General features: G+C 41.7%; 52 protein-coding genes and 3 pseudogenes (2 of these 55 only partly in view). 27 read left to right on the top strand and 28 right to left on the bottom strand.

What is annotated here, in order from left to right; translation table 11 throughout:
- Positions 1 to 597: the 5' portion of a PP-loop family protein gene (locus VYM24_RS13675; RefSeq protein ID WP_299092115.1), read on the bottom strand. It extends 159 nt beyond the left edge of the window; the window shows 597 of its 756 coding nt (coding positions 1-597); its start codon is at positions 595 to 597; its stop codon lies off the left edge, out of view.
- A gap of 234 nt (positions 598 to 831) precedes the next feature.
- On the opposite strand from VYM24_RS13675, the gene VYM24_RS13670 reads away from it, so the two are divergent.
- From VYM24_RS13670 to VYM24_RS13655, 4 genes are all read left to right on the top strand, one after another.
- The gene (locus VYM24_RS13670) at positions 832 to 2,262 is read left to right on the top strand and encodes a tetratricopeptide repeat protein (protein ID WP_330940254.1); all 1,431 of its coding nucleotides are present in this window, start codon (positions 832 to 834) and stop codon (positions 2,260 to 2,262) included.
- Between the two features lie 6 nt (positions 2,263 to 2,268).
- Positions 2,269 to 2,739, top strand: coding sequence for an NfeD family protein (locus VYM24_RS13665; RefSeq protein WP_007215881.1), 471 nt, complete (start codon positions 2,269 to 2,271; stop codon positions 2,737 to 2,739).
- A gap of 26 nt (positions 2,740 to 2,765) precedes the next feature.
- Positions 2,766 to 3,767 (top strand): flotillin-like protein FloA, encoded by a 1,002-nt coding sequence (gene floA, locus VYM24_RS13660; RefSeq protein ID WP_007213154.1) that lies wholly within the window; start codon positions 2,766 to 2,768, stop codon positions 3,765 to 3,767.
- 101 nt (positions 3,768 to 3,868) lie between these two features.
- On the top strand, positions 3,869 to 4,747 hold the full coding sequence (locus VYM24_RS13655) for a nucleoside phosphorylase (protein ID WP_299092121.1): 879 nt from the start codon (positions 3,869 to 3,871) through the stop codon (positions 4,745 to 4,747).
- Here the strand turns inward: VYM24_RS13655 and VYM24_RS13650 are convergent.
- Positions 4,744 to 6,414: pseudogene (locus VYM24_RS13650) on the bottom strand (PAS domain-containing hybrid sensor histidine kinase/response regulator); the annotation flags it as partial. The gene VYM24_RS13655 and the pseudogene VYM24_RS13650 sit on opposite strands and share 4 nt — an antisense overlap.
- Positions 6,415 to 6,574: 160 nt before the next feature.
- Between VYM24_RS13650 and mnmE the strand changes: the two are divergent.
- From mnmE to VYM24_RS13600, 10 genes are all read left to right on the top strand, one after another.
- Positions 6,575 to 7,972, top strand: coding sequence for a tRNA uridine-5-carboxymethylaminomethyl(34) synthesis GTPase MnmE (mnmE, locus tag VYM24_RS13645; protein WP_299092128.1), 1,398 nt, complete (start codon positions 6,575 to 6,577; stop codon positions 7,970 to 7,972).
- A gap of 306 nt (positions 7,973 to 8,278) precedes the next feature.
- Positions 8,279 to 9,745 carry a helix-turn-helix domain-containing protein gene (locus VYM24_RS13640; RefSeq protein WP_032556418.1) on the top strand — a complete coding sequence of 489 codons (1,467 nt, stop codon included), beginning with the start codon at positions 8,279 to 8,281 and terminating at the stop codon, positions 9,743 to 9,745.
- Positions 9,746 to 9,854: 109 nt separating this feature from the next.
- On the top strand, positions 9,855 to 10,970 hold the full coding sequence (locus VYM24_RS13635) for a tyrosine-type recombinase/integrase (RefSeq protein ID WP_330940253.1): 1,116 nt from the start codon (positions 9,855 to 9,857) through the stop codon (positions 10,968 to 10,970).
- Positions 10,971 to 11,140: 170 nt separating this feature from the next.
- Positions 11,141 to 11,941 carry a hypothetical protein gene (locus VYM24_RS13630; protein ID WP_299092122.1) on the top strand — a complete coding sequence of 267 codons (801 nt, stop codon included), beginning with the start codon at positions 11,141 to 11,143 and terminating at the stop codon, positions 11,939 to 11,941.
- Between the two features lie 98 nt (positions 11,942 to 12,039).
- Positions 12,040 to 12,414 carry a helix-turn-helix domain-containing protein gene (locus VYM24_RS13625; RefSeq protein ID WP_022471183.1) on the top strand — a complete coding sequence of 125 codons (375 nt, stop codon included), beginning with the start codon at positions 12,040 to 12,042 and terminating at the stop codon, positions 12,412 to 12,414.
- 3 nt (positions 12,415 to 12,417) lie between these two features.
- Positions 12,418 to 13,488, top strand: a complete 1,071-nt coding sequence (locus VYM24_RS13620) for an AAA family ATPase (RefSeq protein WP_330940252.1) — start codon at positions 12,418 to 12,420, stop codon at positions 13,486 to 13,488.
- A 51-nt stretch (positions 13,489 to 13,539) separates the two neighbouring features.
- On the top strand, positions 13,540 to 13,686 hold the full coding sequence (locus tag VYM24_RS13615; RefSeq protein WP_155268016.1) for a hypothetical protein: 147 nt from the start codon (positions 13,540 to 13,542) through the stop codon (positions 13,684 to 13,686).
- Between the two features lie 104 nt (positions 13,687 to 13,790).
- Positions 13,791 to 14,210, top strand: coding sequence for a plasmid mobilization protein (locus VYM24_RS13610; RefSeq protein ID WP_330940251.1), 420 nt, complete (start codon positions 13,791 to 13,793; stop codon positions 14,208 to 14,210).
- Positions 14,207 to 15,418, top strand: coding sequence for a relaxase (locus VYM24_RS13605; RefSeq protein ID WP_330940250.1), 1,212 nt, complete (start codon positions 14,207 to 14,209; stop codon positions 15,416 to 15,418). Before VYM24_RS13610 ends, VYM24_RS13605 begins: the two co-directional genes overlap by 4 nt.
- A 4-nt stretch (positions 15,419 to 15,422) precedes the next feature.
- Positions 15,423 to 15,950, top strand: coding sequence for a hypothetical protein (locus VYM24_RS13600; RefSeq protein WP_022471187.1), 528 nt, complete (start codon positions 15,423 to 15,425; stop codon positions 15,948 to 15,950).
- A gap of 325 nt (positions 15,951 to 16,275) precedes the next feature.
- Here the strand turns inward: VYM24_RS13600 and VYM24_RS13595 are convergent, their stop codons facing one another.
- Complete coding sequence (locus VYM24_RS13595; protein WP_005864322.1) at positions 16,276 to 17,202, bottom strand: tyrosine-type recombinase/integrase; 927 nt, start codon at positions 17,200 to 17,202, stop codon at positions 16,276 to 16,278.
- Positions 17,203 to 17,242: 40 nt separating this feature from the next.
- Between VYM24_RS13595 and VYM24_RS13590 the strand changes: the two genes are divergently transcribed.
- Positions 17,243 to 18,382 (top strand): restriction endonuclease subunit S, encoded by a 1,140-nt coding sequence (locus VYM24_RS13590; RefSeq protein WP_330940249.1) that lies wholly within the window; start codon positions 17,243 to 17,245, stop codon positions 18,380 to 18,382.
- On the opposite strand, the gene VYM24_RS13585 is transcribed toward VYM24_RS13590, so the two are convergent.
- Positions 18,375 to 18,920: a restriction endonuclease subunit S gene (locus VYM24_RS13585; RefSeq protein WP_330940248.1), complete on the bottom strand. Its 546-nt coding sequence runs from the start codon at positions 18,918 to 18,920 to the stop codon at positions 18,375 to 18,377. The genes VYM24_RS13590 and VYM24_RS13585 overlap by 8 nt on opposite strands.
- A 109-nt stretch (positions 18,921 to 19,029) precedes the next feature.
- Here VYM24_RS13585 and VYM24_RS13580 point away from each other — a divergent pair, with 109 nt between their 5' ends.
- Positions 19,030 to 19,587, top strand: a complete 558-nt coding sequence (locus VYM24_RS13580) for a restriction endonuclease subunit S (RefSeq protein WP_032943358.1) — start codon at positions 19,030 to 19,032, stop codon at positions 19,585 to 19,587.
- On the opposite strand, the gene VYM24_RS13575 is transcribed toward VYM24_RS13580, so the two are convergent.
- The 16 genes and pseudogenes from VYM24_RS13575 to VYM24_RS13500 all read right to left on the bottom strand — a co-directional run bounded on the left by VYM24_RS13575 (position 19,580) and on the right by VYM24_RS13500 (position 38,881).
- Positions 19,580 to 20,752 (bottom strand): restriction endonuclease subunit S, encoded by a 1,173-nt coding sequence (locus VYM24_RS13575; protein WP_330940247.1) that lies wholly within the window; start codon positions 20,750 to 20,752, stop codon positions 19,580 to 19,582. The genes VYM24_RS13580 and VYM24_RS13575 overlap by 8 nt on opposite strands.
- A 5-nt stretch (positions 20,753 to 20,757) precedes the next feature.
- Positions 20,758 to 22,165 (bottom strand): annotated as a pseudogene (locus VYM24_RS13570) (virulence RhuM family protein).
- A gap of 7 nt (positions 22,166 to 22,172) precedes the next feature.
- Positions 22,173 to 23,726, bottom strand: a complete 1,554-nt coding sequence (locus VYM24_RS13565; protein ID WP_005864312.1) for a type I restriction-modification system subunit M — start codon at positions 23,724 to 23,726, stop codon at positions 22,173 to 22,175.
- Between the two features lie 5 nt (positions 23,727 to 23,731).
- Entirely contained in the window at positions 23,732 to 24,478 is a 747-nt protein-coding gene (locus tag VYM24_RS13560) for a GIY-YIG nuclease family protein (RefSeq protein ID WP_009125812.1), read from the bottom strand.
- 8 nt (positions 24,479 to 24,486) lie between these two features.
- Positions 24,487 to 27,315 carry a type I restriction endonuclease subunit R, EcoR124 family gene (locus VYM24_RS13555; protein WP_009125813.1) on the bottom strand — a complete coding sequence of 943 codons (2,829 nt, stop codon included), beginning with the start codon at positions 27,313 to 27,315 and terminating at the stop codon, positions 24,487 to 24,489.
- 23 nt (positions 27,316 to 27,338) lie between these two features.
- Positions 27,339 to 27,620 carry a helix-turn-helix domain-containing protein gene (locus tag VYM24_RS13550; RefSeq protein ID WP_009125814.1) on the bottom strand — a complete coding sequence of 94 codons (282 nt, stop codon included), beginning with the start codon at positions 27,618 to 27,620 and terminating at the stop codon, positions 27,339 to 27,341.
- Between the two features lie 135 nt (positions 27,621 to 27,755).
- Entirely contained in the window at positions 27,756 to 29,474 is a 1,719-nt protein-coding gene (locus VYM24_RS13545) for a hypothetical protein (RefSeq protein ID WP_330940246.1), read from the bottom strand.
- Between the two features lie 21 nt (positions 29,475 to 29,495).
- A complete protein-coding gene (locus VYM24_RS13540) occupies positions 29,496 to 30,761 on the bottom strand; it encodes a type II toxin-antitoxin system HipA family toxin (protein WP_032557991.1) in 1,266 nt (421 codons plus the stop codon).
- A gap of 2 nt (positions 30,762 to 30,763) precedes the next feature.
- Entirely contained in the window at positions 30,764 to 31,084 is a 321-nt protein-coding gene (locus VYM24_RS13535) for a helix-turn-helix domain-containing protein (RefSeq protein WP_005845276.1), read from the bottom strand.
- Between the two features lie 1,219 nt (positions 31,085 to 32,303).
- Positions 32,304 to 33,107 carry a TrmH family RNA methyltransferase gene (locus VYM24_RS13530; protein WP_299089453.1) on the bottom strand — a complete coding sequence of 268 codons (804 nt, stop codon included), beginning with the start codon at positions 33,105 to 33,107 and terminating at the stop codon, positions 32,304 to 32,306.
- 78 nt (positions 33,108 to 33,185) lie between these two features.
- Positions 33,186 to 34,257 (bottom strand): annotated as a pseudogene (locus VYM24_RS13525) (alcohol dehydrogenase).
- Between the two features lie 13 nt (positions 34,258 to 34,270).
- Positions 34,271 to 36,322, bottom strand: coding sequence for a toxin-antitoxin system YwqK family antitoxin (locus tag VYM24_RS13520; protein WP_330940245.1), 2,052 nt, complete (start codon positions 36,320 to 36,322; stop codon positions 34,271 to 34,273).
- A complete protein-coding gene (locus tag VYM24_RS13515) occupies positions 36,319 to 37,551 on the bottom strand; it encodes a Cof-type HAD-IIB family hydrolase (protein WP_299089455.1) in 1,233 nt (410 codons plus the stop codon). Before VYM24_RS13515 ends, VYM24_RS13520 begins: the two co-directional genes overlap by 4 nt.
- 254 nt (positions 37,552 to 37,805) lie before the next feature.
- Positions 37,806 to 37,898 (bottom strand): smalltalk protein, encoded by a 93-nt coding sequence (locus tag VYM24_RS13510; protein WP_299089456.1) that lies wholly within the window; start codon positions 37,896 to 37,898, stop codon positions 37,806 to 37,808.
- A 48-nt stretch (positions 37,899 to 37,946) separates the two neighbouring features.
- Entirely contained in the window at positions 37,947 to 38,441 is a 495-nt protein-coding gene (locus tag VYM24_RS13505) for an HU family DNA-binding protein (protein ID WP_299089457.1), read from the bottom strand.
- Between the two features lie 143 nt (positions 38,442 to 38,584).
- Positions 38,585 to 38,881, bottom strand: coding sequence for a hypothetical protein (locus VYM24_RS13500; RefSeq protein WP_330940244.1), 297 nt, complete (start codon positions 38,879 to 38,881; stop codon positions 38,585 to 38,587).
- On the opposite strand from VYM24_RS13500, the gene VYM24_RS13495 reads away from it, so the two are divergent.
- Positions 38,765 to 39,193, top strand: coding sequence for a HipA domain-containing protein (locus VYM24_RS13495; RefSeq protein WP_330942252.1), 429 nt, complete (start codon positions 38,765 to 38,767; stop codon positions 39,191 to 39,193). The genes VYM24_RS13500 and VYM24_RS13495 overlap by 117 nt on opposite strands.
- Positions 39,194 to 39,595: 402 nt before the next feature.
- Here the strand turns inward: VYM24_RS13495 and VYM24_RS13490 are convergent, their stop codons facing one another.
- Complete coding sequence (locus VYM24_RS13490) at positions 39,596 to 40,630, bottom strand: hypothetical protein (protein WP_330940243.1); 1,035 nt, start codon at positions 40,628 to 40,630, stop codon at positions 39,596 to 39,598.
- Between the two features lie 403 nt (positions 40,631 to 41,033).
- On the opposite strand from VYM24_RS13490, the gene VYM24_RS13485 reads away from it, so the two are divergent.
- Both VYM24_RS13485 and VYM24_RS13480 read left to right on the top strand, forming a co-directional pair.
- Positions 41,034 to 42,176 carry an OmpA family protein gene (locus VYM24_RS13485; RefSeq protein WP_330940242.1) on the top strand — a complete coding sequence of 381 codons (1,143 nt, stop codon included), beginning with the start codon at positions 41,034 to 41,036 and terminating at the stop codon, positions 42,174 to 42,176.
- A gap of 120 nt (positions 42,177 to 42,296) precedes the next feature.
- Positions 42,297 to 43,520: an NAD(P)/FAD-dependent oxidoreductase gene (locus VYM24_RS13480; RefSeq protein WP_016278369.1), complete on the top strand. Its 1,224-nt coding sequence runs from the start codon at positions 42,297 to 42,299 to the stop codon at positions 43,518 to 43,520.
- Between the two features lie 249 nt (positions 43,521 to 43,769).
- Here VYM24_RS13480 and VYM24_RS13475 read toward each other — a convergent pair whose 3' ends face one another.
- On the bottom strand, positions 43,770 to 43,976 hold the full coding sequence (locus VYM24_RS13475) for a hypothetical protein (RefSeq protein WP_007665878.1): 207 nt from the start codon (positions 43,974 to 43,976) through the stop codon (positions 43,770 to 43,772).
- A 63-nt stretch (positions 43,977 to 44,039) separates the two neighbouring features.
- Positions 44,040 to 44,390: a YtxH domain-containing protein gene (locus VYM24_RS13470; RefSeq protein ID WP_007665880.1), complete on the bottom strand. Its 351-nt coding sequence runs from the start codon at positions 44,388 to 44,390 to the stop codon at positions 44,040 to 44,042.
- A gap of 682 nt (positions 44,391 to 45,072) precedes the next feature.
- Between VYM24_RS13470 and VYM24_RS13465 the strand changes: the two genes are divergently transcribed.
- Complete coding sequence (locus tag VYM24_RS13465) at positions 45,073 to 45,588, top strand: outer membrane protein (RefSeq protein ID WP_007665883.1); 516 nt, start codon at positions 45,073 to 45,075, stop codon at positions 45,586 to 45,588.
- A 238-nt stretch (positions 45,589 to 45,826) separates the two neighbouring features.
- Here VYM24_RS13465 and VYM24_RS13460 read toward each other — a convergent pair whose 3' ends face one another.
- On the bottom strand, positions 45,827 to 46,750 hold the full coding sequence (locus VYM24_RS13460) for a YihY/virulence factor BrkB family protein (RefSeq protein ID WP_118216013.1): 924 nt from the start codon (positions 46,748 to 46,750) through the stop codon (positions 45,827 to 45,829).
- Position 46,751: 1 nt separating this feature from the next.
- Positions 46,752 to 48,197, bottom strand: a complete 1,446-nt coding sequence (locus tag VYM24_RS13455) for an alpha-amylase (RefSeq protein WP_138292036.1) — start codon at positions 48,195 to 48,197, stop codon at positions 46,752 to 46,754.
- Between the two features lie 300 nt (positions 48,198 to 48,497).
- On the opposite strand from VYM24_RS13455, the gene VYM24_RS13450 reads away from it, so the two are divergent.
- Positions 48,498 to 49,571 carry a mechanosensitive ion channel family protein gene (locus tag VYM24_RS13450; RefSeq protein ID WP_016272765.1) on the top strand — a complete coding sequence of 358 codons (1,074 nt, stop codon included), beginning with the start codon at positions 48,498 to 48,500 and terminating at the stop codon, positions 49,569 to 49,571.
- Positions 49,572 to 49,729: 158 nt separating this feature from the next.
- Here VYM24_RS13450 and VYM24_RS13445 read toward each other — a convergent pair whose 3' ends face one another.
- Positions 49,730 to 51,016 carry a histidine-type phosphatase gene (locus VYM24_RS13445; RefSeq protein WP_306562424.1) on the bottom strand — a complete coding sequence of 429 codons (1,287 nt, stop codon included), beginning with the start codon at positions 51,014 to 51,016 and terminating at the stop codon, positions 49,730 to 49,732.
- Between the two features lie 454 nt (positions 51,017 to 51,470).
- On the opposite strand from VYM24_RS13445, the gene VYM24_RS13440 reads away from it, so the two are divergent.
- The 6 genes from VYM24_RS13440 to VYM24_RS13415 all read left to right on the top strand — a co-directional run bounded on the left by VYM24_RS13440 (position 51,471) and on the right by VYM24_RS13415 (position 54,350).
- Positions 51,471 to 51,728: a GlsB/YeaQ/YmgE family stress response membrane protein gene (locus VYM24_RS13440; RefSeq protein ID WP_016278377.1), complete on the top strand. Its 258-nt coding sequence runs from the start codon at positions 51,471 to 51,473 to the stop codon at positions 51,726 to 51,728.
- Between the two features lie 29 nt (positions 51,729 to 51,757).
- Positions 51,758 to 52,054, top strand: a complete 297-nt coding sequence (locus VYM24_RS13435; protein ID WP_120129981.1) for a YtxH domain-containing protein — start codon at positions 51,758 to 51,760, stop codon at positions 52,052 to 52,054.
- An 83-nt stretch (positions 52,055 to 52,137) separates the two neighbouring features.
- Complete coding sequence (locus tag VYM24_RS13430) at positions 52,138 to 52,410, top strand: hypothetical protein (protein ID WP_016272768.1); 273 nt, start codon at positions 52,138 to 52,140, stop codon at positions 52,408 to 52,410.
- A 178-nt stretch (positions 52,411 to 52,588) separates the two neighbouring features.
- The gene (locus VYM24_RS13425) at positions 52,589 to 53,542 is read left to right on the top strand and encodes a manganese catalase family protein (RefSeq protein WP_044534897.1); all 954 of its coding nucleotides are present in this window, start codon (positions 52,589 to 52,591) and stop codon (positions 53,540 to 53,542) included.
- A 267-nt stretch (positions 53,543 to 53,809) separates the two neighbouring features.
- Positions 53,810 to 54,100, top strand: coding sequence for a YtxH domain-containing protein (locus VYM24_RS13420; RefSeq protein ID WP_195210053.1), 291 nt, complete (start codon positions 53,810 to 53,812; stop codon positions 54,098 to 54,100).
- 58 nt (positions 54,101 to 54,158) lie between these two features.
- Positions 54,159 to 54,350 (top strand): hypothetical protein, encoded by a 192-nt coding sequence (locus VYM24_RS13415; protein WP_016278380.1) that lies wholly within the window; start codon positions 54,159 to 54,161, stop codon positions 54,348 to 54,350.
- A 184-nt stretch (positions 54,351 to 54,534) separates the two neighbouring features.
- Here VYM24_RS13415 and VYM24_RS13410 read toward each other — a convergent pair whose 3' ends face one another.
- A complete protein-coding gene (locus VYM24_RS13410) occupies positions 54,535 to 56,865 on the bottom strand; it encodes a DUF4906 domain-containing protein (protein WP_195209853.1) in 2,331 nt (776 codons plus the stop codon).
- An 11-nt stretch (positions 56,866 to 56,876) separates the two neighbouring features.
- On the bottom strand, positions 56,877 to 57,671 hold the 3' portion of the coding sequence (locus tag VYM24_RS13405; RefSeq protein ID WP_195209899.1) for a FimB/Mfa2 family fimbrial subunit. 12 nt of this gene lie beyond the right edge of the window; 795 of the gene's 807 nt are visible here — the last part of the coding sequence; its start codon lies off the right edge, out of view; its stop codon occupies positions 56,877 to 56,879.

Below are 57,671 nucleotides of genomic sequence, written 5' to 3'. Positions count from 1 at the left end.
CACCTGTTTCCGATATCCCCTTATCTGTGCCAGTTCCAGCAAATCAGACTCATGTATCAAACACATCGGACGGATAACCGTCATATCGAACTTCTTCATTATCAAGCGGGGCGGCATGGAACTAAATGCACCTTGAAAAGTGATATTCATCAATAATGTTTCTAGAATATCATCCATATGATGTCCCAATGCTATTTTATTACAACCTTGCTCCTTGGCAACAGTAAACAACGCCTTACGTCGGTTCCATGAACAAAGAAAACAAGGCGACTTACGCATATCCGTACTTGCATCGAACTCCGTCTCATACAACACAAAAGGAATATTCCATGACTCAGCATACTCACGCAAATAGGCTAAATCACTCTGATAAGGTATATTCTTCATAACCACATGAACGGCAACCACGGAGAATCTGGGCTTAAAGACACGGACACGCTTTGCCAACAATTCCACCAACGCCAAAGAGTCTTTACCGCCGGAAAGTCCGATGAGGATTTTATCTCCATCCTCTATCAGCCCATATTCCACCACTCCCTTGCTAAACCGCTTTTCTATGCGGCGGATGATCTTCTCTTCTTCAGTAAATTGCGCCATAACGATTATAAGCTACGAATTACAAGTTACGAGCTACAAGTTACATGCTAACATTGCGCAGCTACTTGTAACTCGTAGCTCATGTAGCTTGTAGCTCTTTTACTTTTTGCCCTGCAAAAGTAAGAGAAAAGAATGATTTAAAGAAGAATTAACATAATAGAATAACGGAAATCAGCATTATTCCCGATTAATTTGTATTTTTGAACATTCGAATTTGTAAGTTGGATAACTAACATGAAAAAGAGATATATTTTACTCCTTCTATTTTGTCTTGTATTAATCGGTGCATCAGCACAGACGTTGGAACAAGCTAAAGCTTTTTACAACAAAGGGCAGTACGAGAAAGCCAAACCTGTTTTCAAAAAATTCGTCAAGACACAACCGGCAAACGGAAATTGCAATTTATGGTACGGTGTATGCTGCCTGGAAACAGGAGAGCCTGACGTAGCTCTGAAATATCTGGAAACAGCCGTTAAAAAACGTATCCCGAGCGGACAGCTGCATCTGGCACGAAATTATAACGACCTGTATCGTTTTGAAGATGCCATCAAGTGTTACGAAGAATATATCAGTGACCTTTCCAAACGAAAAAGATCTACCGCAGAAGCTGAAAAACTTCTAGAAAAAAGCAAGACCAATCTCCGCATGCTGAAAGGCATCGAAGAAGTATGCATCATCGATAGTATCGTAGTGGATAAAGACCGCTTTCTGGAAGCTTATAAAATAAGTCCGGAATCTGGTAAATTACTTACGTACAACGATTTTTTCCAAAATAAAGAAGAAATAGAAGCTACCGTATACGAAACGGAACTTGGTAATAAGATTTATTACGGTGAACGCCAGCCTGATGGCAAACTCAGTATCCTTTCCCGTAACAAAATGCAAGGCGAATGGAGTAAAGGCAGCTTATTACCCGGTAGCATCAATGACTCCGTCAATGCCAATTATCCTTATGTATTGACTGATGGTGCAACTATCTACTATGCCGCTGACGGTGAGAATTCAATAGGTGGATACGACATATTCGTTACCCGCTATAATACAAATACCAACACCTATCTGACCCCGGAGAATGTGGGCATGCCATTCAATTCTCCCTATAACGACTACATGTTTGCCATCGATGAATTCAACAACCTCGGATGGTTTGCTTCCGATCGGTACCAACCGGAAGGAAAAGTATGTATTTACGTATTTATTCCCAACTCTTCCAAAAGAGTGTATAACTACGAAGCAATGGACAAGAAAAAAGCTGTCCGACTTGCTCAAATTCACTCCCTGAAAGATACTTGGGTAGACCAGAATACAGTATCTGATGCCAAACGCCGTCTGCAAGCCGCTATCAGTGAAAAGCCACAAACTGAACGGAGCTATGACTTTGAATTTGTAATTGATGACCACACCACGTATTATCAATGGAGTGATTTCAAATCACCTCAAGCCAAGAGCTTGTTCAGCAAATACCGCCAGTTGGAAAAAAGCTTCAGACAACAGCAAAACAAATTGGAAGAACAACGCTCCTTGTACTCCCGTGCCAAGGAAAGCGATAAAGCCAAACTGACTCCCGCCATACTCGACCTGGAAAAGCAGATAAAACAATTATCAGGTGAATTGGAAAAAGCCGCCATTGAAGTGCGTAATACAGAAAAACAATCCTTTAAATAGAAAACTATGGACATACTTATCATCATTGTACTCATTGTTGCGGCGGTTATCCTATTCTTGGTAGAACTGTTCGTCATCCCGGGCATCAGTATAGCCGGAATCCTGGCCGGAGCTTGCATGATCTATGCCAACTATTATGCCTTTGCCTATCTGGGTACAACGGCTGGTTTCATCACGCTCGGTGTATCGGCAATAGCCTGCATAGGCTCATTGATACTCTTCATGCGCTCCAAGACCTTGGATAAAGTGGCGTTGAAGAAGAATATCACATCGAAGGTAGACCGTACGGCTGCGGATCAAGTAAAAGTAGGCGATACGGGTGTGGCCATTACACGCCTGGCACTGATCGGCAATGCCGAAATAGACGGCAACATCGTGGAAGTGAAATCCATGGACGGATTCCTGAATGAAAAAACCCCTATCATTGTAAACCGTATAACGGACGGCGTTATCATGGTAGAAAAGAAAAAAGACTAATATTCACACTTAATATCTTATAAATCATGAACGTAGACACTATGTACCTAACTGCCTTTCTTGTGATAGGAGGCATTATCTTCATCGTACTGTTCTTCCACTATGTTCCTTTCTTCCTATGGTTGTCCGCCAAAGTTTCAGGAGTCAGGATTTCATTGGTGCAATTGTTTTTAATGCGTATCCGTAACGTACCTCCCTACATCATTGTACCGGGTATGATTGAAGCACACAAAGCCGGATTGAGCAACATTACCCGCGACGAGTTGGAAGCTCACTACCTGGCCGGTGGACACGTAGAAAGAGTTGTGCATGCCTTGGTATCTGCCTCTAAAGCTAATATTGAATTGTCCTTCCAGATGGCTACCGCAATCGACCTTGCCGGACGTGATGTGTTCGAAGCCGTTCAGATGTCGGTAAACCCGAAGGTAATTGATACTCCTCCGGTGACCGCCGTAGCAAAAGATGGTATCCAGTTGATAGCCAAAGCCCGTGTAACGGTACGCGCTAATATCCGCCAATTGGTGGGTGGTGCCGGCGAAGACACTATCCTGGCCCGTGTAGGCGAAGGTATCGTATCTTCCATCGGTTCGTCCGAAAACCATAAGTCAGTATTGGAAAATCCGGATTCAATCTCCAAACTTGTGCTCCGCAAAGGTCTGGATGCCGGTACGGCTTTCGAAATCCTGTCTATTGATATCGCTGATATCGATATAGGTAAGAACATCGGTGCGGCTTTGCAGATAGACCAGGCAAATGCCGATAAGAATATCGCCCAGGCCAAAGCTGAGGAACGCCGTGCAATGGCCGTGGCCAGCGAACAGGAAATGAAGGCGAAAGCTCAGGAAGCACGCGCCAAGGTGATCGAGGCGGAAGCCGAAGTACCTAAGGCCATGGCAGAAGCATTCCGTAACGGTAACTTGGGCATCATGGATTATTATCGGATGAAGAACATCGAAGCTGATACTTCCATGCGCGAAACCATAGCCAAACCATCGGGAAACAACTCAAACCAGCCGTTGAGTAAATAAACCGGTAGAATTATTGCCCCAGAAAAACGTCGGAACCGGTGAACAGTAATCCCGTTCCGGCGTTTTCTATTTATAAACGTATCAACTAAAAAATCCAGAATATGAAAAAGTATTTTGCATCCTCCGAACTTATTATCAATGATGACGGTTCAGTTTTTCATCTGCACGTAAAGCCTGAGTGGCTGGCAGGCAAAGTAATCCTGGTGGGCGACCCGGGCAGAGTGGCACTGGTAGGCTCACACTTTGAAAATAAAGAATGTGAAGTGGAAAGCCGCGAGTTCAAAACCATTACAGGTACCTACAAGGGCAAACGTATCACGGTGATTTCTACGGGAATTGGTTGCGACAACATCGATATTGTGATGAATGAACTGGACGCCTTGGCCAACATCGACTTCAACACACGTGAAGAAAAGCCCCAACTTCGCCAGTTAGAACTGGTACGCATCGGTACTTGTGGCGGTTTGCAACCGAATACGCCCGTAGGTACATTTATCTGCTCGCAAAAGTCCATTGGTTTCGATGGCCTGCTGAACTTCTATTCAGGGCGCAATGAAGTGTGCGACTTGCCATTTGAACGTGCATTCCTGAACCACATGGGATGGTCGGGGAATATGTGCGCACCTGCTCCGTACGTAATCGACGCCAATGCCGAACTGATAGAGCGCATTGCCGGAGACAATATGGTACGCGGTGTAACAATTGCCGCCGGTGGTTTCTTTGGCCCGCAAGGACGTGAACTACGCATTCCGCTGGCCGACCCGAAACAGAATGAAAAGATCGAGAACTTTGAATACAATGGCTATCGCATTACGAACTTCGAGATGGAAAGCTCCGCACTGGCCGGTTTAAGCCGCTTGATGGGACATAAGGCGACCACGGTATGCATGGTCATAGCCAACCGGTTGATTAAAGAAGCCAATACAGGCTACAAGAATACGATTGATACTTTGATAAAAACTGTACTGGACAGAATTTAAGAAACACCCACCCAAATATACTTGATGATTGTTTCCTTCAATCTTTCGTAAGTATATGGTTTGGCAATAATATCATTGCATCCGGCGGCTAATGCTTGTTGTTGTTCTATCAGGAAAGCATTAGCCGTCACCGCAATGATAGGCAGATCGATGTCGATGGTACGTATCTTTTCCGTAGCCTGAATACCGTTCATCACCGGCATGCGGATGTCCATCAATATCAGGTCGGGACGCTCACGCAAGAAACTATTTACGGCCTCTTCGCCATTGGTAACCCACGAAATGGTGTAGTCCTTCTTCAGCAAAATGTTTATCTGTATAAAGTTAGACTCCGTATCTTCAGCTATCAGAATTTTCTTCCTACCGTCTGATCTTCGCTCTACGTGGGCATTGATTTCAACAGGTCCACCATCCGCTCCCAACACAAACTGGCGGTAAGGAAGGGTCATCACGAAAGTGCTCCCCACTCCTACTTCGGACTCTACGGAAATCTTTCCTCCCAATCTCTCCACGATGCTCTGGCAGATGGGAAGCCCCAGACCCGTACCCTGAACAAAATTGTTCAGCTTTTCGAAACGGTTGAAAATCAAGGGCAATTTCTCCTTCGCAATACCGCAACCGATATCCATTACATAAACTTTCAACCATTCTTCACAGACCTCCAACCCCAGGGTGATGACCCCTTCATGGGTATTCTTAATGGCATTGGAGAGGAAGTTGAACAGTACTTGCGTAATCCTGTTCCGGTCCACCATAATCCAGATTTCCTCATCGGGACGTATCACATTCAGTCGGATGCCCGTTTTCATTTTCAGGCGATGCACTTCTCCACTTCGTCAAGCAGTCCGGTCATTTCGACCAACTGGAAGTTCATTTCCGATTTTCCCGACTCGATGCGGGAAAGGTCCAGAATGTCATTTATGAGTTGCAACAACAAGTTACTATTCTTTTGAATGATGTTCAGGTATTCGGTTTTCTCCACTTCATCTTCCGTCAAAGCTATGATTTCAGAGAATCCCACGATAGCATTCAAAGGAGTGCGGATTTCGTGGCTCATATTGGCCAGAAATTCCGATTTCATGCGGTCAGCCTCTTCTGCCCGTTGCTTCGCCTCAATGAGTTCATTGGAGCGTTACACCCTGTCACCGATATCGTGCATCAACGCCATCACTTTATTATCTTCGAACGGAGCGATGCGTGCCTGGAAATAATGCCTTTCGCAATCATCCACATCCAGGGGATACTCTATCTCCTTCAACTCCCCGTCTTCGAGACATTGACGTATGTTCCGCAGAAACAGTCACTGACTTCGGGAGAATAGATAGTGCGCCCGTCTGCTCCCCGTAGTGTTCAACGGGATGGAACAAAATGGTGTCAGAAGACATTAACACATCGGTGATGAAGAAGTCCTGATCCAAAATAAATATAAATTCAGGCAATGCCTGTATTATTTTCCAGTTTCGCTCTTCCACGCGCGATATGTGTGCTTCGCGTTCGCACTGCCCGGTGACGTTCACGATATAGCATAAGAGCCTTTCCAGATTTCCACTTATATCTTTCTCTATAGATAAGAGGTGATCCTCCAACCAGACTATTTCGCCATGCGCACCTATGCAACGCACCCGTAAAACATTGGACTCTTCAAAGCCATCCAATTTCTTTTGAAAGCCATCCAACGATACCAAATGCTTATCATAATAACAAAGTGTATCATGTAAAGGCTACGAAAATTGAGTAAATGTAATAAAAAAGAGTAAGTAATATACAATCGCGTTCTTCTTTTTACCCCAAAAGGCTATCTTTGCAACTCAAATAACAATTTTTATGATGAATCAGGATACCATCTGTGCCATTGCCACGGCTCAAGGAGGAGCAATCGGAAGCATTCGCGTCTCAGGATCGGACGCCATTCGTATCACCAACCGCATTTTCACCCCGGCAAAATCCGGTAAAACGCTGGCGGATTGCAAACCTTATACACTGACTTTCGGGAAGATACACGATGGAGAGGAAATCATTGACGAGGTTCTTGTCAGCCTGTTTCGCGCCCCGCACTCTTACACGGGCGAAGATAGTACGGAGATTACCTGCCACGGTTCGAGCTATATCTTGCAACAAGTTTTGCAATTGCTCATCAAGCACGGTTGCCGCCTGGCGGGACCGGGGGAATACACGCAACGCGCCTTTCTCAATGGCAAGATGGATTTGAGCCAAGCCGAAGCCGTTGCAGACCTGATTGCTTCTTCGTCTGCCGCCACCCACCGCCTTGCCATGAGCCAGATGCGTGGCGGATTCAGCAAAGAACTTACGGAGCTACGCAACCAGTTGCTACACTTCACTTCACTGATTGAGCTGGAACTGGATTTCAGCGACCATGAAGAGTTGGAGTTTGCGGACAGAACGGAGCTTTGCCAATTGGCGGATCATATCGAGGGAGTCATTTCCCGACTGGTACATTCGTTCAGCGTAGGAAATGCGATCAAAAACGGCGTACCGGTAGCCATCATCGGCGAAACGAATGCCGGGAAATCAACGCTCCTCAATGTATTGCTGAACGAGGACAAGGCTATCGTGAGCGACATTCACGGCACTACGCGCGATGTGATTGAAGATACGACCAATATCGGCGGTATTACTTTCCGTTTCATTGACACGGCAGGTATCCGCGAAACCAATGATACGATTGAGAGTCTAGGCATAGAGCGCACGTTCCAAAAACTGGAACAAGCGGAGATTGTGCTTTGGATGATTGATGCAACGGACGCAACGTCGCAAATGAATCAGCTATCGGGGCAAATACTTCCACGCCTGGCAAGTAAGCATTTGATATTGGTATTCAACAAAGCGGATTTGTTGGACACGGCTCATTCTGATGAGGTGCTGTCTGCGGCCTCTTCCATCATTCCTGACGCCGAATGTATTTTTATTTCCGCCAAGAAAAGGCAAAATACGGATATGCTTCAGAAGAAACTTCTAGCCGTTGCCAATCTGCCTACGATAACCCAAAACGACGTAATAGTGACCAATACCCGCCATTACGAAGCCCTTACGCATGCCTTAGAAGCCATCGGACGCGTACAACAGGGATTGGCAAACAATCTTTCCGGGGACTTCGTAGCCCAGGACATCAGAGAGTGCATCTTCCATTTGAGCGATATCGCAGGGGAGGTGACGAATGATATGGTGCTAAAAAATATATTTCAACACTTTTGCATCGGCAAATGATGGCTTGTAAACAGCCATAAGCAACCATAACCATTTAGAATAAAGTCGCTGAAATCCAGCGACTTTTATTTTTGTGTCTATTCCAGTCAATTCTGACAGACTGCCAATTTTCAGCATCTTTTTGTACCATAATTCTACCGCCGAACAAATAAGCGGGCTCCTCGCACTCATCATAGCGACATCTTAGGCACGATGTGAGACGCTATGAGAATGAGCGGAACCGCTATAGAAGACACAGCGTGAGACGCTGTGAGAAATTGTGAGACGCGTTGAGACGAAATCGACGAAATTAAAGGCGACTAATATATGGAGGTACAGAGAAAATGCCAGTGGTGCGGCAAACCATTTATAGCACACACGATGGTAACACGGTTTTGCAGCAAATCGTGTACAGAAAAAGCGTATAAAGACAAGAAGCGCAAGCAGAAATTGCAGGAATACGAAGCGAGGCAAAACGAGCAGCCAATGCAGGAAGTTGGCATTGTGGGAGGCAAACCGTTCCTCTCCCCTGCCGAAGCCGCTACCCTTTTAGGTATCAGTCGTGCCACCATCTACCGACACATGGCTACCGGTATCATTCGGGCGTTGCAACTTCGTGGGCGTACCATCATACGCAAATCCGACATTGAAAAGATGTTCGACAATGCGCCCGACTACAAGAAACGCAGCTATGGACGGAAGCAGACCGTCCTCTATTACACCACGAATGAGATTTTGGAGAAATACCAAATCCAGAAGAAAACCCTGTACCGTCGCTGCAGACTATACAACATCCCAAAGGTTGCAGAAGGTAGCCGTGTGTTCTACAACCGCACCCTCATAGACAAGTATTTTGCCGACCTTGCCGAAGAAATCAATCTGGACTGTTATTACACACCGGAGCAGGTCATGGGAAAATACGGTATGAGCCGTAATGCCGTTGTCACCTTTGCCCTGCGGCACAATATTCCCCGAATCAACCGCCACCACGAGGTGTATTATTCCCGTGCCCATATAGACGCTATCAAAGAAAAGCAGGACAAGTTGAATCCTGACTATTATACCTATTCGGAAATCACCGAGAAATACGGGCTTACCAAGATAAACATCAGCTACTATGTCAACAAATACGATATAACGAGGTTCAAACAAGGAAGCCGGACTATGGTATTGCGCACCGAATTTGACAAGGTATATCGTGAACACCGGAACGGTACATATACACCCAAGAAGCGCGAAAGCAAATCCGGCCAGCAGGAGCAGAAAGAACCTTTTACAATCCCCGACGGATATTATTCGTCAGAACAGATTGCAGTCACATATCAGATGACCAAGAAAACTATTTGCAGGCTGTGCCGTGAAAACGACATTCCTAAAATCAGTCACGGAGGATTCAACTACTACGAACAGTTGGCAGTAAACCGTTTCTTCGTCAAATATAAGGCAGCTGACAATATCAAAGAATGGATTGGCGCAGAACAGATGGAAGAAATATACGACATGAGCAAAGATGCCAGATGCTCGTTTGTGCATCGCCACAAAATCCCCTCCCGTGTAGTTTACGGCAAGGTTCAATACTCCAAAGACCATATCGACACTATCAAGAACGGAGGTTTCGACCAACGCGAAAAGTATTACAGCGTAGCCGAGGCGATGGAAAAATATGGTTTGCGCAGAGATGATGTCTATAACTATGCACGCTATAACAACATCCGAAAAATGCACCACGGCAAATCCATGTTCCTGCTGAAAGAGGATTTTGACAAGGTGATGGCTGAAAAATCCGTCACCTGAAAAATTATTCCATACAGACAGGAAAATTACTCCTGACGATTATAGGTCTGTATAGAACCATTTCGTTGGTTTGCAGCAAATTATTAACAACAATATAATATAGTAGAGTATGCACGAATGTAAAACTGTAACATTGAGGACAAGACCTCTAAAGAACAAAATGTTGTCATTCTATCTGGATTATTATCCGGGATATAGAGACAAGGAAACGATGAAAGTAATCCGTCACGAGTCGCTTGGCATTTATATCTATGCCAACCCGAAGAACAAACGTGAGCAGAATTTCAACGATGTAATGACCGAGAAAGCCGAAGCCATCCGTTGCCGTAGGTTTGAATCGGTTGTAAATGAACGCTATGATTTCTTCGACAGGTACAAACTAAAGGGTGATTTCTTGGAGTACTATCGCCAGCAGCTCCGCAAGCACGACCAGAAATGGGAGTTCGTCTATCTCCATTTCAAGAACTTCGTACACGGCAAATGCACTTTTGAAGAGATTGACATCGACCTGTGCAACAAGTTTCGGGAATATCTGCTGAGCGCCAAGAAACTAAGACGCAACGGACGTATCACACGAAACTCAGCATCAGGATACTGGTCTACTTTCAGAGGATTCTTGAAAATACTATATCGTAATGGGATGATAAAGACCAATGTCAATGACTTCTTGGAAAAGATTGAAACAGAAGACACTATGAAAGAAGCTTTATCTGTTGAAGAATTGTACCAGTTAGCTGAAACGCCATGTAAAAAGCCTATTGTGAAAATCGCATCGCTGTTTTCCTGTATGACCAGCTTGCGCATCAGCGACATCCTAGCCCTGCGCTGGGAAGACATAGTGGACTACTCTGCCGGAGGGAAATGTGTGCATATCATCACACAGAAAAACAAAGCGGAAGACATCATTCCCATCAGCGAGGAGGCATTAGGGCTGATAGGATACAGTTCTGAGAAGAAAGATCTGGTATTCAAGGAACTTATGCGTAGTTGGACACAAGTACCAATGAAAGAGTGGATTCGTTCTGCCGGAATAACCAAGAACATAACATTCCATTCATATCGGAGAACATTCGCAACCCTCCAAGGTGCTGCCGGTACAGACATCCGTACCATACAAAGCTTGATGGCGCACAAAAGCATCACCACCACGATGCGTTACATGAAAGTCGTGGACAGCAACAAGCGTGAAGCCAGCAAGAAAATCACTTTGACACGCAAGGGTTGAACTCCCCTATTTTGCCCCATTACATAGTCTTAGAGTATGATTTTCGAGAGATTATCATACTCTAAGACTATATTTTCTTAAAAATTGACCGATTTACTGCACTTATTTATAACTATCTGGAAATGTGCTTATAACTTTGCACTATCATTTCATCTAAACAACAATAGATTATGACAGATAGTATTCAAATTCACAGAAAAAAGGCAAGTTTCATACTTGCGGTAAGCGTTACTTCATACTCGGTAATCGCCACTTATCTTTACAACTGCCATCAAATAAACCTGATGGAATATACCACACCTATTATATTGAGTATTGTGATCTTAACTCTTTCATGTGCGTTCTCTCAAAGATTTTTCTATCGCTACCTTATCAAGAATAACGTATGTATTTCTTTTGGCAAGCAAAAAGAATCCATCCCACCTGAAATCACGCAGCCATCTGATACCATTACCGCGGAAGTAGAAGTTATAGAAGTGCCGACAGCAAGGAATGATTACCCAGATGGTTATGACGAACGCATAGCTGAAATAGAACGGGAAAAGGCAGAGCAGCAAGCTGACATTATGCGTGTTATGCACGAATATACCACATATAGTATGGCTGAGTTCCTTTCAAAAGACGACCTTATTACACTTCACGAAAACATAGAGTGCTTTGCCCATGGGCAATGTGATTTATACAAGTCCATACGTTCCAAATTCGACAACCCATTAAACACTCTCGATATACGGCATTTTGTATGGAATATCGGTATAAGGTTGAATATCTCGGTGGAAAAATGCGCAGAATTCATAAAAACCATATTCCCACACGAATTGAAAAATGCTACTCTGTTTTATTTATCAAAAAATCTACGGACTACAGGTATTTGTAAAATCCCACTTGATATTCCCCTAAAAGGAGAGTATTATTTCAATTGCCTCAAAAAAGCAGACGATGAGACAGCTGGTTCTGACCGACTGAAATGATTCCGTCGCTGACGGGAAAATTACCCTCTGCTGACGAAGGTCTGCATAGTATCATTGTGTTGGTTTGCAGCATGTTTAACAAATAAAACATTTGAATCATGTCTAAGAATCAATTCACATTCAATGACCTTCCCGAAGTGCTGGGAGAGTTATGCGACCGAATTGCAAGTATGGAAAGTCTGCTGACAGAGAAACTTTCCAAGCAGAACGAGGTCAAGGAGAACACGCACGTCCCCATGACCGTGCAGGAGGCTTGCGCCTATCTCAAAATGCCGCTATCGACCTTTTATTACAAAGTTAAAAAGGACGATATTCCGGTTATAAAACAAGGCAAGCACCTCTACATCTATCGTGATGAGCTGGATAAATGGTTGGAGTCGTCCCGTAAGACCGTTATTCCGCAAAGTTTCGAGGAAGAGAATGATGCGCTGCTCGCTTCCCATCGTCGTAAACCAAACAATAAAAATTGGTAAGCTATGGAGAAGACGAACAATAACATTCCGACAGCCGAGGAACTGGCTATTTACATAAAGGAGGCTACCGTGAGCGTAACCAACACATATGAACAGTCGCCTGTGGTGTTGATGGTGGATAACTCCATTATCGGAACATTGGGCAACTTCAGTGCATCCATCGGTAAAGCCAAAAGCAAGAAGACTTTCAATGTTTCAGCCATTGCCGCTTCCGCATTGGCCAATGGCACAGTACTCCATTACCGTTCATCGTTCCCGGAAAATAAACGGACGATATTGTATATCGACACCGAACAAGGAGAGCCTCATTGCCAAAAGGTGCTACAACGCATTCTATGTTTGGCCGGATTACCAAAGGATGCCGATTCTGACAATCTGATTATGTTAGGTCTGCGCAAATATTCTCCCGAAATGAGGCTTGCAATAGTCGAACAGGCCATTGGCACAATTCCGAATTTGGGTCTGGTCATTATAGATGGCATCAGGGATTTTATGTATGACATCAATTCTCCGAATGAAGCCACCAATATAATCTCCAAATTCATGCAGTGGACGGATGACAGGCAAATCCATATTCATACCGTCTTGCATCAGAACAAGAATGATGAACATGCCCGTGGTCACATCGGCACGGAACTCAACAACAAAGCGGAAACCATCATGCAGATCAAAGTGGATAAAGAGGACAAGACTGTAAGCGTGGTCGAAGCCGTCCATATCCGTGACCGTGAGTTTGAGCCTTTCGCTTTCCGCATAAACGAGGAAGCCATACCCGAACTGGTAGAGTCCTATCTGCTCAAAGAGAAAAAGATCGGACGACCAACCAAAGAGCCGTTTGAACCGTACAAGGAAATCCCTGAGAATGTACATCAGGCTGCGTTGGATGCCGCCTTCGCAAACGGCAACATCAGCAACTACAATGACTATCTGGAACGACTGAAAATAGGGTATGGATTGCAAGACGTAAATCTCGGTCACAACAAAGCGGTCAAGGTCGCTACTTTTCTCAGAAACAAACGCATGGTAATAAAAGTGGGGAAAGAGTATCAAATCAACCCCGAATACCATTACTAAGTTTGACTTTACTTTATTATCGGGGCATACATATAAGGATAAAGCAAAGTTGTGAAGATAGTAGTTGAAAACATTCATTCTCTCCCCTCTTTTAGAGATGTATCTTATACCATCCGGATGCCAGTTCGCTATGTACATCCGATATGGTTTGCCGGAAAGTATCAACAGGTAACTGTTGCGAGATATGCCAAGGTATAACCTCACTACGTTACGGTTGTACATTGGCGCTCTCGCCGGCTCATAGACTCCGCCGGTGCGGTACTCGCAAGCTCGCACCTATTCACCATTATAGAACTATTTATATGAAAGAAAATATTGAAAATTCATCCAGTTCCTCTGACGAGACAAGAAGCGTCTTTATCAGAGCTAAAGTCACTCCCAGCCAGAAAGAACATATAAAATCACTGGCCGAACAATGCGGCATGACCGTAAGTGACTACATATTATCACGCGCGTATAACTTCAAACCCAAAGCAAGACTCACGAGAAAAGAAGCTGCTCTGTTGCAGAATCTGGACGATTGTCGGTCAGACCTCGTAAAATATACATCTGCACTTCATGGAATGTCCACAAAGCAACGCATGATAATGTTCAATCAGATTCCGTTCATGGTCGGTTGGCTTAAGGAGCTTGGCAATGTAGCCGAAAGTGTCTGCCAGTTCTTGAATGCTGCAAAAGAGAAGAACAACATTCCGTCTAACCCTAAATCCAAAGAAGAATGATTGCAAAAGCCAAAGCAATATCGCACGGAATAAACGACCTCCGTTATATTACCGGAGAATCACAGCACAAGAAACATCCGGAGAAAATCTATCGAGTAGTGGACAATCTGTTACCCTCTCAACCAGACGCTATGGGGATATGGAACTCCATGCAGTTGACCTTATCCCAATATCGGCCTATAAAGAATTCCGTAATCAGAATCGAGTTGAGCCCATCGCTCGAACATACCCAATTCTATGACATTGAAGATTGGCAAACACTTTGGCAGGAATTCGCCGAGGAGTTCGACAGACAAGTGATTACTGGCAAGAACGGAAAAGTCCGTTCCTGTCCGACCAATTTGGCGGGCAGCAAATACTCAGTTTGGTTGCATACGGAATCCAAAGGCGAAGTCCCTCACCTCCATGCTGCGATTTGCCGTTTGGATGAAGATGGCAATATCAACAACGACCATAACATTCATCTTCGTGCACAACGTGCAGCCGAGCGAGTGGCAAAGAAACGAGGCTGGACAACTGCAGCGCAAATCCGAAATTGGAACATTCCACAAGTGAACCGGGACTGTATGGAGGTGTTGAAAGCAATGCCATCATGGTCATGGGATGAATACAAGAGTGCTCTTATACGGAAAGGTTATACCGTCCATGAAAGAGAGGACAAGAAGGGTATTCTTCGTGGATATGCACTCGTGCATGGGAATACCAAATACAAGGCTTCCGAATTGGGAGTCGGCAGGAACCTAATGGTCTCGAAACTTCCTGCGACATGGGAGAAACTGTACCATCAGCCAGCAATTGCCATTAGAAACAATACACCCTTAGAGGTTCAACAAATAGCAGAACATAAGGCTGCACCTATTGACTACACCCAATATCGCCCAGACCATTCGGATATGATTCCCTACACCCTTACCCATAAAGATAAGGAACACAAGTTCTATATTCCGGAAAAAGTGCTTGACTGTTTCAACGACGAATTTAATTACAGGTTCGTTTCCAACTCGCATGAACTGGCTGATATGGCCGTGGCTATTTTTGTCGGACTGCTTGATACGCCGAATGTAGCAACCGGCGGAGGTGGCGGAGGTTCGCAAAGCGAGCTTCCATGGAGAGATAAAGACGAAGACGATTTGCAATGGGCTCGCAGATGCGCTCGTGCTGCCAGTCGTTCGTTAGGAAAGAAAACGAAAATAGGATTAAAACGATAAGTGCATGAAGAAGAAATTTGATTTTTCCGCAGAAATGGCAGAAGCGGAATCCATAAAGTCCAATCCTAAGAATGAATATCAGGAGGAAGAAAATCGCCTACTCGATATCAATGCACAAGAACTTGTCAAGCTGAATGACAACGTGTTCAAGTTGAGAACGGATGTTAAAAATCTGTCCAACTCTATACGAGAGTGTAAACCTATCATTTCTGAAGAAATGCAGAAGATGGCAGTAGAATTTGGCGCAAGGCTTCTATGTGATTTTCTCAGTCAGATTGAAAGCAAATGCAAGGAAGCCGAGCGGAGAATAAAGAAAGCCGACAATGCCATCCATATTCCGGCTACCACATTTTATATCACCATTATAATACTGGTAGCCCTATCTTCTTTTTTCGTCAGCATGATAGTGGCCAATGCAGAAATATTGCATTCAGCGTTGATATGGAAAGCAGTCGTTATCTATATTCTTATTGCAATTTTGGGGATTGCCATGGCTATAATCGTACCGAAGATTTTGGATAAATGGACGTAATTGAAAGTTTACGAATCTTTAGAAAGCAACTATCATTGGCATTTGTTTGGTCGTATCATAGGCTATAACAATCCTGTAACCGCCGTAACTGTTACGGTGGTTACGGAATTGTTGTATAGTTCTGCGATTTGACATTTGAACTAAAAGTGCATACAAGCTATACTTCAATCAACATAGCTATTTTCTTTGAACTTGTCGGGTACATGTCGGGCATCTTCTACGTTTTATTTAACAATGACTGAGCTTAGTGCATTTTCACTTGGACTTGCTAACTTAGACCGTTTTTCTCCAAATGATCGCACAGAAGTTACATACCAGTAAAATGCTATTTGCCAAGCGACTTGAACATCTTGGCGATACAACGTTTCTTTTGTTCCATATTTGGATGGACATAAAGATTGAGCGTGGTACTGATATTTGAGTGTCCCAGCAATACACTGACTGTTTTATAGTCACAATTGCTTTCTATACAGCGAGTCGCAAAGCTATGCCTAAGCCCATGAAATTTCAATTTGGGGATACCAAGGTGCTCCATCAACCGTTTGTAATAATTGCGATATGTTCGTGGTTCTGTGGGCAATGGTTCATTGGTGAGTATGTAGTAATCCGCATTTACCACTTTTTTCAGTGGTTTCACCAATGCAAGCAACTCCTTGCTCATAGGAATTTCACGGCAGGAGTTCTTTGTTTTAGGCGTATTGATAACCAGCTCAGTATGTTTCATTTCACCTTCGATAATATAAATACGCTCTATGGTACGCTGAACGCTGATAGTTCCGCTATCGACATCAATGTCACTCCAGCGTAAAGCACAAACTTCACCAATACGAAGTCCGGTGCTTAGGCTTATATAGATGCCTAAATTACGGAATGTGAAATTTTGACGAATGTAGTCCAATATTTTCTTGTGATGGGCTACAGTCAACACCTCCAGCTCCTTGTTCTTTTCTGTTGTAGGATATTTTATGTCCCATTCTGAATAATTCATCCATTCGTGTTTTACTCCGAACTTCATCACCATTTTGAGCACAATAAGAATGTCCTTTACCGATTTTACACTCATACCACCATTGAGTTTTTGTAGTACAAAATCTTGTACCGCTTTCTCGCTTAACGCATCACTTTCACCAAAATATGGTAAAAGATGGTTTTCCAGAATCAACATATAAGCTGCAAATGTTGATTGCTTCACATACGGACGCTTGTCTTCTCGCCAAGCCATCGCAATTTCTCTAATTGATTTCTTTGTCATAATTGCTTTTTTAGGGGTTTCCTATAATTAGAGAAATATAATGGGCAATGTTCCCCATTTGAGATTCCCTGAGTTTAGTGGGGAGTGGAATGTTTCTACAATTGGTGCAGAATTTGATTTGTATTCAGGAAATACACCAAGCAGATTGGACAAACAACAGTTTATGGGAAAAGTTAATTGGATTTCAAGCGGAGAATTGAAAGAACATTATATATCTTCCTCAAAAGAAAAAATAACAGAAATTGCTACCAATAACAACAGCCTAAAGATATTACCCATTGGAACATTTATTATTGCTATATATGGTTTGGAAGCTGAAGGAGTAAGAGGTACATGCTCTATTACCAAAGAAACTTCTACTATTAGCCAAGCATGTATGGCTTTTATGCCTAAAGGAAATGTTACAAATGAGTTCTTATATTCATGGTATAAGAAACACGGAAATCTTATCGGTATTAGATATGCGCAGGGGACGAAACAACAAAACCTAAGTTACGATATTATCAGCCAATTTCGTATATCATTTCCTTCGGCACAAGAGCAAACAAAACTTGAACATTTCATATCATTACTTGACGAACGTATCGCTACCCAAAACAAAATCATTGAGGATTTGAAAAAACTAAAGTCCGCAATAACAGATTTACTCTTTCATTCAATAGCAGATGCTCATACCATACGTTTAGGCGAAATTGCACATATTACGAATGGTGCTGGTGACGTGCAAGATGCTAATACAGAACATCAAGAAGATTGGTATCCTTTCTTTGACCGTTCAGAAGAATTAAAATGGTTTCCAACTTATTCGTTTGACAAAGAAGCTGTTATTTATGCTGGCGAAGGACAAAGTTTTTATCCTCGATATTATAATGGGAAATTTGCTTTACACCAAAGGTGTTACGCCATAACGGATTTCGCTTCATGTATTATACCAAAGTATTGTTGCCATTTTATGAATACATTAAATTCTTATTTTGTTAGAAATTCAGTTGGTTCTACTGTACCATCTTTGAGAATGGATATATTTCAAAAGGTAGAAATTAGACTACCTCCTATACCAAAGCAACAGCATATATGTAAAATTATTGATGCTTTTTATACTAAACTTGAAGTCGAACAAAGGGGCATTTCTATTTTACAAGAATTGAAGCAATTTTTGCTCTCGCAGATGTTCATATAAACATTTGCGAGAGCAGGTATCTTCGTTGCTGCTGATATTTAGAAAATATGCTATCCACTAATGAAAGATTGTTTTCGATTTTTGAAATGTACTTACTGATATTCTTTTGTTGCTCAATACTTGGCAAATGAATTTCTATATTGCACAACTCCTCAAAAGTAAGACATAAGCGAACACTGCCTTCCAGGCGTTTATACATTTCATGTTTGAATGTTTGTGATGCAAAATAGTACTTTAGATAACTGGGTAATAATTCTGATTTTGTAGTAAAGCAAACATACATGGGACTAACAATACCATTACCGTCCATTTCGTACAATGCTATTGAGCCAACATTTATACGAGCAGGATTGTATGCAAACATACCTTTCTTCACAACCTTATAATTTGAGGTATCATCGCTTGCTACTTCTCTGTCCTCAAATTGGTCTGATTGAGCTATAAATCCGTATTTGTTACTAACCGAAAGAACTTGCAAATCAGAGCCACTGCGATTTCTATCAGAACATTGTTTGAGTAATTCGGACAGTGGAATCATATTTGTTTGTGAAGAATAGCACCGATGAATAATTGCGGACATTACTGTACAGCAATCCTTAATTAAAGGGCTTATAGATGATATAATAACTCTGAAATGTGGGCAGTTAGTGGCATTTGAAACATTATATAGTAAAGCAGGTGAGGGTGGAACACCCACTACGTCAAATACAGAATTTTATGATAACGGCAGCATTCCTTTCATAAAAATAGACGATTTGAGCAATAAATATTTATCGGCTAACAAAGACTATATTACAGAGTTAGGACTCAAAAAATCTTCAGCATGGCTGATTCCTACGCACTCCATTATATACTCTAATGGAGCAACAATCGGTGCTATTTCTATAAACAAATATCCAGTCTGTACCAAACAAGGAATTTTAGGTATTGTCCCTAATACAAATATTGATGTTGAATTTCTTTATTACTTTATGCAATCTTCATATTTTCAAAAAGAAGTTGAACGTGTTGTAACTGAAGGTACGATGAAAACAGCCTACCTAAAGGATATAAATCACATAAAATGCCCAATACCAGATTTAGATAGGCAAAAAGAAATTAGTCATCTTCTTTCAGTGTTATCGCTTAAAGAGGATGTTGAAAGGCAACTATTACAGAAATATCAAATACAGAAACAATATCTATTAAGGAAGATGTTCATATAAACATCTTCCCCAACAAATACAGTTTTTGTTGATTGAATGACGCAAGAAGTTCTTGCTCAACAAAAAGTTTGCTCTCCAATTTGTCAAGCACGTTTGCGACACGCTTTTGTTCAGCAAGTGAAGGACAATATATTTTCGCTTTACCATAATCTTTGAAGTAGATATGTGGTATCGCCATACCAGTTTTGTACGGTTGAAAGTTGAATACTGACAGCGCAAAGTACAGATAACGCAAATCATTGTTGCCTATGACAGTAAGATAGTTGAGTGTGCCAATTACCGAAAATTTGCCCTGTGCATAGGAAACTGTACCAACACCCGAACCATCTTTGATTACCAGTATCGCATCACCGTTCATTTGTGGCACATCTTTATAACCAACCAATCCATTTGCACCAAACACTTTGCATAGTCCACTAGACAAAACCTCGCTCTCTTGAAGTGTTGAGCTATGACACTCTAAACACTGAGAAATTGCAATGTTAGCCTTTTCTTTGGTCGTTAGCGCAACTGCAAGCCCTTTAATTAAGGATTGCAGTTTCTCAATGATTTTGCTTTGGGTAGTGATGCGTTCGTCTATTAGACGTAACAGTGTAGCTATTTTGGTTTGCTCTGCTTTGGATGGAACACCTATATAAGACTCAGAAAAATTCTTTGTACTGATAGAATATATCTTTGCTCCTTGCGCTATACGCCTTATCTGATTATGAAATGCAGTAGAAGAAAAAGCATATCCTTTGAATCCAGTAACCGTTCTATCACTATTATCTCGTCCATGAATTGTGTGCAATCCACAGACTACATCTTTCCTATCAAGATCGAAAAACTCAACAGCTTTTGCAACCTCATTCGTATCTTCCGAAGCATCAGCAAAGGCAATATCTCCTTCTTTGCACAATTCAAAATTTTTAGGCATATTACCCTTTTTGACATTGGGTAGTCTATCTCTTGTCAAATCTACCATCGTAGGAAGTCCCACATGAATGAGCCCATAATGTAAGTTCATCATGGCTTTCGTCCCATATTCAAGTTGTTCCCAACTCAAAGAATTGGTTGAATAGAAGTCCAATAGCTCGGACACTTTACATTTCTCCCACTCCCCACTAAACTCAGGGAATCTCAAATGGGGAACATTGAGGATTTTATTTTCGTTATTATTTGCCATAATCATTATTCTTTATCAGGGTTAATATCAAACGGCAACAATTTGTCGCCATTATTAAACCGGTCGAAATCAGAGATAAAAGAACGGTCTTGAATCACTTTATATTTCTCGTACTCGCCATACGCCTTCTCTCGTGCTGCTTCTTGTGAAACTTTACCGGCAGTATCTTGTGCCTTATAATCCATAGTGCCAAGAAACTGTTCAAGACGTTGCTTCCAATCTTCCATCGTTGTTATAATGTGACGTTGGGCACGAAGCTCTGCAAATTCAAGGAATGCGTTAGTTACGCCGTTAAGTTCGGAAATCTCTTTGTCTGACAAATAGTTCTTTGCCACAATCGTATCGGACTTTCTGAACTCTACCATCGGGAGCTTTCTTCCAAGTGGTCAATCCCATATGGGGCATTTCAGAGTCGGCACGTTCATACACTATTTCAGCAGCGGTACGATTAGTCACAGCCAAATGCATCATATTTTGCACCATTTTGAAGAACAATTTAGTACAATCCGATTTCGGGGCGTAATCAGCACTGCATTCCGCATAGATGTCTGTTATCTTCTGGTAGTATCTGCGTTCCGATGTGCGTATCTCACGAATACGCTCCAGCAAATCATCAAAATAATCTTTGCCAAAATGCTTTCCCTGTTTTAGTCTTTCATCATCAAGAGCATACCCTTTAATGACAAATTCCTTCAAAACAGACGTAGCCCAAATACGAAACTGAGTGGCTTGATAGCTATTGACACGATAACCTACCGCTATGATAGCATCCAAATTATAGAACAACGGTGTACGCTCCACGTCTCGTTCTCCCTCGGATTGAACTATCCCAATTTTTCGGATAGTTGCCTCTTTGGTAAGTTCACTGGATTCATAAATCTGTCCAAGATGATAGTTGATGGTTCGTACATCCACCCCAAACAAGTCCGCCATGCGCTTTTGCGACATCCAGAATGTTTCACTATTGAATATTACCTCTACTCGAACTTCTCCTTGTGCGGTTTTATACAGTAACAGATTGGAACTATATGAGTTAAGCACCAATTCGTTAGTAGATATGGTTTGAGAAAAGTAATCTCTTGCCTGTTGTACCAATACTTTTTTTGCATCAGCATTTTCAGCAATAATCATACACGCCATACGTGACAAGCGGAAGATACTGACTTTACGGAACGAGCCACTGCCTATCTTCACCATATCAACCGCTTGGTTGAAATGCTCATCAATATTCATTCCTTTTATGCCTGCGACTTTGATTGCTTTGTCTATGACTTTTTGGAATTTCCAATAAGCCGAATAACCCATAGCAGCGCATAGGTCACGTGAACTCCAATATTCATTTTCGCTCTCATCGTGACGGCGGATATTGTCGAATGAAGGACGCATTTCCGGGATGTTATCTATCTCTGCCATAACACTATTATTCAACCAGTCCCAATTCTTTAAGATATACTTCAATCTCCTTATCTAGTTCGGCACGTTTGGCTTCCAACTCCTTGATTTCTGCCATTACAGCTTTAATGTCAATAGGTTCTTCCTCTTCAAAAGTATCGACATAACGAGGAATATTCAGATTATAGTCGTTATCGGCAACCTCCTGTAAAGTGGCAAGATGGCTGTACTTTTCTATTTCTTTTCGCTCGCGATAGGTATCAACAATCTTGTCAATATGCTCTTTACGCAGTTTGTTTTGTGTCTTGACTTTCTCAAACTCCTTGCTCGCATCTATGAACAGAATATTATCATCTTCCTTACGGCATTTCTTCATCACAAGAATACAGGTCGGAATACTTGTACCATAGAATATATTAGCCGGCAAACCGATAATGGCATCGATATAGTTTTTCTTCTCTATCAGGAAACGGCGTATTACCCCTTCTGCATTACCACGGAACAAAACACCGTGTGGAGCGACACAAGCCATCGTACCACCTTCGTTCAAGTGATAAATCATGTGTAGGATAAAAGCATAATCTGCTGTCTTCTTTGGCGCAAGTCGCCCTGCTTTGCTGAAACGGTCATCGGTATTAAATTTGTCGGCAGCACTCCATTCGGCAGAGAATGGAGGATTTGCGACTACCGCATCAAACTGAGTGTCGCCAAAGACATCCCATTCAAGCGTATCGCCGTTTTCAATCTTGAAATTGCTGAATCTGATACCGTGAAGCAACATATTCATTCTGGCGAGGTTGTAGGTCGTCGGATTCTTTTCCTGTCCGTAAATATCAACCGCATTTCCAATACTTGCAGCACGAAGAAGCAATGAGCCACTACCACAAGTAGGGTCATATACATTGCGCAAACGCTGGTGTCCAATGGAAACAATCTCTGCCAAAATACGGCTAACTTCCTGCGGAGTATAGAATTCCCCGGCTTTTTTCCCGGCTCCTGCCGCAAACTGCGAAATCATATATTCGTAAGCATCACCCAAGATGTCAATTTCCTGTGATGCCTCTACGCTAAAGTCTATATCGTCCAATGCAAGAAGCACATTGCTGACGAGTGTATTTTTATCATTGGCTGTTTTACCCAATTTAGGTGAAGCCAAGTCTATATCTGAAAACAATCCTCCGAAATCCTCTTCGCTGTCCTGTCCAAGAGTGCTGTCTTCGATACGCTTCAATGAACGTTCAAGTATAGGTAAAATGTTCTCTTTCCGCTTGATGGCCTCTATTACGGACGAAAACAAGAATTTCGGTTCAATGAAGTAACCTATATTTTCCAAGCATTGATTCTTTACTTCCTCTTGTAACTCGACTACATCGGTATCATCCATTTCCCACAATTCCTTAAAGGTTATTTCATCATCCACCAAGGCATTGTTGGCATACTTTTCTATTTTCTCAGATAAGTATTTATAGAAAATAAAACCCAATGTGAAATACATAAAGTCGCTTGCCGACATATTGCCACGCAAACGATTTGCGACCTCCCAAAGCTGGTCACGGAGTTTCTGTTGCAGTTCTTCGCTCATATTTATTATAATTCTTTAATTACAAAACCAAATTTATTCGCAAACTCTAAAATACGACCTATATTATTCTTACCATGCTGTGATGATACAACAAACCTGACACCATCATTAGACATAAGAATATCTTTTTCAAACCATCTTTTATGCGTATCTGACGTTTTAAGTTTCCAATTTCCGACTTCTTCAACGGTTTTAACTAAGTGTTTAGGCAACAAATTAATTAGCTCTTTATAATCAACAGAGGTAGACTCGATAAAAAGTCGAACTACTTCTAATGCTAATCTACCTTTCCCATAAGAACCAACTCCATTAAGTGAATATTTTGTATAGTCTTTTCTGCTATTAGTACATTTTCTTGGCAATTCATTTTGAACAGATTGAGATATAAAGTTATCGCTACGCAAAGGTTGATTATTCTCATATTCTGTTATTACGGCATCATCTATAGTTTGTGCTATTTCTTTAAAAATTTCCAATGCTTTTTGCGGAGCGACATTAAAAAATTCTCTGTTCTGACGAATACGAAAATCAGTCAAATTGTCGATTATCTTATGCACGAGTTTTTCCACCTCATTATATTTAACCGTTTTAATGGTTGCATGTATCTCAAAAGGCAACGGAACTGCCGTATTGTCAAGTTCCTTGGAACGTATATCAACAGGGCGTGCGCTTTTGCCAATCTTAACCCAATCCTCACGAAAACTTGGATTAGTCAAGATATACACATATCCGGGTTCATTTGTTTTTACCATATACGTATTTACTCCCAATTAAATGTTCTTATTATATTACGCAATCTCTCCATGATTCTCGTCAACGCCTTTCTTGTTTTTATAAGACCAAGATGTTTTTCTTTCAATGCCTTTTGTATGATTTCCGGCTGTTCCTTTTGCAAATAGTCATACTCCTTTATGTATAGATTCAGCACCTCGGTAGGAATTTGTTCATCATCCGACAAATCTTTTACAGCCTTATTGCGTTCAGATACAATATATTGATTCAAACGCTCTTCCAATTCACTTGTACCATCAGCCTTACTACGTCCACTCATGAAGTTTTCCTTATCTTCATCAACATTTTTCCGAATAAAGCCATCAATGAGTTTGGCTTTGCCTCGCATCCCGGCATCCTTAATCATTGTGTCAATGATATGTTGCCTTTTCTCTGAATAATCATTGCTATATGGGTCAAGTTCTGCAATGAGTTCAAGAATGTAAGCCACATTGATAATGTCGCTATGTAGAAGTTCAAGACAGAAATCTATATCCTCTAATCCCTGACTGTTCCCATACGGAACAGGGTCTTCTGCAACTACAGATGGAATTACAGGCGGTTCTATAAACCCGACTGTAATGTCAAGATACTTACTCTTATAGTCGTTGAATTGCTGCTCAGTCATACCAAGATCTTCCGCATCCTCGCTATAATCTTCGTATATCTGGATTTCCGCATGTTTACGGATAATATCACGAAATGCCAGAACAAAATTTTTCTTGTCATTTTCGCTTTGCAGAAAATCTATACTGCTGGGTGTAGGATATTTTTTCAGGAACTCTGTTGCCAAGCATTTATATTCCTTTTTTACATCCTCAAACGGTGGACGTACTATATCTTCAGAATTATCAGAGTTGCTGAACAATTTAATAGACGTATCAACATTATTTTTCAAGTCACGGAAGCAAACGATTTTACCGAAACGTTTCTTCTCGTTCAATACTCGGTTGGTACGACTGAATGCTTGCAGCAAACCGTGATATTCCATATTCTTATCTACATAGAGAGTATTCAGTTTTTTACTGTCGAAACCGGTAAGGAACATACCCACGACAAGACAAAGGTCAAGCGGTTTCATATCCGCTTTCTTCTTTTTCATGCGCAGATTGATGTCATCATAGTAGGCACGGAAGTTTTCTGTAGTAAAGGCAGTGCCGAACATATTGTTATAATCGTCCATAATTGTTTGCAGTTCATCAGCCTCACCCACACCCTCTTTTGCATACTGCCCTGTACCCATGCCGGTCTGTTCATCATCCAGACTATTGTTGGCAGCGTAAGTAAACACAGCACCTATACGGATTTTCGGATTCAACGATTTGAATATCTTGTAATATCGTATGAGCATCGACACGGATTGCACAGCAAACAAGGCATCAAACTCTCCGTCGAATGTGGATTTGTTGAAATTGTTAAGGATAAACTTGGCGATTTCCTCCATACGAGCTTGATTGTCGTTGTCAACAACTTCGTTGCCGTGATAATACTCCACAAGGAATCCAAGCACGTTTTCATCGGCTATGGCATCCTTAATAAGATATTTATGAAGACAATTTCCGAATATCTCCTTAGTGGTATGCCCATCTACCGCATTTTCAGTAAAAATAGGTGTTCCCGTGAAGCCAAAGATTTGAGCATTGTCAAAGAACTTCATAATCTTCTTATGACTATCCCCAAAGTGGCTACGATGACACTCATCAAATATCATCACGATACGTGAGTGGCGAATAGTTTCAATCTTGTTGCTATACCACGTCTTGCTGACTGCGGCATTGAGTTTCTGAATGGTAGTGATGATAATCTTAGAATTGCTTTGAAGTCGCTTCACAAGTTCATCCGTATTATCAGTACTATCCACAGCTCCCGGCTCAAACGCTTCATATTCCGATTGAGTCTGAGTATCAAGGTCATGTCGGTCAACAACAAACATAACCTTATCCACATCATCCAACTCTGACACAAGTTGGGCAGCCTTGAACGAAGTCAATGTCTTTCCGGCTCCTGTTGTATGCCATATATAGCCGTTATCGTTGGAGTTCTGCACACGATCTAGAATTTTCTCTACGGCATAGAACTGATAAGGACGAAGCACCATCAAACATTTGTCGCCCTCGTGCAGCACGATATATTTCCCTATTATTTTGCCAAGCGTACATTTTTCCAAGAAGAATACGGCAAACTTATCCAATTCATTAAACGGATGATTGGCTGCATCCGTCCAATTGAATGTAAACTTATAACCGCTATTAGGATTGTTGGCAAAATAGCGGGTATTGACACCATTTGATATAACAAACAATTGAATATAGTCGAACAATCCGTGGAACGAAGTCTTATGATAGCGTTGTATCTGATTATATGCCTGTTTGAGTTCTACTCCCCTGCGCTTTAACTCTATCTGAACCAATGGTAAACCATTGATAAGTATAGTCACATCATAGCGGCATTTTTTCCGTCCTTCAACAGTAATCTGATTCGAGACCTGAAACTCATTCTGACACCATTGGGTACGATTGAGAAATTCCACCCAAATCCGTTGTCCATTTACCATATCAAGCGGATAGAGGTCACGAAGTTTCTTGGCCTTTTCAAAGCGAGTTCCACCTTCAAGATAAATTAATATCTTCTCAAACTCTTCATCCGTAAATGAAGTACGACCAACTTCCGCCAGTTGTTTCTTGTTATGAATCTCCAACTGACGTTTGAAATTAACATAAAGATTATCTTCCTCGACAATCTGGACATACTCATAGTCCATTTGTCGGAGTGTGGCTATCAGTCCGGCTTCCAACGCCGCTTCGCTTTGTGTTGACATATTCTTGTCCTGCTATGGTGTTACTACTTATTTATTCTAGCTTGCAATATCTTGATGTCTAATGCATTTTCTATTTTGCATAAGGTTTCCAACGACAAATTTTCACGACCTTTCAACACTTTAGAAACATACTGCTGGGTACAATTCATTTTCTCAGCCAAAGCTCGTTGTGTCATACCAAGTTCCTCCATTCGGTTTGACATGATTGCTGCTATAGCCTGTGAATGGCAAATCCAATCCTCGCTCTTATTTTCCATTATATTCATTCCTTCTCCTAAAGCGTTGTCTATCTTGTCTTCAGCCATTGTATGCATCAAAAATACCTTTGCCTTATTTTGTAGGCAAAGGTACTATAAATAATCGAGATTACACAACTTTCAGGTTGTTGTTTGACAGCCAAAACTCAAGAATCACCTATTGTACAATAGAACTATAATATTTTATTGCTTTACGTATAACATCTTTTTATTAGGGCATCGCCTATCTAGTTCAAATCCGTAATTTCCTTTTGATACGGATTGAAATTTTTCATCTCCATCTTTAATAGTTAATATTTTTAACTTCTTCCACCTACCATCTTCCTCGTAAAAGAAAAAATCCCCAACACTAATTTTTACGTTGTCAATTTTCAGGCATACTATGGTATGTTGTCCATAATACTTATGTGGCACGGCCACTTCATTTACTTTTGGCCTAAAATCTATTAAGCCATTATTAAATAGTATACTTTGGGCTTCTTGTTTAGTTATGATCCCATCTTCTATCTCGAAATACAGATTAAACAATTGCCACGTATAGCACAATCCTCTTTTTTCATTTACCGCATCCTTGATCTGCTGCTGATTAAATGGAGGAATTGTTCTGGAAAGAGGTTCTACACCTCTTTCATTATTAACAATATACAATCCAAAGACATCAAATCTTTGTTGTTCTTCCCTTCTGCGAAAAACATTCTTAAAGATTTGACTACATTGTGCATCTGTTGAGGTTCCATTAATACCTTTTATTTCCACAAGGAGCAATCCTTTATCTTCTGTATTAATTTGAATATCCTCCTCATTGAATTCCTTATCGAGTTCCTTGTCTTTATCAATTACATCTTTAAATCCTAACCATTTAAAATATTCAAGACAAACTTCAACTAACTCATCCCCTGTTGCAGTAAGAAGTTTATGCAAAAATGAATATTCGTTACTATTCATTTCTATTTTTTCTTCCAAAGCAATCAGACGTTCATTATATTCCGCAATTAACTCCTCTTTTTCTCTAAGCAATTCTTCTTGCCCTGGTAAATAATAAATTGACTGATTTAACCATAACGACTCTTCTACTTCTGGAAAATATCCAGAAAAATATTTAAACAGAAACTCTTGCATTACCTTTTGTAACAATTCTCGCTTCCTTTTTGTTTGAGGCAATACCAAAATTATATCGTTCTTACTCATAAAGAAGTAAGAAACAACACCTCCAGTTCTATTCATTAACAAAGGTAAGAATTGGTCATCTTTTACTCTTTTTTCGCCGTTATTATCCCATACTGTTGGATGTTCATATATCTGACAATAAGAAACATCATTAAGAAAAGGTTCAAACAATACTCTTGATAATATACAATCACATAATTTCACCTCTGTACCAACCATATTAGAAGAGCAACAATCCACCAAATGCTCATAGTTATTATGCTCTATACTCTGACTGGAATAATAATCATTTATATCCCTAATGACATATTTTACTAACTGATATGGGGCTTGAAATACTATTCTTATGGCTGGTCTATTTCTGTCTTTATGAAGACTATAATTCAGAATTGAACTACCATATGGGCATGGATCAAATATTGTTTGCGGAGCATTACTGATAAAATAATATGCTTTTGAACCTAAAATCTCTGTCCTCGTATTTTCTTCTGTATTATACGGAATCCTATCAGGCCTTATCATATCCTCGATAAATATATCATATTCATGTATATTTTGAGGTAATTCATAATTGAGTAATAAGTTCAAACCACCATGATTTTTCCCAGACACATCAATAGGTTTTCCCAAACTTCCGTCATAAACATCAAATCTGTCTTTTAACAAGTTCAAACAATCCTCATCTAAATCTAGACAACAAACTCTTGTCTTTTCACGCTTAGTTTCTGAAGCCATATTTACAAAACAATAACATTACTAAAAATTCATTTTACACCTCTCATCCAACACCCCTCTAAACATATCCATTTCTCGCTTAGATATACCTAACCGTACCGCCAACCCTCGCCACCCTTTCACAACATTAATAACCTCTGAAACAATATGTTCAACTGTTTTTCTGTTGAGCATATAGTGCACACAAGCATCAAGCAAAATGCCGAGGTCTGCCTTGTTGGAAGTTGCCGAAATAAGCAGACTTTGATATTCGTTCAGAGTGGGATTCATATCGTATGCAGGTGAGAGCGTCCAGCCTTTTGCAGTCAAAAGAAAACCATGATTGCGGAAATGGTCATCGCTGTTGCCAATGCAGATATTGAAAGCCACACGGCGATAGAGTTCCTGCAAATTGTACTCAACATCCGTACAGTTTTGAATAATGAAATCCACTATATCCAAATAACCATGCCCTGTAGTTGCATTATCTCCGTCATTCAGTCCCAACAAAGTCATTGCAGAAGCAAAATGAATCCGTTTTCCATCTTTGGTTCTGTCAAAACGTTCTGAAAGCAAGGTGTGATATTTTTCGCCTGTGGCAATAACTTTTGTTTTTGCTGCATTTATACCGGCTTTTGCTGCAAGCAAATGGCTGAAATGTTCCCAAAGTCCGGCATCGTAATCATCATTACGAGAAGTAAACTTGGCGACATAAAGCGTTTTATCCGTATCTATCACACTGGCTTTCGGTCTTGCTCCACCCAATGAAGAACCCGGTTGCACAAGTTGCGTAATCCACTTTCTGTCTGGCAACACATTATCCTCTTCGCTTCTCTCAATCTCCGCACTGGCCGCAATCAATTCCCTAATATCCGTCAAAGGCGGAATTTTCAACGACTCACTTACATTTATAAACTCTCCATCAGTGTCTTCCTTAAAACGGAAAGCACCCATTCGGGAGAAGTCATCAATGCCGGTCAGGAAATCGAATGAAGACAATCTTCGTACTGGCCGATTTTCTTCTATTGCTGCAAGCTGCTCACGTCGCAACAACAGAGTCCGTCCCCAACGATCAGGCAAAGCATCAGAAAAACATCCGAATATATCCTTCCCCGGCTGCGTATATTGTTGTCCCGGATAATTGTTCAAATCATCGCTCAAAAACAAATCTCCATGCTTTTTCAACCAATCATCGCTGAATGTAAAGCAATAACTGTCAGAGCCACGAAGTGATTCGTAGCCCAACTCGCCAATGAGTTCTATCTCCTTCAGCCAGTCAAAATCAGCATATACATACAGTTTCTTCATCCCTATTCTTTTTTAGATGCACGCTCCCTTGTCTTCAAACTCAAATCCTGCAAGGCTTTCCCCAATTTATCTTCTTTCGCCAGCCACAGAATATCATCGTCAAGCTGCAAAGCATACAGCACACGCAAATAAATGCCGATTGCCACAGTCGGTGCACCTTTCTCGATTCGGGATACGGTTAGCGGAGAACAGGTAGCACGTTCGGCCACCTGAGCCACACTCAAATTCCGACGCAAGCGAGCCAACTTAATCTGCTCCCCTACTATCTGCATCTTCTGCTCCAATTTTCGGGGCAACTTAGTACCCATTGTATTCTTTGCCATAATCAACCTATCATATAATACGCAAAGATAATACTTTTTATTTATTTAATGATGTATTACACATAGAAAAATACACATCATTGCATAATTAACCATGCACATAATCCATTTTGAGCAGAAACTCCCAGAGCTAAGTGCTATTATATTGTTTATTATCGCTATATATACCTAATTAACGAAATATTGTTTGTTATATAGATGCAATCTGTTCCTCATTCACGCATCATGTCAAAGAACTATTTTGCCAACCCCAAAAGGAGTAACCACATTTCCAACTTGACTTTAATGACTGCTATATACCAAGTAGAGTATTTCCCATGGGTTGGGTTCAAACCACCCCATGGGAATAAGGCTATTTTAACAAAAGATATGGCTTACATACTTATTCGCAGCGTGAGCATCGGAGAACGAATATACATCTTCCATAACAGTTACATTTTAAACTGTTATAAGTGAAGGACACCTATAACGGTTTTATTTTCAACCATTGTTTCATAGGATTTGATAAAACTATTTTGCCAACCAAAAGAAAAAACGACTTTACTTTATCCTCGTATTCATATATACGTCCATTAAAGTAAAGTTAAAAAGAGGGAGAAAGAAAAACATTCGGCAAGCAAACTATTTTTTCTTTTGGTCAGCACCGTTATAATACGCTACATCATCTTCAACCTTGGAGAAATTGTCAACAAAATAACCACGAACATCACCACCAACAAAATGCGATGCAACACATTCCATATATCCCCAAATACACCTCAAATCAGCCCTTCAAAAATGATTTCACACAAAGTTTTTCACTTGCTTTCATAATCCGAAAAAATGCACTAATTTTGTACTCGTTCAGCGAAGAAAAAGAAGTGCAAAACGGACTTTTCTACCATTTTATTTATAAAACATTGGTAGTCAACTGGTCTAATATGTTGCATCGGCAAGTAACCTATAATAAATTACCAATTAAAAAAACAAGAATTCTCAACATTACGCGCTGAATAACAAAAACCATTTCACGCTTATAGAAAGAGCGAGGAATGGTATTTTAATCTAGTGGCTCATACTTTGATAATGCACCAAGTTTCTCTTTTAGACTCCTTACGATCATACTCTTCCTCTCTATACATCCAACAGCCACATGGAATTTCTTCCTTAGAAATATTTATCCGCAAGTAACTCTTATACATCCGAAGATTATCTATATCGAAATAAAAAACAATAGTGTTTAATCCGTAATCCTAAGTTGCCAAAACGCCACGGCCGCCGCCGCCGCCACATTGAGCGAATCGACCCCATGCGCCATCGGGATACGGACTACATAGTCCGCCGCTGCAATCGTATCGGGTGGAAGCCCCTCCCCCTCCGTTCCCATCACGATGGCCAGCCGGGGTTCGGACGTCAAGACAGGATCGGCAATGGAGATAGAATCGTCCGTAAGTGCCATGGCGGCGGTGCGGAAGCCGTAGCGTGCCAGATCACGGAGAGTGCCGTCCAGCCACGTCCAGGGAACCAAGAAAACCGAACCCATGGACACCCTGACCGCACGACGGTTCAACGGATCGCAAGAGTTACGCGTCAGCAACACAGCATCCATCCCGAGGGCGGCCGCCGAACGAAAAATGGCACCAATGTTCGTAGTGTCCACCACACCGTCGATGACGACGATGCGCCGGGCATCCCGACATGTGTCTTCCACCGTGCGGGACGTGGGGCGACGCATGGCACACAACACTCCGCGCGTCAAGACATAGCCCGTCAGCGTGGCGAGCAACTCCCGCCCGCCGGTATAGACGGGCACGTCGCCGCAACGACTGATGATGTCGGCGGCATCACCGGTGATGTGTTTTCGCTCGCACAAGAGGGCCAGAGGTTCATATCCGACATCTAATGCTACACGGATCACCTTCGGGCTTTCGGCTATGAACAGACCTTTATCGGGCTCGATGCGGTTGCGCAATTGGGCCTCGGTGAGGGTGGAGAACACCTCGATTCCAGGATGCGACAAGGAGGATATTTCAATAATGGGCATAAGGCTATATTCTTTTTAATAGGGTTATGAATCAGCTACAGGCTACGAGCTACAAGTGCCTTTCGGAATATAGCGCAGCTATTTGTAATTTGTAGCCGGTAACTCGTAACTTTTTCTTTCAGACACCGCAACTTTCATCACCCCGTCCAGTTTATTTTCAAAAATCCGGTAAGCCTCCTCAATCTCATTCAACGGGAAGCGATGTGTGATAAGCGGCGTGGTGTCTATCTTACCTTCTTCGATCAGGCGAAGTATCTCGGCGCAATCGCACCCATCCACGCCACCGGTCTTGATGGTCAGGTTTTTTCCGTACATATCAGGCAAGGGAAGCACCTGGGGGGCGGTCGTAAAGGGGCACCACAGTAACGATGGCATTGGGGCGTGCACACTCCCACGTCAGACGGAAGGCGTCATCGGTTCCTGCCACTTCGAGCACGACGTCGGCTCCGCCATGATCGCTACTCCGCAACACAAATTCCCGGCAATCCTTCGGTTCCACCACCTGTACGTCCGGATAATGTTCACGCACAAGGCGTATTCTTTCAGGAGATTTCTCGCAAACAATGATGCGACGGGGGTGCTTGAGCATCACACAAAGCAGGGTGCAGATTCCGGTAGGGCCGGCGCCGATGATGAGCACCGTATCCTGTTCGGTAATCTCCGATATGCGGACCGCCCAAAAGCCCGTGGCAAGCACGTCGCCCACAAAGAGCGCTTGTTCATCGCTCACCGCATCCGGAATGCGGTTCAATCCCTGGTCGGCATAAGGCACGCGGACGTACTCTGCCTGACCTCCGTCGATACGGCAACCCAGTGCCCAACCGCCATTGGTATCAGTGCAATTGTTCATATATCCGTGTCGGCAAAAGAAGCATTTGCCACAAAAGGTTTCTACGTTCACCGTAACCCTGTCGCCGGGTCCGATGGAAGTAACGTCCGCACCTACTTGCTCCACGATGCCTACCATTTCGTGCCCCACCGTGGTTCCGGGCAAGGCACGCGGCACGCTACCGTGCTTGATGTGCAAATCGCTGGTGCAGATGCTACCGAGCGTCACGCGGACAATGGCGTCTCGGGGGTCTTTCAACCCAGGTTTCGGCTTTTCTATAAGTTCAAATTTTCCGTGTTCAATATAGGTATATGCAAGCATTGTTTTTTCTTTTTTAATACTTCTCTTTCCGTTCAAACTCTCCCTCCTCCGTATAGTACTTCCATGTGCCCTTGGGTATGTTATTTCCGTATTTTCCACGGAGTTTCAGTTTGCCGTTCTCATAATATTCGCGATAGCGTCCGTGGCGTTTTCCTTCTTTCACTTCCGCTTCACTCTTCAACGCTCCTTCGGGATAAAACTCCCGCAAGACGTTGCCCTCAAATTTCTCAACATAGAAGCGTTGCAACTCACTCATTTGCTCTTTCTCAGTTTCGGCATCTTCGTTCATCACTTCGTCGGCTTCATCGTCGACTACCACCGCTACGACCACTTCTTCCGGTTGATAAGGCTTATAGTCCATCACGCATTGCAACGAGGCGGACTGGCCGTCTCCCGTAATCTGCATGGTCCAATAGGGAAATGAGTAGACAATCTCCTTGTCCGATTGTATCTCTCCCCACGTAACGGCATTCATCATAGGCTTCAGCTGATAATAAAACTTATGTACATCCGTATATAAGAAAACGGTAGAGCTCGAATTCAGGTACGAGAAGGCATTTTTAAATCCCGGATTATCCTTCAACAGGTTCTTCTGATCGTAATCTTCTACAAATGAGAGCAGAGACGAGGCTTTGTTGCTAAACACCACATAATCGCCCACGTACGTGTAATAGGGTTTTTCGAACTTGTCGAACAGCCCTCCGAAGAACAAACGGAAGAAGCCCTTCATTTCCACATAGTTGATTTCAAATCCCTTATAATCAACCGTCTTTATCCGGAGCGGGGTACGCCGCCTGATCTTCTTTTCTATAAACTCCATATTTTTACGGGCGTACTTGATGCTTTTGACACCGATGGCCAGAATCAGTTCCGGATCGTGCCCCAACAGTCCCGGCTCGGATTGGGTGATGGCAAATTCTCCCGACATCCAGCTCAGGAAGTTTTCTTCCAGAGAGATGTCGAACAGGTTTTCAATCTTCTTCCGGGAACTCCTATAAGATTCGCACCATTGCGGATCGTGGACCGCGAGTGCATCCTCCAGTTCCTTTACAAAAGTCACCGGATTGCTGAAACCGATGTTGATATAGAGTGCCGTCCGTCCGGACAGAATTTCGTGGGCTTTCATCCGGTGCTTACCCGAGTTCAGCAAGGCCATGATGTACGGATCGGCGGTGTCTTTCCGCAAGGTATATCCTTTCACCTCCATCCGTTTGTGGTCGGTATTAAAATAGAGTCCGGCAAAATCCATGGAATTGCTGAACATATCGATGTACTCGTTTCCGGTTCCCAGATAAATATTCAGGAATTGGGACAGGCGTGCATAATTGATAAAAACGCGGACAAGTCCTTTGCCGGACACCAGTTTTTCGGCTTCGATAAAAGAATGATCGAGACCGATTTTGGGCTTGTTGCGTGAGTCGATGGCCGACTCTACAAGCTTGGAGGTATAGGAACCTACAAAATGGTTGTCCACGAAGGCGCAATAAAAAATATCGCGCGTATCTGAATCGCGCATTTCAAGGATGTTAATCCCGTTGTGCATCCGGTTGGTTACGGAACTGCCTGCCATGGTGAGCACCGTTTCAAGCTGATCCTTCAACAAGTCCATCTTGGAGGCCTTTTGCATGTCCAACACAATCAGGAAATCCCAATCACGGGCACGGACTTTATGGATCGAGATGAGCATATCTCGTTTGCCCACAAGCGATAACAACATTTTATTGCTTCGGACCACGGTGTCGAGCGTTTCCACATTCCGAGTGACGTCCTCGAAAGCTTTCGCCCGCTTCAGGCATTGCCAGGTTACGCTTCCGCTGAATTTTGCCCAATCGTCGATGGGTGCCGAGGACTGGATGATAAAGGCCGCGTCTTCGGGCACCAGATAGATTTGCTGAATGTTACGGTCAGGCGAAACAAACAGGTGAACGATGGAGTACAAAAAATATACAACCAAGGCTAAACCGGCAATCGCAAGTGTTCTTTTTACGAGGGTCCGAGTATTGTTCTTCTTAGCGGATTCAACGGGTGGTTCTTGTAGCCCGTTGTCCAATTCATTTTCGATCATCCTTTTTTCAGTATGCTATTGACTACACGCACTGAAGACACGAGCTTGGCCGTAGAAGTAAACACATCCACATTCCACACATGCGAGGAGCGGCCTTTATGCACGATGGTTGCAACAGCCCTTACCGTATCCCCCTCATGGGCGGAGGAGATATGGTTTCCGCTGACTTGCATGCCGACCACTATTTCGTCCGGCTTGCAAAGTATCATGGAACCTAGTCCGGCCACGGTTTCAGCCAATGCCAGGCTGGCACCTCCGTGCAGAATGCCGAAAGGTTGGCGGGTACGTTCGTCCACGGGCATGGTAGCCTCTACCCTGTCTTCGGAGGCGTAAGTGTATTGTATGCCCAGATTTCCCATCAATGCATGGCGGGCACGCTGGTTGAGTTGGTCCAGGGGCACGTCGGCGGGGCGGATTTCGGCAAGTATTGCCTTCTCCACGGCTTCGGCCACGCCATCTTCATCGTTGGAGGCGGTGATGCGGTCGGCACAGACTTTCACCGAATCTTGGGCATTTCCCATGGCGATACCCAGTCCGGCGGATTGTATCATGGAGACATCGCAAACTCCGTCGCCGATGGCGATGACTTCTTCGGAGTTGATGCCCAACTTCTCAAGCAAGGCACCCAGCGTATTGGATTTATCAATGGAACAGGGCACCACTTCCAGAAAATAAGGTTCCGAACGAAATACATCCAGCGCTCCGTTCAACCTTCGGCGCCAGTGGTCTTCCAGTCCCACGAGGGCTTCTTCGTCATCGCTTACCAGCATGCACTTGCAAGGGGCAAAGTCCACCGCTATCGAGAATTCGGTTTCGGCAATTATCTCCAGGCCATTCAGCTCGGCTTCGCGGCGTATGTGCTCGTTCTCGGGCGAGTCGGTGATGATGGTATCTTCGTGATACGTAAAAATGGAGAACCCGTTCTTACGGGATTTCTTTTCAAGATAGGGCAGCATTTCGGGGTTTATCCTACGCTCAAAGAGTATTTTGCCACTTTGAGCATTGATAATTTGCCCGCCATTGTAGGAGAGAATGAAGCCTCCGTAATTGCCCAGTTCCAGAGCCTTGGCAATGGGCATAAGGCCATAGGTGGGCCTGCCGGAAGCTAATACGATGCGTACACCCATCTGTTGCACTTTCAACAAGGCGGCCAGTGTCCGCTTGCTGATTTTCTTCTCACTATCAAGCAAAGTTCCGTCTACATCAAGAACTAATAGTTTGTATTTCATGACTTACCGTTTTTTTAGATTTATGAAACAAAGGTAAAGTTATTCAGGCGAAAACACAATTAAGTAACGAGTTTTTTCTTACGCATTTTTATTCGTTATTTATACATAGTTCTTTTACTCACTAGTGCAACAAGTACGACTGGCTCCGCAGGATATCTTTACTTTACGAAATGGTTCGTTAAAAGTAAAGGGAAGTGCCTGAATTCCGACACCCCCCTTTCTCTTAGTTTAACTCGGCCTTTACCTCCTCGTCATCATTTCATCGCACCGCCTCCCAGTGCTCCCAGTGTGGCCGAAACAATAGCCATCACCACTTTCAGGATTTTCTTCCAAACAGACTTTTTCATAAATACAATCGTTTAATTGTTAATTTCTAACACCTTTGGTTTTAGACCCTATCCAAGTGGATTTTCATCCAGTCCACCCTCACCTGACGACGACCCTCCACCGCCTTCTTCGGTCGGAAGTTCATCATTGATGCGGTCTACATCTTTGAGGCTAAGTCCTTCGGAACGTGTACTTCCACTAGCCGTAATACGGATTTCTTTATTGGCACGGAAGCAGACGCGCAAACCGGTGATATCATTTGCCGTAAACGCCTCCGCCGTTTCTGTGCCCTTGCTATGGGCGGCAAGATAAAAAAATCCCAGTCCGTCAATGTTTACCGACCGCCCCAGAAGCAGTTCTTCTTTCAACTCCGTACGGAAATCTTTCAACACAGAGTTCACCACACCTTCACTCACACCGGAAAGTCGGCTGATCTTTTTCGCAATCTGCTTCAGATCCATCGCCACACCATATTTATAGGTGATTACCGGATATATCTTCTTTATCGACTTCTTGTCCAGCGGATTCAGGAATCGCCAAACCTTCTTGTACAAAATACTCATAGTTTTTCCTCTTCTTAAATTAAATAAATCATGTTCAAAATCTCTTTGCTAACGTTAACGTTGCAAAGATGCGGTAACTTCTATAAAGCTCAAATGAACACTTACTATGGCATTTTCATACTTATATTTTCTCGTATAACAGGCTACACACCTTGCAGGAATGAATCATCATTTACCCATATACACCATATCGTAAATTTACCCACAAAAAAGGAAGAAAACACAGTAGTATATCCGGAGAATTCGGAGTATAAAATGACGAGGACGACAAAAGAGGCAATTCGCAATGTGGGACGTATCTCTCTGTCGGGTGTACAACCCCAATTTGCTATAGTGGTAGATACGGAGAGTTTATATTTGCGCTTTGTTTTTTCAAGAATGATGAAGCAACTTACATTACTCGCCATTTTGACTTTATCACTCCCAATGGCGATGCTCATCTAAAGAATTTTTCGCTGATTGATAGAAATGAGGAATATCGTCTTTCGCCAGCTTACAATTTGATAAACATTTCCTTACATTTAGTAGAGCCCCGCATTTTTGCCCTTGACAAAGATTCGTTCCGCAAAGGCATGAAACTTTTGGATAAGTATCAAGTGAGTAGAACCGATTTCGAAGAATTCGGTTGCCGTATTGGACTTCCAGAGCGGGTTGTAAAACGAGAATTAGATGCATTTGCAAAAGAAAATCAGATGGTAAAGGTATTGATTGAGCGTTCTTTCTTGTCGGATATATTAAAACGTCAATATTGACTGTCCATGGATTATAGACGGAAGATGTTAGTGTGGTGATTTCAAAAACGGTATTTACTCATCAAGGCGTTTCTTTAACGCAACACACCGGAAATTCCATGTACTCTCCATGAAGTACCATTGGTGCAAAATACTTCCGTGAAGTACTTAAGAAATATTACAATGTAAGCCCAAGCAAATTTAATAAATTTGCCAGAAGATTGATGGGTAATAAAAATTCCACTAACCTACCCCCAGTGTCTTGACCAGTTCATTCCTCCTTAGTTCTAATCTTTCCGGTTTTCCTGGCTGGAACGATGTGCAAGACATACCGGGATTTTTTTAAGGAGTAGTCTAGCCAAGACACATAGGGATAATTCAGATAAGACTATAAGAGATATTCTACCTAATTCTTTCCAATTATCAGATATCGACTCTTTCCTGTGTTTTTCTGCTACCATAAGCACCAGTGGCGCAACACAATACAGCCCCGAACAAAATAGCGAAGAATGAAATCAGGGCAGACCGCGCGGCTGCGTCCGTTGCTTTATCAGCAGCCACCAGCGCTTTGTGTTTGATCTCTTTCCATTCTTGTACGGCTTTCTGCAAACTTGCTTCCAAGTTGTCCATCTGTTTTCCTGCTTCTATACGTGCATTATCTATCAGATTCATATACTGTTCGACTGTCTTATCCGCTTCCGCCTTAGACATATTAGTATTGTTAGCTATAGCCTTAGCCAAATCATTCCGGTCTATATTTTGGCTAAGATTTTCCGCACGTTGTTTCAAACGTTCCAAAAAATCATTAACCGCCTCGTCCGTATCCTGAGGAGAAGCAACAATTGTCTTGACGGACTTGCTTAAGTCATCTTTTACCTCCTCCAATTGCTTTTTGAGATAGTCCGGGTGTAATTCTTTCACATCGCTCCTGACAAGTGCGGCACGTATATTCTGTGGTATGTTTTCTTCTTTCAGAGTCGCATTGAAATCAATCTTTCCAAATACTTCTTCCGCTTCTTCAGACAATGCAGAAATACCACTTCCGACAGCGTAACCTGCTCCGGACAAGACACCGCCCGTAACTGACGAAACAGCCCCAAGCGCATTTGCCGTCATTTTTACCGCACCAGCAGCCAAAAAAACACCTAATACGACGGCAACAATCAGTGTGGTAGCCCAAACTAAAAATCCATGTATCATTCCGTCCATACCGGCCAGTTTTCCAGCAACAAAACCACCTGCAGCCATGCCAGTAATCAGAATGACGGCGGAACCAATCCCTACAGCAGTACCTATGCCTGAAGCCGGATGTCCAGACAAAGGATCAAACATAAACAATCCGATACTTGAATTTAGAATAGACAACAACACGGATATTGCCAATACAGTCATGACACCGCCAAAAACACTGCCCCAGGACACTCTGCCCTTAAGCTCTGCTAAACTTAATTTTTTCATAATTGTCAGGTTTTTAATTAATACTATGATTTGTATCTCTATAAAAAAAACAGCATCAAAAGAATATTTGTTTGATGAATATTTGTCATTTCAACAGACATTTGTGTTAAAAAACTCATGTATATATAAAGTTATATTTGATGCCGTTATATATAAATCCAAGAATTTGCACCTTATATATCTATGATGTACTTTCACAGCTAATACAGGTTTCTGGCACCCTCCGACTTCTTAAATAGATGTTAAATCCATTTCTGTTTTTCGAACCATCCTTTTTAACGGGCTGTTTTTTAAACAAAGGTTATGACAAAGCAATTCATTAGATTATACATAGTCATAACTACACAACAGACAATACAACGTGTGTGACATATTTATTGTATTACTATTAATTTATTTAATTATGAAAAAATCTATCTTTGTTTTAGCACTAAGCATGAGTATTCTTACCATGCATGCGCAAAATGACCGTACGGCCCTTGAAGGCACACGCCCTGGTGATAACTGGTCTATTGAACTGAAAGCTGGTGCTGTAACCCCTTTGACTCACAGCTCCTTCTTAAAAAATGCCCGACCGGCCTTCGGATTCGGAATCGGAAAACAACTTACTCCTATATTCGGTCTAGGTATTCAAGGTATGGGATATGTAAATACCTCAGCCAGCAAAACTGCATTTGATGCTTCCGAAGTGAGCTTACTCGGTAAAGTCAACCTGATGAATCTCTTGGGAGGTTATATGGGCGAACCACGCATTTTTGAAATCGAGACTCTGACAGGTATCGGCTGGCTACATTACTATCAGAATGGCCCCGGTGATACAAATTCCTGGTCTACACGCCTTGGTCTAAACTTGAACTTCAACCTAGGTGAGGAAAAAGCATGGACACTCGGTATCAAACCAGCTATCGTATATGATATGCAAGGAGACTTCAGCAAAACTAAAAGCCGTTTCAACGCCAACAATGCCACTTTTGAACTGACTGCCGGACTGACCTACCATTTCATGTGTAGCAACGGCTCACATCATTTCACAACAGTGAAGCCTTACGACCCAGTAGAAGTAGGCGAGCTAAATGATGCAGTCAACCGTCTGCGATCACAACTGAGCGACAAGGACATGCAACTGAGCAATGCCGTACAACAGGCCAACAACTTACAAAAGGAGCTGGCAGATTGCAGAACCCAAGCTGCCAACATAGAAACCGTGGTAAAAACCAACCGCATTCCAGAATCCATCATCACCTTCAGACAAGGAAAGTCCGTGGTTGATGCTTCCCAACTGCCTAATGTGGAACGTGTAGCCATTTACATGAAAAAACATCCCGAAGCTAAAGTCGTCATCAAAGGATATGCCTCTCCCGAAGGTAACCTCGCTTTCAATGAGAAACTGGCAAAAGCACGTGCTCAAGCTGTGAAGTCCATACTTGTAAAAAAATACAAGATTAACGACACCCGCATTACCGCCGAAGGACAAGGAATCGGTGATATGTTCTCCGAACCGGACTGGAACCGTGTCAGCATTTGTACTATCGAAGAAGGCAAATAATCTACTACCGTAAACGGAAAGCAAATTTCAATAAAACGGCTTTCCCATTTCTCACTCCCCCCTTACTTTCTTCCTGTTTCTCAACAGGAAGAAAGTAAGGGGGAATTAACAAAATATATTATGGACTTACATTCAGGTTTACCCTATTGGATCGTCAGAAATTCCCTATTGGACTATTTCCACCCTTTGGAGGATGATCTGTCAACAGATATCGTCATCGTAGGTTCGGGTATAACAGGCGCTTTGATGGCACACGAATTGTGTCGTGCCGGAATAGAATGTTGCGTGATTGACAAACGCAGCATCGCAACCGGAAGCTCTGCTGCAAGTACCGCTTTACTACAATATGAAATAGACGTACCCCTCTGCCGGATGGCAAAAATCATCAGCGAAGAAAATGCAGCAACCGCCTATCATGCATGCCTGCAATCCATTTCTGATATAAAGAAAGTACTAAAGGAAACAGATGTCGATGCCGGATTTGAGCAATTGTCCAGCGTCTTTTATGCCAGCTGCTCGGCAGACAACAAACTTCTGGAACAAGAATACGAAATACGGCAAAAGCATGAATTGCCGGTCAATCTGCTCAAGAAACAAGAAATCAGAAAACGATATAAGGTGAAAGTGCCCGGCAATGCCCTGGTGAATGAAACATCCGCACAGATGGATGCCTACAGAGCTGCAACCGGACTGCTCACCTATCATATGAAGGAGAACGGTCTGAAGGTCTTTACCCATACCAACATAAAGAAGTGCACTGAAACATCTGATGGCTGTATCATGATAACAGACAAAGGAAATAAAATTAAGTGCGGATATGTAATCGTAGCCACCGGATTTGAGGCCGGACAATTCCTTCCCAAAAAAATTATGGATTTGACTTCTACTTATGCACTCATATCACATCCGGTAGCCCCCGAATATCTCTGGCCGGAACATTGCCTGATCTGGGAAACAGCCGATCCATATCTTTATATCCGTACCACCGACGGAAACCGTATTATTGTAGGTGGTGAGGATGAAAAGTTCAGCGATCCAGAACACCGTGACTCACTACTCAGAAAGAAAATCCGTATCTTGGAGAGAAAAATCAGAAAACTATTCCCCGATATCCCTTTCAAAACAGAAATGGCATGGTGCGGTACCTTCAGTAGCACCAAAGACGGGCTACCTTTCATCGGCAATTGGCCCGGCAAGGAACGAATATTTTTCGATCTGGGATATGGCGGAAACGGAATCACTTTCAGCATGATCGGAGCGCAAATAATTTGTCATAAGCTGCAAGATATTAAAGATGAACGTAGTCACGTTTTCGGCTATGATAGAATCGAAAAATATTGGTAAGACAGACAAGAAGAAAAGACCTCTCTCTCTGTGCATTCTTTTAGGTACGGATTTCACGGTTTTAATTTACCCCGCGTAATCCGTGCCTAAAATATTATCATAATGACAAGTCTCATATACTTTTGACATTACCTTTGTATACTCCTATACAAACATCCCAAAACAAAAATAAATCGGTCACTTCTATCAACCAACACATTTTTATTTTGGGATATTCCTATCTATTCAGCATAAACAGCTATGTGACCATCAATACCTTTCAAGACCGGTCCCCAGCCACTGTGCCATACGAGGCTTACCATAAAAGTAATAGAACAACAATCCTACCCAACTGGTCAAAACTACCAGGATAATGGCTATTAACCTTCTTTCCGCCGGCGCATGAATACGCCATATCTCTAGAGCAGCTTTGATAGTTAAGACCAATCCTATAATCCATATTACAAATCCAATCATAATTCTTCTTTATATAAGATATTACTACTAACAGAATGATATATAAAAAAATCAATTAAGTTTTCACTTGCTTCTTTTTTTTACATCTTCATACCCTTCCTTTATTTCTGTCTTGGCCTTTTCAGCTCCTTGTTTGACATCTTTCTTCGCACCTTTCAATGCGTCCTTTACAGCATCAGCGCCATCTTGAACTTTATCGACTGCCTTATCCACTACAACTTTTCCGGTATCCGCCACTTTTTCCTTAGCTTCATCTAACAGGTCTTCCGTCTGACCGGTTATCTTATGAAAAGCGTTAAATACTTTTTCCTTCAATTTCTTGGCTTTTGAAGTACGTGAGAAACGATAAGCCAGAGTACCGATGACCGTACCTATTCCCAGGCCGATCCATAAACTAGAATTTCTATTTTCCATAATTAAGTTGGTTTTAAACGATTAAAATAATTAAAGTTCAATTTTCTTTCTGTTATAAGTCCCGATAATAATGTACCATAAAAAATACATAAACTATTTTTTAAAGTAACACACTCAGTTCTGAAATTTACATGTAAATATATAGATAGATATATCATCCGCTTATTTCCAATATAAAGGCATATCCTGCGATCCTTTATTTTATTATCACTTTACCTACCTGCGGGAACTTGAAAAGAAATAAACGATTGCCCCGATGACAGAACTGGCTATTAGCCTGATCCGCAAATCAAAACTTAGACTTTTCATGGCTGTAGATTTTAATAATGAAACAATCCTGATATTTTATCCTTTCGTAACAATGCAGGTTCAGTCAGTTACGACAATGTAATATACCACTTGCTCCTTTCTCTACAAACTGGCAATTCAAATGTAACCAACTTTAATCCCTGCCATATACTAAAAACACAGCATTAAAAAAAATGGTTCGAGGCATAAAAACGGAATTAACATCATTTTTTGCTTTATAAAAAATTGAGAAAAGCGCTCGTATCTTAACATCAAAAATCTTTGTATATGTAACAATATATAGCAAACAAATGTAAGCAAACGTTTGTTATTTCCATTAAAAGGAGATCATTCTTCTTTTAAATAAATATTTTATTAACTAAATGCCTTAATTATGAAAAAATTATTCTTGCTGGCCATGATTGCATTGGCATCTGTGGGCATAAATGCCCAAACAGTTAAAGGTGAAGGCTCTTTGATGGGCAACATCGGTTATCAAACGAACTATGAGAGGTTCGGTTTGGGAGTACAAGGACGTTACGCGATAGCGAATAATCTCCGGATTGCTCCGGATGTAACTTTCTATTTTCCTAAAGACAAGATTACCGGATTGGATGTGAGCGTGAATTTCCATTATGTATTCAATTTCAAGAAAGACGGTCAGGGATTTTCCGTATACCCTCTTGCAGGCATCGGCATGCAAAATAATTTCTATGGGAAAAAGAGTATGGAAGTAGACGGTAAAGAAATAGAAATAGACCGAAGCAACTCCACCAAATTCGCCTTTAATCTGGGAGGGGGTATTACACTACCTATCTCCGAACGTAGTTATCTGAATGCCGAGGCTAGGTTTATGTTTGCCAAGGATGACAATGTAGCTATCATGCTGGGATATGGGTACAGATTCTAATGAACTACCCCGAAAAGTTTGACAGTAAATTGTTTACTTATTTAAGAAAGAGTCCGATATTACATTGGGCTCTTTTCCTTTTAACCCAAAAAGAAATTCTTAACTATGGTATTATTTAGATGATTACTTTTACGGGGGTATACTTTGTATGACATGATATTCTTTAAGTCGTTTATGATATCCCCCAGTACTAATATTACTATTATTGACCGGAATGCAAAACAAGGGCCTCCACTTGTCAAGGCTCACGTACTTCAACCATTTTCGTTGCTACCGCATATTCATCCGGGAAAATTTTGCTTCCCATTTCATTAGCCCATGCTTTAGTGAACTCTGCACCTGCGTAGACAATAATGGCAGAATAATAAATCCATGTAATAAAAACAACCATGAATGCCGCTGCACCATAGATAGTTCCTACATTCGCAATTCCGATGTAAAAGGATATTCCCCATTGCCCTACCAACAATAATAGCGTTGTCACTACAGCTCCAATAAAAACATCCTTACTTTTTATTTTTGCATCAGGCAGAACCTTAAAAATCAATACAAAAATAATAACTGTAACACCTATGTTTAATACTTGTCCCACAACTTTCACAATAAACCCTGCCACTTCCGGATAGCTGGCCATAAACTTATTGCTCAAGTCTCCAATAATATTGGTTATACTAAATGTTATCAGAAGCACGAAAGCAAATACTAAAATTATCGAGAATGAAAGTAACCGATTCTGAATATATTTCAGCCAACTCTTCTTTGGCACGGCCTTTATTCCCCAAATCGAATTTAAGGAACTTTGTATTTCTGCAAAAATGGTAGTAGCACCAAATATAGAAATTCCCAGGCTAACAATAGCTGCAGATGCGGAAGAGTCCGTTCTTTCTGCATTTTCTATAATTAAGCGAAGTGCCCCAATTACCTCCGCTCCCACTATCGGTTCCAACTGAATATACAACTGATTAGCCAAATCCATATGCAAAGCTACCCCAATAGTAACTAAAAGAGAAAGAAAGGGGATAATTGAAAATAGTGTCGCATAAGCTAACGATCCGCTTAATCTAGTGACACTATCATCAATAAACCCTTGTCCGGTATCCTTTACAATCTTGATTAATAAGGATAGGCTTAACTTTTTCTTTCCTATGAATTGTTCCGTCATCTCATGCTTTTTTTACCCAAACAGCAAGATTACGCGCATCCACAGAGAACTCTCCATTTCCTTCTTTATCCAAAGTTACTTCATCCGGAATACTTCCGGTAATTTCGCACCACACTTCACCTGCATGTTCTTTCCCTAAACACATCGTTTTACTTCCCGCTTCATCATTCGAGATTAAAAATACCAAGCCTGAATTAACATGTTCCCCATCTCCTGTACGAATAAAGCCTACGGTTGATGGATGGTCGAAATAATCAACTTGATCACCATACGCATACTTTTTCCTTGCATTCAATAGAATATCTATAATTTTAGTATGTGGCGATTTCTCTCCTTTCACCCCATAATAATCACCATAGAACAAACAGGGATAACCATCCTTCATCATAAAAATAAGACCATACGCCAATGGCTTGAACCAATCTTCAACCTGTGATTCCAAAGAACTTCCATGCTGCGAATCATGATTATCAACAAAAGTCACAGCAAGTTCACAATGGTGCTCCACTAAAGTATTCTTCAGAATATTCCGCAAATCATAATCTTTTCCTTCTTGTGATGCCTGAAACATATTATAATGTAACGGAACATCAAACAAGTTAACTTTATGCCCTACTGCTTCCAGATAATTATCCAATGTTTCCAAGTCACCGTTCCAATATTCTCCCACAGCATAGAAGTCATCACCTCTCTCACTTCTTACCGTATCCAGAAACTGTGCAACGAACTGATCTTTCATATGCTTAATTGCATCCAAACGCATTCCATCAAGATCAAGTTCATTTGAAACCCATTTGCCCCAACGATCCAGTTCGGCGACAACCTCAGGGTGATCCAGGTCAATATCATTACATAAAAGAAAATCGTAATTGCCATTCTCTTCATCTACACCATCACTCCAGGCTTTTCCTTCTCCTTGAATCTGAAATATACCACTTCGCTTTCGAGCATCATCAAATCCAGTCCCGGAAAAATGATAATAATGCCACTTAAAATCCGAATATTTATCTTTACGTCCATGAAAGCTATATCCGGTCCATCCTTGTATTTCATAAGGTTTCCCCAAAGCTTTATTTCTTTGATCAGGATCTACTTCCACCACCATAAACTTTTCCGTAAAATCACCACCTGCTTTATGATTCAAAACGACATCCAGATATACAGCAATCTTATTTTTGTGAAGTTCATCAATCATCTCCTTCAATTCATCTTTCGTTCCGTATTTAGTCCTCACAGTTCCTTTTTGTTCAAACTCACCCAAATCATACAAATCATAAGTAGCATATCCTTCATCCTGCTGTTCATCTGCTTTATATGCAGGTGGTATCCAGATCGCTGTCACACCTATTTCATGTAGATGCGACGCATCCTCTCTCAACTGTTTCCACAACTTTCCGTCATTCGGAAGATTCCACTCAAAATACTGCATCATTACTCCATTTTCCATAACTATTTAATTTAAAATTGATGAGTAACTTAACAAAATAAATAATAAGATGGTTCCCACTATAAATGTAAATTATAGTTTAGTAAGAAAAAAGTATAACACAACATCACATTAAGCATTATAAAAACGCCTCCAATGTTTTTAACCATCTCCAATGGAGTAATGCAAATTATCTTAATATTTCTTTTCATATACATAATTTACTTGATTATGAATAGGAATTTTTCTTTATCCGTTTGTTTTTACATAATCCAAAATCAAGGATATTCCATAAAATGTTTAATTAAAAAATTTCCAGCTATGTTAGAAAGAGAAATCTGGGGAAATACTTTAGAAGACTGGGGTATTTCCATACTTATTATTTTAGGAACAATTGTTTTGATGAAGTTAATATCATTCTTCAGCAGAAAAGTACTCAATCCATTTATCACCCGTACCAATAATCGGCTGGATGATATAATTTATTATTCTTTAGAATCACCCGTCAAGTTTGCAATTATGTTATTAGGTATTTGGATAGCTATTCACAGGCTTGTTTCTCCGGATAGTTTTGTAAAAGTAATAGATAATGCTTACAAGATACTGATTATTCTGGATATCACATGGATATTTGCCCGATTATCCAGTAGTTTATTGCAAATCTACTGGGGACGACAATCGGATGGACAAAACAACAAAATGATGCCCATTATCAGACGGACAATACTGGTCATTGTGTGGATAATCGGTCTTGTAATGGCCTTAAGTAATATTGGAGTCAATATTGGTGCATTATTAGGTACTCTGGGTATTGGAGGTATCGCATTTGCCTTAGCAGCCCAAGACACTGTAAAAAATGTGTTCGGCGCTTTCACTATATTGACAGATAAGCCTTTCAACATAGGTGATACGATTCGCGTGGATAATATCGAAGGTACTGTGATTGATGTTGGAGTTCGAAGTACAAAAATCATGGACTACAATAAACGTATCATCACTTTCCCTAATTATAAAGTTACAGATGCTTCTATCATAAATATCTCTTCCGAACCGATGCGTCGAGTCGTCTTGAAACTTGGATTGACATACAACACAACATCTGAAAAAATGAAAGAAGCTTTAAATATACTGAAAGCCATTCCTAAAAGAATAGAAAATGTATCTTCCAAACCATCAGATACCACAGCTGTTTTTACAGAATACACAGACTCTGCACTGAACATCATGTACATATATTTTATAGAAAAACAGGGAGATATTTTAATGGTAACTTCAAATGTAAATATGGAGATTCTAGACTCATTCAATAAAGCAGGCATTGATTTCGCATTCCCAACACGAACGATTTACGTTGAAAAGGATGAATTGGCTGATTTGGCAAAAGAGAAAAAATAGTACGCACACTTTATCCTCAAATCACCCCACTAATATAAATCCAATGTAACAAAAAAAATCCCGACGGTATATAATGATTTCTATACCGCCGGGATAATACAGATACTTTTTCAATTCTATCACAATCATACCACACCAATACTCAACCCATATCTACCTTATTTACAATCATCTGAAAAAGATTCAAGTACCTTTTTCGCCATTTCAACCCGTTTCTTTAAATACATGCAGACAGTTTCCCATCGATAATAAGGAAAACGGGAAGTTGAAACAGGAAGTGTCATTTCTTTTTCATTCAAAAGAAATTTCACCCATATTTCTCGAGCCTTGTCATGATAAAAAATCCACTGTACATTAGCAGCCATCGGAGCAATCTCATAATCTTTCCAATATTTAGATACAGAATCAAGAACAACAACTTTAACATCCGTTCCTTCTATACCCATTAATGCTACAAAAGGAATAACTGTCTCTGCATGAGCAAAACGAAAGTTCGCCCTGGTATCCGACTTGCCCTTTATCACTTCATCAGCTGAATGAATAAATTCTGATAGCAGAGGCCATGCAATTGCAACAGGCAACATTCGCCCAACCGGCGAAGAACTTTTACTCATATATTGTCGCAAATTCTGAGTCTGCCAGTAATTATCCCATTCACCTATTGTGAAAAGACCATCCAAATTTATCGGAGTACCTGTATCTGGTAGTATGGCAGCAATGGAGAATAAAGCCATGACAAATTCCTCTGCCTCCTTATCTGTTTCCTGCCCTGATTCCAGAAAGAAGTTTTTCATAACAGAAGCAGGAGAAATCTTTCGTCGCATAAAAGTCTCGTATATAGGACGCCAATCACCATTTTCTTTATAATCAACATAAGATTGGTTTAAATCGAAGAAACGAAGAATATCATTATATTGCTTCCCTTCATTGCGTTGTATGTGTAAAGAAGAATTAAACTCCACCATACAAGCAAGAAATGCATCCATACTATGTATGCAACGGGGAACATATGTCGCAATTGCCTGCACTTTGGCAGAATCACTGAATAACTGTGGATAGCGTTCTATCATACGTCTGGCAATACCCCGTTGTTCCTCCTCTCCCACCACTGATAACTTCCCCCATTGTCCGTCAAAAGTTTCCGATAGATTCTGTATTGTAGAAAGCAAGGTTACCCCTCCTGATGTTAGCCTATTTTCTCGCTGAGCCAATTCCAAAATCTCCTTCACTCTATTCAAAGCCTTTCCTGAAGTTGGAAAACGCGCTCCATGTCTTCCCAGATGATTAATATAAAACGGAACCATACTATCCTGAAAAAAGCCAAACGAGTCTTTCACAACAGGATACGGCATGGCTGTCCCTGCGTATTGCTTTATCCTATCCTGTCCCCATAAGATGGAAACGGGGCAAAACATAAAAATTCCAATTAACAATAATCCTTTCATATCATAAATTTTATATGTGTAGATTATAACGATGAAAGAAGGATTATGTTTACTTATAAACAACTCTGAGAGAATTCAATACCATAGTATCAAGGCATCTTCGGTTGTTATACATCTTCAGCCAACGGCCATCAGAAAGAACGACATATGGAGTTATATCATTTATTATCAAAATATTAAGCCACAACTTTTATCTATTACAAGTTTGAAATATTGACTGCATGACATAGTTACCTGGCAATAAAACACTACAGAGGATAAACATATAAACAGTACTAATATGGCCAGCCAGCCTATTATTAAAATGAAAATTGTTGTTAAATCCTTTTTTACACCCAAACCATTTTCTTACACAGCATGTTTTTTTTTCAAAACGGAACCGATGGTTTTCCGTCTAATATGATTCCTCAAGCCATCTGTTCCAACAGTATTATTTTAACTAAAACTTAATATTATGTATTTTATTTGGTACATTATCATTGGAATCGTTGCCGGACTCATAGCCGGCAAGATTATGAGAGGAGGCGGTTTCGGACTTCTCATTAACCTACTCGTAGGTATTGTAGGTGGCGTATTGGGTGGCTGGGTATTCGGCTTGTTGGGAATTACTACCACAGGCCTTCTGGGTAGCCTTTTCACCTCTGTTATCGGTGCAGTTCTATTATTGTGGATCATATCCTTCTTTCGTCATCCCAGAAGAACTGATATTTAATTTTTTATTAACCTAAACCCTTTTTAATTATGGAAACTAGTAAATCTAACTTTTTGATTGGGCTGGCAATAGGTTCGGCTATCGGAGCACTTGCTCAACGTTTTTCACGTACGGCAAAAGCCAAGATGCTAAAAAAGAAAATTCACAATGCCATGGCAAAGATTGCCGATCGTGCTGAAAGCCTTGCAGAAACCGTGAGAGACAAAGCACTGGATGCAGGGACCAAAACCGCCGATAAGGTTGCAGATGCGACCTTTGACGTTGCCGAAAAGGCTGACACCCTGAAAAGTAAAGTCCATGCAGCTGCTTTAGAAGCCAAAAAATAGGCTACTATAACAAGCAACTAAAATTACGGGATGTATTTTCAATGCTTCCCGATCCATTTCACCTGAATTAATGATTAATGAATATGAAATGGAACAATAAATGCCAATATACTCCCGCATCCCTGCGGGAAAAGAGTTATGAAGAATTGTACACGCTATGCCTGTCCGCCTATACAGAGGGCCGTACGGATGAGAGGAATAAAAGCTTGGAAGCGTATAGACTCAGGTGCAGCTGTCTGTTCGGAAACAAATGTATGGACTCTTCCCTTTCCGTGGGAGTGCGGAAAAGGATATGCGACGGAAATTGTCATTATATAAAGAAATATATGTCTGAACTGGACAAACTGGAGGAATAAAATTTATTTTCTCCGATCCTTTCTCATTTATATCTCTACCGACAACTTTACCCTCTTGACTTGATTGGACAAACCTCTTCCGGTCTGTATATACGGCCCGGCAAGGATATTCCTATCTTTAATATACAGATGTACATCTAAAATTAACCTGAATTATTAACTTAAAAATGAATCTGTTATGTTTTACCATGTAAAAGATCTTCAGTTCAATGCCCGTGTATCACAGCCGGATCCTCGTTTTGCTCGTGTGATGCTTGAGGCATTCGGAGGGGCCAACGGTGAGTTGAAATCCGCTCTACAGTATTTTGTACAGGCATTCAGTTGCCATAACCCCTACCCTGACAAATATGACATGCTCATGGATATTGCCACTGAGGAGTTCGGTCATCTTGAAATCGTAGGTGCAACCATCCAGATGCTCCTCGGACCAGTAAACGGAGAAATGAAGGATGTGTTGGAAGATACTCCTCTGCGTACCATGATGGAAGGAAAAGCAGGCAAAGAGGATCTTATCCACCAAGCCTTCACCAATCCTGCCTTTCTGGTAACAGCTCCCGGCAGTCCCGTACTGACCGATAGCAACGGGAACCCATGGTGTGCCACCTATGTATCGGCCAATGCTGACCTGACAGTGGACCTGCGTTCCAACATGGCGGGTGAAGCACGTGCCAAAATAGGTTACGAAAACCTTATCCCACTTACGGATGACCCACTTGTAAAAGAAACGCTCACGTTCCTTATGACTCGCGAAGTGACCCATTTTCAACAGTTTGAGGCCGCTCTGGAAACTATTCAGCCTAACTTTCCTCCGGGAGTATTCCAAACATCCCCCCGATACAGCAACCTTTATTTTAATGATTCCAAAGGAAAGGAAACCCGCGGACCATGGAACGAAGGCAAAAGTACGAGGCTCAAAGAAGAATGGCAATATATTGAGAATCCACTGGAGGAAGTCAGAAGTACCGACGGATTACTCCAACGTAAACCTGAAGGCACCAAACGTACGGAAAAGGAAGTACGCCAAACAGATGAAAAACTAGCCAAGGAACGGAGCAGCGAGATACTCTCCCATATCCCTAAAGGAGAAATGCGTTGGTGTGAATATGGAAATGCTAAGAACGGAAACAAATAAGACTTCCGGTTCTACTATTGTTTAACTTAAAAACTAAATTTTATGACAACAAAGAACGAAAAAAAACAGATGGAAGCAAAGGGTAGCAAAAAGTGTACCCAAAGCAAAGCTAAAGAAAGTAAGCCTGCTGCTTCAAACAAAAAATCGGAGAAGAAATAACTTGATCTTCCGACAGTATGAAGTCTAAATCTTCATCCCGGTGGAGAACTGGTTTCTCCACCGGAAATCCTAAAGCATATTGTATAACAAGCAAAAATAGAGAACTATATGAAAAAGATAATGTTTATCACACTAACAATTTTATTTGCACTGTCCGCGCCATCCTGTCGGGACAAAAAAGAACAGAACCGGACAGAACAGCAGATTGAAAATGCAAAAGAAAACGTAAATGACGCATTAGACAAGGCCTCTAACAAAATAGAGGATGGTGCCGACAAAGTCAAAGATGCCTGGAAAGAAACCAAGAAAGACGTGCAACAAGGTACGGAAAAGGTAAAAAAAGAAGTAAAAAAGGATTATAATAAAGCTAAAGATGAAGTAAAAAAGCAGCTTGATTAAGACTGTCATATAAACCTTTATATCTCGATTTACTATCTCTCATTTAATTTATACAGGTATGAATATTCTTGCTATTTGGGTCGTTGGAATAGTTCTGACTATAAGATGCGCCTGGGAAATAGGTTGCCTGAGAATACCGAAAGAAAAAAAACTTATGGCAATCCTGCTGGTAGTCCTTACAAGCTGGATAGGAGCATTCCTCTATACTTTCTTCTTTAAAGAGAAGGTAGGAGCATGGCTAGACAGGTAATGACGAAAACCAAATTGGTAAGATATTCGGGTGTTTAAAGTTCTAATAAGAAAAGGACAGTGCGTGATGCATAGTCCTTTTGAATTAGATAATTACTTATCTATAATAAGGCTATGTTTATTAAAGTATACAAAAGCCACATTCCTATCCACATCTTTATAGTCATCCGCTTGAACGTATTTACTTATAAAGATGTTTTTTTGACACAACGCACAGGAAATGCGCTCGCCCTGCCAACAAAGTTAACAGGCAATACAGCTTCATTATTTGATAGAAAAAAAGTGCTGTGAGGCAATGAATTAGCTCGTGTAGGAGCTGATGACCATGCTGAACAGAAATAACCAACATTGTATAGTTTTCCATCCAAACCATATCGATAGCCAGCAGCCGGATAGAAAGCTAATGCTCCTGAAGTTCCGGATATATAAAAACGGCGGCCGAAAACCGGAGCACTCTTAAAACCATTTTGAGGCACAACACTCCAATTCTTCTTATCCTCTGTTGGAGAGTTGTAAAAAGAGGCATCTTCTGTAGAATAATCGCTGGTGGCACTCTCTGAGATTGTAGTTGTGAAATTAGTCCAAGTATCCTGAGGGGGAACACACCAACCCAAAGGACAGGGATCATAAATTGTCTTACCTGTGAATTTAGTGTCAAATAGTAGCGTTGTTGTAGCACTATTAAAGTCACTCCCCCATAACTTATCGGAAGCCTCACATACCGATGTTGTTAATAGAGCACCATATATCCAGTTTCCAGTTCCATCCGTATATGTAACAAAGGTCAATGGATGATTGATTGTATAATTTATCATAGTTGTCATTACACTATATGATGGTATTTCATTATTCTTTACGCAATTGCCAATAATCTCGTCAGTACCAATACATGTCCCGTTTGTGTCATATATTTCTATGTTCCCAGCTTTATCCTTAAGAGGAGGAAATGGATCTTTACGACCAAATTGATAATAAAGACCAAATGTTTTCGCAACAGCATCTGCATTAGAAGCAGTATTATCCGCCGCACCTATATCACGATCCATCATAATCAAATTACGGGAAGTCAAACTATTGTAATAGAGAAAAGGATTCATTATTCTTGGATTCGTCTTATACGTTTGTGTAGGCATTTCCGCCAAATTAAAATGAGTTTTCCAGATATGCCAGCTCCACAATACGTTGCCACTTCTGTCTTTTACTGCAATCACCGCATTCCCTTCAGCTGTCGGACCGGTTTTGAAATAGACATATCCGTCTTTTAAAATCACTCCTTGAATGATTTTCCCATGGCCATTCGTTTCCCAAACGAGCTCTGTACTTGCAGGGCTGATTGCAGCATTAGCCGCCAAAGCACTTCCGGTTGGAGAAATCAGTGCTGCGGTGGCAGCTCCATTTCCTCTCACCGTAGCTTTAAACTTATACCATGTGTTTACCTTTTTAGCAAGATAACAATTTGCCGTACCTGCACTACTCAAATCTTCTGTCCCCGCAAAATCGACAACAACCCTTGTATCTGTTGCCGCAACGTCATTCAAAGTAATGTCATACCTATAATTACCATTCCGTTTGATATTAAAGTCACTCGTATTGTTCTCGCCAAGATACACGGTCCACGTCACGGTTACAGCACCCACCAATCCATGAATGACTACGTAAGTAGCTTTGGCAGGTGCATTGGCAGTCGTTTTATCCTTCTGGGCGGAAATGGATTTAGTCCCCCTACGGTTCTCAAACATATAAAAAGTCTTGTTCACCGAAGTTGCTCCGGACGTAGTGATAACACCGCTTTCTTTCCAATGTGCGGCAGTAGCAGTCTGAACGGCATCTTCCGATGCGCGGGCAATATAATAGGAAAGTGAAGGGGTATTCTTTACGGAATAATCCGTAATGGTAATCCCACTGCTTTCTTTCACCTTGATTTTCAACTCAACTCGTGCAACCATGCGGGTCAATACCAGTCGTGTTGATAAAGTCTGCGCTCCCGCCCTGATATTCACACTCTTCATGCTTCCGGTCATTAGCAAATTAGTACCTTTACCCAGGTCGTCCCAATTGGTAAGACTATATACCATACTTTTCAGATATGACTCCTTATGTATGGCATATCCCTTGAACAAGTCAGCCTTACCCGTATTAGCAACGGCATAGATGGTACATCCGGTAGCACTACGGGTATTCATGGTAACCGTAGAACTACCCGTCTGATATTTCTGACCGATCAGTTCTCCCGAACTGTTATACACCAGAATATGAAGATTACTGACCACACTCTCATTAATATCACGGGTAGCGATATTCACCAGTTCCTCACCCTGCACTTCCAGCCGGATGGTAGCAGGCTGGTCTTCCTCCACACCTATAGCCTCCATATCCTCTTCCGGTTGGCAGGAACTGCACACGGCCGCCATCGCCAGTAGCGTGCCCAGCATGAACAGCACGAAAAGCACTTTCCAGCAGAATGGAACAGGCTCTTCCTGCCTACGGTATACTCTGTATTCAAATAACCTGATCATTGTATTCTTGCTTACATTTCCACATCCTGACTGACCGTACCCCAGGGAACCACACTCGCAACGACCTGAACCTCCGCATAGCGGAAGTCAATATCTATATTGGTCTGTTTGCCCACAGGAGCATACAAAGGGCGGAATTCATTGTCTTCGGTGATAGTCAACAATTTCTCCCCTTTCCGGCAGATGTCAATTTCCAACGGCCTCCCCTCTCCGGTAGGGAAGATATGGAAAGGCGGCGCATAGACATCCCCTTTAGCGTCGGTAACGGAAGCCGGTTCATATCCGGCCCCGCTCCCGGCAGCCTCACCCGTGAAATCCATTTCCGTACTGGTGCAGTGCACTATGAAGCGGTACGCTTCACCCTTGTAAGGATAACGTTCGGAAAGATAACGCGTGCGTATGCTGAGACCCGCCACCATACGTTCCATTACAACCGTAATATCCGTTCCTTCCACACTCCGGGTCTCCGCCTCACCTATTTCCCTGCGGCAATAAAACAAGTCCGTGAGCGGAATATGCGTGCCGTGAGCATGCTGCCTAAGTTGAAGTTTTGCCTCCTTCAAGGGTGTGTCTGGCGCTATCTCCGTAGTAATCAGGGTATCTTCTTTCAGATTTCCCCAGGCTACCAGCGTGAGACGTTCGCCTTTGTCCTCTCCAAAATAAAAGTCCGAGAAGCCATCGGAGGGAATCATCCTGACGAACCCCTGCTCATTAAAGAGGTAGATATCCGATTTCTGCAAGGCCCCGCTTCCGGTGAGATCGTTCCCGTCAGCATCCACCGCGCGGACATGCAGTTCGTAACGGGC

Source organism: Bacteroides sp. MSB163 (assembly GCF_036416795.1).
GTDB classification, from domain to species: Bacteria; Bacteroidota; Bacteroidia; order Bacteroidales; family Bacteroidaceae; genus Bacteroides; species Bacteroides maternus.
This window is presented reverse-complemented; position numbering and strand designations above follow the sequence as displayed.

What these genes read in the sequence shown, in the direction of transcription:
- VYM24_RS13410 (WP_195209853.1), bottom strand. Translation starts at nt 56,865, where the DNA reads ATGATCAGGTTATTTGAATACAGAGTATACCGTAGGCAGGAAGAGCCT.
- VYM24_RS13530 (WP_299089453.1), bottom strand. Translation starts at nt 33,107, where the DNA reads ATGCCCATTATTGAAATATCCTCCTTGTCGCATCCTGGAATCGAGGTG.
- VYM24_RS13470 (WP_007665880.1), bottom strand. Translation starts at nt 44,390, where the DNA reads ATGGAAAATAGAAATTCTAGTTTATGGATCGGCCTGGGAATAGGTACG.
- VYM24_RS13450 (WP_016272765.1), top strand. Translation starts at nt 48,498, where the DNA reads ATGTTAGAAAGAGAAATCTGGGGAAATACTTTAGAAGACTGGGGTATT.
- VYM24_RS13505 (WP_299089457.1), bottom strand. Translation starts at nt 38,441, where the DNA reads ATGAGTATTTTGTACAAGAAGGTTTGGCGATTCCTGAATCCGCTGGAC.
- floA (WP_007213154.1), top strand. Translation starts at nt 2,766, where the DNA reads ATGAACGTAGACACTATGTACCTAACTGCCTTTCTTGTGATAGGAGGC.
- VYM24_RS13440 (WP_016278377.1), top strand. Translation starts at nt 51,471, where the DNA reads ATGTATTTTATTTGGTACATTATCATTGGAATCGTTGCCGGACTCATA.
- VYM24_RS13610 (WP_330940251.1), top strand. Translation starts at nt 13,791, where the DNA reads ATGAAAGAAAATATTGAAAATTCATCCAGTTCCTCTGACGAGACAAGA.
- VYM24_RS13425 (WP_044534897.1), top strand. Translation starts at nt 52,589, where the DNA reads ATGTTTTACCATGTAAAAGATCTTCAGTTCAATGCCCGTGTATCACAG.
- VYM24_RS13475 (WP_007665878.1), bottom strand. Translation starts at nt 43,976, where the DNA reads ATGATTGGATTTGTAATATGGATTATAGGATTGGTCTTAACTATCAAA.
- VYM24_RS13565 (WP_005864312.1), bottom strand. Translation starts at nt 23,726, where the DNA reads ATGAGCGAAGAACTGCAACAGAAACTCCGTGACCAGCTTTGGGAGGTC.
- VYM24_RS13605 (WP_330940250.1), top strand. Translation starts at nt 14,207, where the DNA reads ATGATTGCAAAAGCCAAAGCAATATCGCACGGAATAAACGACCTCCGT.
- VYM24_RS13670 (WP_330940254.1), top strand. Translation starts at nt 832, where the DNA reads ATGAAAAAGAGATATATTTTACTCCTTCTATTTTGTCTTGTATTAATC.
- VYM24_RS13540 (WP_032557991.1), bottom strand. Translation starts at nt 30,761, where the DNA reads ATGAAGAAACTGTATGTATATGCTGATTTTGACTGGCTGAAGGAGATA.
- VYM24_RS13655 (WP_299092121.1), top strand. Translation starts at nt 3,869, where the DNA reads ATGAAAAAGTATTTTGCATCCTCCGAACTTATTATCAATGATGACGGT.
- mnmE (WP_299092128.1), top strand. Translation starts at nt 6,575, where the DNA reads ATGAATCAGGATACCATCTGTGCCATTGCCACGGCTCAAGGAGGAGCA.
- VYM24_RS13625 (WP_022471183.1), top strand. Translation starts at nt 12,040, where the DNA reads ATGTCTAAGAATCAATTCACATTCAATGACCTTCCCGAAGTGCTGGGA.
- VYM24_RS13600 (WP_022471187.1), top strand. Translation starts at nt 15,423, where the DNA reads ATGAAGAAGAAATTTGATTTTTCCGCAGAAATGGCAGAAGCGGAATCC.
- VYM24_RS13635 (WP_330940253.1), top strand. Translation starts at nt 9,855, where the DNA reads ATGCACGAATGTAAAACTGTAACATTGAGGACAAGACCTCTAAAGAAC.
- VYM24_RS13590 (WP_330940249.1), top strand. Translation starts at nt 17,243, where the DNA reads ATGGGCAATGTTCCCCATTTGAGATTCCCTGAGTTTAGTGGGGAGTGG.
- VYM24_RS13575 (WP_330940247.1), bottom strand. Translation starts at nt 20,752, where the DNA reads ATGGCAAATAATAACGAAAATAAAATCCTCAATGTTCCCCATTTGAGA.
- VYM24_RS13500 (WP_330940244.1), bottom strand. Translation starts at nt 38,881, where the DNA reads ATGAGCATCGCCATTGGGAGTGATAAAGTCAAAATGGCGAGTAATGTA.
- VYM24_RS13520 (WP_330940245.1), bottom strand. Translation starts at nt 36,322, where the DNA reads ATGATCGAAAATGAATTGGACAACGGGCTACAAGAACCACCCGTTGAA.
- VYM24_RS13665 (WP_007215881.1), top strand. Translation starts at nt 2,269, where the DNA reads ATGGACATACTTATCATCATTGTACTCATTGTTGCGGCGGTTATCCTA.
- VYM24_RS13510 (WP_299089456.1), bottom strand. Translation starts at nt 37,898, where the DNA reads ATGAAAAAGTCTGTTTGGAAGAAAATCCTGAAAGTGGTGATGGCTATT.
- VYM24_RS13420 (WP_195210053.1), top strand. Translation starts at nt 53,810, where the DNA reads ATGAAAAAGATAATGTTTATCACACTAACAATTTTATTTGCACTGTCC.
- VYM24_RS13490 (WP_330940243.1), bottom strand. Translation starts at nt 40,630, where the DNA reads ATGAAAAAATTAAGTTTAGCAGAGCTTAAGGGCAGAGTGTCCTGGGGC.
- VYM24_RS13585 (WP_330940248.1), bottom strand. Translation starts at nt 18,920, where the DNA reads ATGATTCCACTGTCCGAATTACTCAAACAATGTTCTGATAGAAATCGC.
- VYM24_RS13515 (WP_299089455.1), bottom strand. Translation starts at nt 37,551, where the DNA reads ATGAAATACAAACTATTAGTTCTTGATGTAGACGGAACTTTGCTTGAT.
- VYM24_RS13545 (WP_330940246.1), bottom strand. Translation starts at nt 29,474, where the DNA reads ATGGCTTCAGAAACTAAGCGTGAAAAGACAAGAGTTTGTTGTCTAGAT.
- VYM24_RS13620 (WP_330940252.1), top strand. Translation starts at nt 12,418, where the DNA reads ATGGAGAAGACGAACAATAACATTCCGACAGCCGAGGAACTGGCTATT.
- VYM24_RS13595 (WP_005864322.1), bottom strand. Translation starts at nt 17,202, where the DNA reads ATGACAAAGAAATCAATTAGAGAAATTGCGATGGCTTGGCGAGAAGAC.
- VYM24_RS13485 (WP_330940242.1), top strand. Translation starts at nt 41,034, where the DNA reads ATGAAAAAATCTATCTTTGTTTTAGCACTAAGCATGAGTATTCTTACC.
- VYM24_RS13640 (WP_032556418.1), top strand. Translation starts at nt 8,279, where the DNA reads ATGGAGGTACAGAGAAAATGCCAGTGGTGCGGCAAACCATTTATAGCA.
- VYM24_RS13550 (WP_009125814.1), bottom strand. Translation starts at nt 27,620, where the DNA reads ATGGCTGAAGACAAGATAGACAACGCTTTAGGAGAAGGAATGAATATA.
- VYM24_RS13445 (WP_306562424.1), bottom strand. Translation starts at nt 51,016, where the DNA reads ATGAAAGGATTATTGTTAATTGGAATTTTTATGTTTTGCCCCGTTTCC.
- VYM24_RS13455 (WP_138292036.1), bottom strand. Translation starts at nt 48,197, where the DNA reads ATGGAAAATGGAGTAATGATGCAGTATTTTGAGTGGAATCTTCCGAAT.
- VYM24_RS13630 (WP_299092122.1), top strand. Translation starts at nt 11,141, where the DNA reads ATGACAGATAGTATTCAAATTCACAGAAAAAAGGCAAGTTTCATACTT.
- VYM24_RS13555 (WP_009125813.1), bottom strand. Translation starts at nt 27,315, where the DNA reads ATGTCAACACAAAGCGAAGCGGCGTTGGAAGCCGGACTGATAGCCACA.
- VYM24_RS13480 (WP_016278369.1), top strand. Translation starts at nt 42,297, where the DNA reads ATGGACTTACATTCAGGTTTACCCTATTGGATCGTCAGAAATTCCCTA.
- VYM24_RS13435 (WP_120129981.1), top strand. Translation starts at nt 51,758, where the DNA reads ATGGAAACTAGTAAATCTAACTTTTTGATTGGGCTGGCAATAGGTTCG.
- VYM24_RS13415 (WP_016278380.1), top strand. Translation starts at nt 54,159, where the DNA reads ATGAATATTCTTGCTATTTGGGTCGTTGGAATAGTTCTGACTATAAGA.
- VYM24_RS13465 (WP_007665883.1), top strand. Translation starts at nt 45,073, where the DNA reads ATGAAAAAATTATTCTTGCTGGCCATGATTGCATTGGCATCTGTGGGC.
- VYM24_RS13430 (WP_016272768.1), top strand. Translation starts at nt 52,138, where the DNA reads ATGAAATGGAACAATAAATGCCAATATACTCCCGCATCCCTGCGGGAA.
- VYM24_RS13460 (WP_118216013.1), bottom strand. Translation starts at nt 46,750, where the DNA reads ATGACGGAACAATTCATAGGAAAGAAAAAGTTAAGCCTATCCTTATTA.
- VYM24_RS13560 (WP_009125812.1), bottom strand. Translation starts at nt 24,478, where the DNA reads ATGGTAAAAACAAATGAACCCGGATATGTGTATATCTTGACTAATCCA.
- VYM24_RS13535 (WP_005845276.1), bottom strand. Translation starts at nt 31,084, where the DNA reads ATGGCAAAGAATACAATGGGTACTAAGTTGCCCCGAAAATTGGAGCAG.